Raw genomic sequence first — 55,749 nt, forward strand, 5'->3', positions numbered from 1 at the left:
AGACGCCGGAGGCTAAGGCTGGCGCAGGGACTGCACCTCTTCGCGCAGCGCCTTGAGCTCTTGCAGCAACAGCGCCTGCTGTTCATTGTGCTGGCGTCGCCACTGGGCATCGTCGTCGTTGGTTCGCCCGGGATGAACGAACAGGCTGGCCATGAAGCCGCTGAGGGCACCGAACAGCCCGACCCCGAACAGGATCAGCAGGCTGGCGACGAAGCGCCCCTCCTCGGTCTTGGGCACCAGATCCCCGTACCCCACGGTGGATAACGTGACGAGCGTCCACCAGAACGCATCATAGGGGGTCTGGATCAGGCTGTCTGGCTGGCCCGTCTCGAGCCAGTACATGACACCCGACCCCAGCCCCAACAGCAGGAAGAACAGGAACAAAATGCCGGACAGGGTCGTCTCGTTGCGCTCGCGGCGAAACATGGAGAGCAGATCCGGCCTGTCCCGCAGCAGTTGATAGACCCGCCACAGCTGGATGAGCCGTGCCCAGCGCAGCTGCTCCACCATGGGCAGGCTGCCCGGCAGATAGAACCAGTTTGCCTTGAGAAAGGCCAGCTTGTCGGAGGCCCGCACCCAGCCATAGGCGAAGTGGGCGAGGAAGAAGTAGCAGATCAGGCTGTCGATGTCATAGAACAGTTGCAGGGTTTGCGGGCTCCATTCGTTATGCCCCCACCAACGGGCAGACACCAGACACACGGAGATCACCGACAGAAACGCCATCAACAGATCCATGGTGCGCAGATGAGTTAAGTGATGTCGCATACATTTTCCTACTTCAAGCACAGTGCGAATTAATAAAAAGGAAGATAATGCCGATAGTCCTGAGGACAAAGGAAAACCGCCATCAAAGAAGGAGAAAGATTATGCAGTTAAACCCGCTGGAACGGCGAATGAGCAATATCCGGCTGGTGCCCAAAGTGGTACTGCTCATGGTGTTCAGCACACTGCTGTTGCTGGCCAAGCTCTGGTTTGATGCCAGCAATCTGGAGACCACTTTGCTGGCGGAAGGGATAGAGGCCACCAAGGCCAATGCCATCGCCGATCGCCTGCTCTGGACCGGCGTCATGGAGACGGCGCTGATGGGGGTCGTCTTCGTCGTCCTGCTGCTGACCGGCTCCCGCCTGATGGTCAAGCAGGTGCACTACCTGGTGGGGCTGCTCGAGCGCTTCGCGCGCAAGGATCTCAGCCACAGCGTGTTGCTCAAGTCCCGCGATGAATTCGGCGACATCGCCAAGGCGGTCGCCCACTCCCAGGAAAATCTCAAGCAGGTGTTCGGCACCCAGCGGGTCGCCTGCAAGGAGCTCAACGACATCGCCTCCCAGGTCACCCTGTGCATGGAGGAGGCCAACGAGGCCATCAACGAGGAATTCACCCAGATAGAGCAGCTGGCGAGTGCCATGAGCCAGATGGTCGGCGCCATTCGAGAGGTCGCCAATCATGCGGAGCAGGCCTCCCACGCCACCGCCGACGCCAGCCAGCTTGCCCGGGAGGGCAGCCGCTGCGTGGCCGACACCGTCAGCACCATAGACACTCTGTCCGGCAACATCCAGCGCTCCTCGGACGTGGTCAATGCGGTGGAACAAGGGGTCGATCGGATCGGCTCTGTGGTGGACACCATCCGCAGCATCTCGGAACAGACCAATCTGCTGGCGCTGAATGCCGCCATTGAGGCCGCCCGCGCCGGCGAGGCGGGCCGTGGCTTCGCCGTGGTGGCCTCGGAGGTGCGCGAGCTCGCGAACCGGGCCCAGGCCGCCACCGTCGAGATCCAGAAGATGATAGAACTGCTGCAGGGCAATGCCCGCCAGGCCGTCGATCTGATGGCCCAGAGCGTGCAGCAGGCCGACAAGGGGGTGGAGCAGGTGACCCAGGCCGGCAATCAGCTCGCCACCATAGTGCAGCGAGTGCAGGGGGTGGCCGACATGAACCGCCAGATCGCCACCGCCTCAGAGCAGCAGAGCTCGGTCGCCGAGGAGATGAACACCAACCTGGAGCAGGTCAAACAGGTGGTGGAAGGATCCGTGGTGGTGCTGCGGGAACTGCGTGAGGCCTCCGAACTGGTGGAGCACCACAGCCAGACCCTGGACTCCCATATCCAGGCCTTCAAGCTGGCCTGAGGTCGTGATTTGAGTAAACTGGAGGGCCCCGCGAGGGGCCTTTCTTATTCATGTCACGGCAAGGAGCCAGGATGCAGACAGCACAACACTCTCCCCAACTGGAGATCAGCGACGACAAGGGGCGGCTCGACGTGTCGCTGATCCACCAGTTCCTGTCCGAGGAGGCCTACTGGTGCCTCGGTATCCCGCGCTCGACCCTGCAGCGCGCCATCAACCACTCCCTCTGCTTCGGCGGTTATCTGGCGGGCCAGCAGGTCGCCTTCGCCCGGGTCATCACCGACAAGGCCACCTTCGGCTACCTGGCTGATGTGTTCGTGCTGCCCGCCCATCGTGGCCAGGGCCACAGCAAGGCGCTGATCGCCGCCATCCTGGCCCACCCCGATCTGCAGGGGCTGCGTCGCCTCTCCCTGGCTACCTCGGATGCCCAGGGCCTCTACGCCGGCTTTGGCTTCACACCACCGGCCAGTCCCGCCAGCCTGATGGAGAAATACGATCCCGAGATCTATCGGCGCACTTAAGCCCTTGCCGCCCCGAGCGACCATTTTCCTTGTCGGATCATGGTTCTTTTCCTCGACCTGTGACGAGGCGGGGCGGCAGTGATAGATTGGCTGCCGATATTTCTACTCAATGTGCAGATCCGTTAATCACAAGGACGGCAACCGTGGCCCAGCATCCCTCTTCTCTCTCGTCTGTTTCCCCCGCTCTTCCTCCCTTGTTGCAAGATCAGGCCCGGCGCCAGTGGCAACGGCTGCTCGCCTTGGCCCCCGACTATGGGGATCTGCCCCTGGAACAGCAGCAAACACTGCTCACCCTGTTCGGCCTCTCCGACTTCGTCTCAGATTCCCTCATCAAGCAGCCTGAACTGCTGTGGCAGACCCTGGCGTCGGGGGATCTCGCACGGCAAGCGCGCTGGCCCGCCTATGAGCCGGATCTCGCGACACTGCTCGCCGGGGTGAACGACGAGGAGACGCTCAAGTGCGCCCTGCGTCAATTCAGACGCAGCCGCATGCTGGTGATCGCCTGGCGCGAGCTGCTGGGTCATGCCGAGGTCGAAGAGAGCTTTATCCATCTCACCAAGCTCGCGGATGCGCTGATCTGCGGCGCCCGCGACTGGCTCTATGCCAAACAGTGCGGCGAACTCGGCACCCCGGTGGATGGCAACGGGGATCCCCAGCCGCTGCTGATCCTCGGCATGGGCAAGCTCGGCGGCGGCGAGCTGAACTTCAGCTCCGACATCGACCTCATCTTCACCTTCCCGGAGAACGGCTACACCGTCGGCGGACGGCGGGAGCTGGCCAACCAGCAGTTCTTCATCAAGCTCGGCCAGCGGCTGATCAATGCCCTGCACCAGCCGACCCAGGATGGTCAGGTGTTTCGGGTCGACATGCGGCTGCGCCCCTTCGGCGAGGCGGGCCCGCTCGCGATCTCGTTTGCCGCCATGGAGGATTACTACCAGCACCACGGCCGCAACTGGGAGCGCTACGCCATGGTCAAGGCGCGGGTGCTGGGCGCCCAGTGTGAACACGCCCAGGCCCTCACCGAGCTGCTGCGCCCCTTCGTGTTCCGCCGTTATATCGACTTCGGGGTCATCGACGGCTTGCGCCAGATGAAGGCGATGATCGCCGCCGAGGTGCGCCGCAAGGGGCTGGAGGGCAACATCAAGCTCGGTGCCGGCGGCATTCGCGAGGTGGAGTTCATCGCCCAGGCGTTGCAGCTCATCCGCGGCGGCCGCGAGCCCGCCCTGCGGGTGCGCCACCTGCCCGAGGCGCTGGCGGCCATCGACGCCTGTGGTGCCCTCGACGGTGAACGCTGCGCGCGGCTGCTCGGTGCCTACCGCTTCCTGCGTCGGGTCGAGAACATACTGCAGGAGATAGGGGATCAGCAGACCCAGACCCTGCCCATAGAGCCGCGGGATCGCCAGCGGCTGACAGCCTCCCTCGGCTTTGAAGACTGGGGTGCCTTTATGGCCCATCTCGACGAGGAGATGTCCGCCGTCCATCAGGAGTTCGTCGCCGTGGTGGGGGAAGAGAAGGAAGTGCCCTCCCATCTGGATCAGCTCTGGCTCGATCTGTGGCGCACCGAACTCGACGCCGCCGAGCTGGAGAAGCTGCTAGGGGCGCAGGGGGTGAATGATGCGGTCCCGCTGTGCGCCGCCCTGCTGCGCTTCAAGGAGGAGTACCGGCGTCGCCAGGTCGGCCCCCAGGGACGCGTCGCCCTGGACGCCCTGATGCCAGAGCTACTGCGGCTGGTGGTGGCCAGCGAGCAACCGGCACGGCTGTTCGAGCGGGTCTGCACCCTGCTGACCCGCATCTTCACCCGCAGCGCCTATCTGCAACTGCTGGCGGAAAACCCCGCCGCCCTGCGCCAGCTGGTGCGACTGTGCGATGCCAGCCACCTGGTGAGCGAGCAGCTCGCCCGCTACCCCATCTTGCTGGACGAGCTGCTGGATCCCCAGCACCTCTACCACCCGACCCCGCTGGATCAGTACAAACCCCAGCTGCGCCAGTTCCTGCTGCGCATCCCCGAGGAGGACGTGGAGCAGCAGATGGAGGCGCTGCGCCAGTTCAAGCAGGTGCAGCTCTTGCGCATCGTCGCCGCCGACATCGCCGGTGCCCTGCCGCTGATGAAGGTGAGCGACCACCTCACCTGGCTGGCGGAGGCCATCACAGAGGAGGTGGTCAACCAGGCCTGGGCCCAGATGAGCGAGCGCTACGGGGTGCCCCCCGAGGTGACCCTGAGCGGCCGGCGCGGCTTCGCCGTGGTGGCCTATGGCAAGCTCGGCGGCATCGAGCTCGGCTACGGCTCGGATCTCGATCTGGTGTTCCTGCACGGCGGGGATCCCAACAGCTATACCGATGGCCGCAAGCCCATCGACAGCCGCCAGTTCTACCTGCGCCTGGCCCAGCGCATACTGCACCTGTTCAGCACCCGCACTCCGTCCGGGATCCTCTACGAGATCGACATGCGGCTGCGCCCCAGTGGCGACGCCGGCCTGCTGGTCTCCTCCCTCTCCGCCTACGAGCAATACCAGCAGAACGACGCTTGGACCTGGGAGCATCAGGCGCTGGTGCGGGCCCGTCCCATCTACGGCGATGACGCCATCCAGGCCGCCTTTGCCGAGGTGAGGCGCGCCGTGCTCGCCAGGGAGCGCAACCTGCCCACCCTGGCCCGCGAGGTGCGCGAGATGCGCCACAAGATGCGGGATCACCTGCTCAAAGCGGGCGAGGGGGAGTTCGATCTCAAGCAGTCCCCCGGCGGCATGGTGGACATCGAGTTCATCGCCCAGTACCTGGTGCTGGCCCACGCCAATGGCGAACCGGACGCCCTCACCCGCTGGTCCGATAACGTGCGCATCTTCGATGAGTGCGTACTGGCGGGGGTACTCAGCCTGGAGCAGGCGGAAAACCTGAAGCAGGCCTATCTGGAGATCCGCAACCTGGGCCATCGCCTCAACCTATCGGAGATCTCCCGCAAGGTGAGAGACGATCAACTGCTGGTCGAGCGGGGCCATGTGCTGGCAGTCTGGCGACAGCAGCTCGGGGAATAAGTCACTGGGGAAGTTAAAGAGAAGGGGCGCCGCGGCGCCCCTTCTTCAATACTGAACTATCCCCTAACACCTTTCTATATATCTAACATGTTCCTCAATAGTGGTGAGCTGGATCTTGTTTCCAACATTCATACCTTGGCTTCCTATGGAACTTTGCTGAGTATTGAGTCGAGATGAAGATCTCCCATGTTTATCGGGGAGCCACAGAAAAACAGTTACGAATAACAGTACCCACACTGAACAGCTATGTAGAGAGACAGATATGGACTTTTCAGAACAACTTCAGAGCCTCGCCAAAAAAATCAGCCAGCAGTCTTCCATGATCGCCACCGAAGAGGCGACAAAAAATGCATTCGTCATGCCATTTCTCAGCCGCGTGCTCGGTTATGACGTTTTTGACCCGACAGAAGTGATCCCAGAGTTTACTGCTGACACGGGTATAAAAAAGGGAGAGAAAGTTGACTATGCCATTCTGAAGGATGGGCAGGTTCAAATTCTGGTTGAATGTAAAAAATACAGTGAAAAGCTATCAATGAAGCACTCTGGTCAGCTTTTCCGATATTTTTCGGTCACCAATGCACGGATTGGTATATTGACCAACGGTGCTCAATATGAGTTTTATACCGATCTCGACGCTCCCAACAAAATGGACGAAAAACCATTTCTCACTCTGGACTTGGAAGATATTGATGAGCATGTGGTGCCAGAGGTTCTCAAGCTAACAAAGACAGCCTTTGACGTCGAGTCAGTGGTCGATGCGGCAGGTGAATTAAAATATCTGAGCCAAATTAAAAAGCTATTAGCTGAACAATTTAACTCACCAGAGGAAGATTTTGTAAGGTTCTTCGCGTCCCGGATATATGATGGTGTGCTTACCGCAAAAGTGAAGCAATCCTTTACGGATATAACTAGAAAGGCTCTTATTCAATTCCTTAACGACAGTATCAATGCCAGGCTGAAATCGGCCATTGGTAGCAGCGTTAGTGCTTCGGCGGTTCAGCATATGGCCGACAACATTCCGCAAAATGATGATTCCGAGTCAACCAATGACAATACTGAAAAGTCAAAGGTGGATACAAGCATTGAAGAGATAGACGGTTTCAATGTCGTAAAAGCCATTCTAAGACAACAATTTGATGTTACCAGAATTGCGGCGAGAGACACTCAGAGCTATTTCGGCATTCTGCTTGATGACAATAACCGTAAACCACTGTGTAGGCTGCATTTCAACTCTAAGCAGAAATATATTGGGTTGTTTGATACCGATAAAAAAGAGACTAGGCATCCCATCGGTTCAATCGATGAAATCTTTACCTTTGCGGATCGGCTACTGACGGCCACAGCTGTCTACGAATGATTCAGATCTGGGGAGGGCTAGCCCTCCCCAATATTTTTATCGTCCGCCGGCCACGTCGATAAAGGTGCCGGTGGCGTAGGAGGCTTCGTCGGACAGCAGCCAGGCGATGGCGGCAGCGACTTCCTCCGGTTGGCCACCCCGTAGCAGCGGAATATTTCCCTTCACCCGCTCCACCCGGCCGGGTTCACCGCCATCGGCGTGCATCTCGGTATGGATGAAGCCGGGGCGCACCCCGTTGACCCGGATCCCCTGGGCCGCCACCTCCAGGGACAGGCCCCTGGTCAGCACATCGATGGCCCCCTTGGAGGCGGCGTAGTCCACGTACTCCCCCGCCGAACCGAGCCGGGCGGCGGCGGAGGAGACGTTGACGATGGCGCAACCCGGCACCATGCGGCGCACCGCCTCGCGGCAGCAGAGGAAACAGCTGGTCACATTGGTGGTCAGGGTCTTGTTGATCCGCTCGGCGCTCATCTCCAGCACTCTCATCTGGGGCTGCAAGATGCCGGCGTTGTTCACCAGATGGGTGATGGGCCCGAGCCGGGCGTCCATCTCGTCGAACAATCGCACCACCTCGGCCTCGACGCTGACATCGGCCTGCACCGCGATACAGGAGACAGCGAAACCCTCGCGGATCTCGGCCACCAGCGCCTCGGCTGACCCCTTGTCCTGGCGATAGTTGATGCAGAGCCGGTAGCCCTGCCTCGCCAGATGGCGAGCGGTCGCCGCCCCTATCCCTCTGCCACCCCCGGTGATCAGTGCAATCCTGTTCATCACGCCTCCTTGTTCAGCACCCTTGCTGGCTCTCGATACTACCCCATGATCGGCCAACTGCAACGGCGGCCATGGTCTGTATTCCTTGTCGTGAGGCGCCCCAACAGGTGCATTTTTCATGAACGCGAGCGGTCATCACACCGGTCTTGTTGAATGAGCGTCGTCGGCGCGACCCGGAATGATCCAGTTGCACCAGCCGGATCGTAATAGGATCCGTGAGTCACCGCCTCCCCGAGAGCAGTGCCGGAGGTCAGCTTCTCACCAAGATGACGTCATGCGGACACCCGACCAAGATTGGCCGGGTGCCGAAATGTCCAAGGAGTAGAAGATGCACGCAATCCGCAACACCCTCAACCGTCTGGCCGTCGCCGCTCTGGCGATGGCGGCTGTCTCCCTCTCCGGCGCAGTCATGGCCGCCAACACGGGGCAGCATGGCGAGGATCAGGTTCAGTGTATGGCGGCGAACAGCTGCACGGGTCAGTCCGTCTGCAAGGATCAGAGCACCCGCAGCATGACCCGGGAAGAGTGCAACGCCAAGGGTGGCAAGGTTCGCTAAGAGGGCGACGCCACACTTGCATGGCCGGTGCCTGACAAGGCAACCGGCCTGTTTTTTTGGGCTCTTTTCCGCCGATGCCTGGCTGCGTAATCGCCTTTGACGGCAATCTCCGCTCGAGGTTGCAAGGACCGGATCACCGCCTGACGGATAAACAAAACGGGCCCGATGGGCCCGTTGTCATGACGATCACAGCTGACGACGTTTACTTGAACAACCCCTTGAGCAGTTGATCCGCCACCCCCTTGATCCCCTCATCGTCGGCCTTGTCCCCCAGCAGCTTCTTGAGGCCGCGCTCGGCCTCCTTGCGGGCCTTCTCCTCCAGCACCTTGTTGTCGCTGAGCAGCTCCTTCACATCGAGCCGGTAGCTGGGAGCTTGCCAGTGGCCGCCGATGCGCACCGGTATGCTGATGTCCTTGAGCTCATCCACCGTCTTGCCCCCCTGCCCCTTGCTGCTCTCGACCACCGAGGTCAAAAACAGGAAGTCGAGGGTCTCGGGCACCAGCGCCGTCTGCCCCTGCCCCTGCACCCGCAGGGCCGGAGCGGCCAGCTGAATGTCGTTGCTGCTGGCGATCCCGTTCGCCAGCTGGAAGCTGGCGGTGAGGGCGCTGAAGTCGGTCTTGCGCACCTCCTTGACCTGCTCCGCCCCCTTGCCGGTCAGGGTAGCCCGCGCCTCGCGGATCATCTGTGCCAGGTTGACGCCGTGCAGGGCGCCATCGTGCAGGGCCAGGCTGACCTTGCCCTGCATCTGGCTGCGCAACGCCTGCTCGGACAGGCCATGACCCTGCACCTGTACCTCGAGATCCCCCTTGCCTTCCAGCAGATCGCTCTGGGCCAGGGTCTGCAGCAGCGGGCGCACATCCACCCCTTGCACCCGTTTGTGGACCTGATAGCTGGCGGGCTGCTGGCGGGCATCGAGCACCCCGTTGGCGCTCACCTGGCCACCGGCCACCCCGGCATTGAACTGGCTGAAGCTGAGCTGACCCCCGGCCAAGGCGAGCCGCAGATCGACGGCGCTGAGATCCAGCCCCTTTACCCTCAGGTTGCCCAATTGCAACCGCCCGGCCAGATCCACCAGCTTGAGCACACTCAAGTCAGGCTCCACCGAGGAGAGAGCCTGTGCCCCCTGAGCGGGCGCAGCGGGTGCCGGGCTGGCGGTCGCCAGCGACGGGGCGGCAGCCTTGGCCTCGCCCTGCTTGCCGAGCCAGCCGTCGAGATCCAGCTTGTCCCCCTTGAGATCGAACTCCACTCTGGGCACGGCCCCCAGTCGCACTGTGCCGTTGCCGCTGAGCAGGGCATCATCCGCCCCCATCACCAGGTTGCTCAGGGTGATCAGTTGCTTGTCCAGCTCGGCGCGGGCAAAGCCCGCCAGCTTGAGGGCCAGCTGCGGGCGCGGCAGGGACTCCCCCTTCAGGTTGGCGCTCAGCACCGCATCCGAGACCTCCAGCAGTTGCAGATCCTTGTCGAGCCGCGCCTTGAGGGTACCCTCCAGCGAGCCGGCCAGGGCCGGCTGATCCCCAGCCCCCTCGGCGCCGTTCAGGCTCAGGATCAGGCTGCTCCACTCCCCCAGCGCCAGTCGATCGGCCTTGAGGCTGAAGCCATCCAGTCGCTGCGCCGGCGCACTCAGGCTGCCACTCAGGGTCAGCTCTTTCAGCGCGCTGTCCCGTGCATCCTCGGCCAGCTTGATCTGTGCCTGCCCCTTGAGCTCGAAGGCCAGCTTGCCTTGCTCTCCCTTGGCGGCCAGGGTCACTGGCACCCACTGACCCAGGGTCAGCCTGCCCAGATTGAGGTCGAGCCGCTCGAGGCGAGACTCGGTGCCCTTGTGATCGTCCCGCACCAGGGCGCTGGCCTGCTCAAGCACCACCCCCTGCAACTCGATCTGCCAGGGTTGGCCCTCCTTCCCGGTAACCGGGCTGGCCGGCGCCGGGGTGTCGCCCGCGGGCGGTACGTTCTTGCTCCGATCCAGGACGAGATCCTGCAGGTTGGAGCTGCCATCGGCCCGGGTCTGGATGAAGAGATGGGCCCCGTTCAAGGTGATCTCGCCTATCTCCAGCCGGTGAGAGAGCAGCGGCAGCAGGGCGACCGAGGCGTCCCCCCGCTCGACCCGGATGAGATCCGGCTCGGCAAAACCGGCGGGGTTGCGCAGCGCAACCTTCTCGAGAGAGAGGCCGAGGCTCGGCCAGAAGCGCCAGCCGATATCCCCCGCCATCACCAGCTCGCGGCCCGTGTTCTTTTTCACCTGCTCCGCCAGCTGGGGTTTGAACTGGTTCGGGTCGATCAGGCTGACCAGGGCGGCGATGGCGATCAGGGCGGCCAACGCCAGCCCCAGCAGTATGTAGATGATCTTCTTCACGATGGCTCCTCAATGCAGATCCTGTGGCTGACTATACCACCGGGGGGATGACAGATGGCGCACTGCCGCCAAAACGGGGAAATACCGAGACAGGGATGGTCGCGGCCGTCCCCTCTGGCCCCCTCCCGGAGACCCCGAATTCATGGCCCTGGCGGCCGCCGACGCCCTCCCCAAAAAGCGATGCCACCGGACGCCGGGCCAGCCACCCGCCCCGGCATATCAGGTTTTTCACTTTGGTTTTGCGCTTTATTTTGTTTGTTATCCGGCACTTGGGTCACAGGATGGCATAACTGACTGACCACAGCGACCCGCTCAGGATATTCCATGCCGTACAGCTATCTCTCACATCTGCGCTGCAGCAAGACAGGCGAGATCCATGATGCCGATCAGCCCCAGCAACTGAGCCGGGTCGGGGCACCGCTGCTTGCCAGCTACGATCTCGAGGCCCTGAAACAGGTCTGGCGGCCGGCCGATCTGCTGGGGCGCCCCGCCACCCTGTGGCGCTATCACGAGCTGCTGCCGGTGCGCGATCCCGCCCAGGTGGTCACCCTGGGAGAGGGCTTCACCCCGCTGTTGCCCCTGCCGACGCTGGGCAAGCAGATAGGTATCCCGGATCTCTGGATGAAGGATGAGAGCATCATCCCCACCGGCTCCTTCAAGGCCCGTGGCGCCGCGGTCGGCGTGTCCCGAGCCCGCGAGCTCGGCGTCACTCACTTCGCCATGCCCACCAACGGCAATGCCGGCGCGGCATGGGCGCTCTACGGTGCTCGCGCCGGACTGCGCAGCACCATCGTCATGCCCCAGGCGGCACCCGCCATCACCCGGTTGGAGACCTCCCTGGCCGGTACCCGCCTCTATCTGGTGGACGGCCTCATCAGCGATGCCGGCCGTCAGGTGGCCCAGGCGGTGGCGGAGCAGTCTCTGTTCGACGCCTCCACCCTGAAGGAGCCTTACCGCATCGAGGGCAAGAAGACCATGGGGCTGGAAATCGCCGAGCAGCTTGGCTGGACCCTGCCGGACGTGATCCTCTACCCCACCGGCGGCGGGGTCGGTCTCATCGGCATCTACAAGGCGCTGCGGGAATTGCAGGAGCTCGGTTGGATAAAAGGGGAGCTGCCCCGACTGGTGGCGGTGCAGGCGAGCGGCTGCGCCCCCATAGTGCAGGCCTGGCAGCAGGGAGCCAGCGAGTCGACGTTCTGGCCGGACTCCCAGACCCTGGCCTTTGGTATCAATGTGCCCAAGGCGCTGGGGGACTTTCTGGTGCTCGACGCCCTCTACAGCACCAACGGCTATGCCATCGCCGTGGACGACAGGGCCATCCAGGCGGAGATCCGCCAGCTCGCCTCCCGTGAGGGCAGCTTCGTCTGCCCGGAGGGAGCCGCCGCCTTCGCCGCCGCCCGCCAATTACGGGAAGCGGGCTGGATCAAGGAGCACGAGCGGGTGGTGGTGCTCAACACCGGCGCCGGCATCAAGTATCCGGACGCCATCACTGTGCTGCCTCAGCGGCTGCGCCGTGACGGGAGGATCCCCGCATGACCTTCGACTGGGCCTTCATCCTCTCCACCCTGCCCGCCTTCGGCAAGTCGGTCTGGGTCACCTTGCAGCTTGGCACCATCGTGATCCTCACCTCCCTCGTGGTGGCCCTGCTCAATGTGACGCTGCTCGGGCTGCACAAGCCAGCGCTCAGTGCCCTGGTGCGCGGCTATGTGGAGCTGGCCCGCAACACGCCGCTGCTGATCCAGCTGTTCTTCCTCTACTTCGGGCTGCCGGCGCTGGGGCTGTCCCTGTCGGGCTTTGCCACTGCGGTGATCGCCATGACCTTCCTCGGCGGCGGCTACCTGACAGAGGCGCTGCGGGCCGGGGTGCAAGCTGTGCCCCACAGCCAACTGGAGGCGGGCCAGGCCATCGGCCTCTCCCGCTGGCAACTGCTGCGCCACGTGCAGTTGCCTCAGGCCTGGCTCGCCAGCCTGCCGGCGCTGTTTGCAAACTTCATCTTCCTGCTGAAAGAGACGACCGTGGCCTCCGCGGTGGCGGTGCCGGAGCTGCTCTACACCACCAAGAACTACATCGCCCTCTACTACAAGACCTACGAGATGCTGGCGATGCTGACCCTGATGTGCGTGCTGATCTTCCTGCCGCTGTCCCTCGCCCTGCGAGCGCTGGAGAGGAGGCTGCAACATGGTCAGTTCGGTTACTGAGTCGCGGATGCAGGCGCGGATCCCGATATGGACACTGATCTTTCTGCCGTTGCCATCGTCCACCCTGCACGCATGGGAAAGGAGGGTTCAATATGGTCAGTTCGGTCACTGAGTCGCTGATGCAGTCACGGCTCCCTATGTGGGCACGGATCATTCGACCGCTGCCGTCACCCACACTGCGCACATTGGAAGGGAGGGATGAGCATGGCCACTCCGGTTTCTGAGTTGCTGAGTCAGGCGCTGCCCCTACTGGCAATTGGCGCGGGCCAGACCCTCGCCATCTCCCTGCTCGCCATCCTGTTCGCCACCCTGGGCGGCGTCGCTTACGGCGTGCTGGCGCAGCAAGGGGGCAAACTGACCCAGGGTGTATTGCGGCTGTATCTCGAGCTGTTTCGGGTGGTGCCGGTGCTGGTGTGGCTCTATCTATTCTTCTTCGGGCTGCCCATCGTCTTCGGCCTCGACATCCCGGCCTTCTGGTGCGCCGTGCTGGTGCTCTCTCTGTGGGGGGCGAGCGAGGTGGGGGAAGTGGTGCGCGGCGGCCTGGGATCCCTGGCCCGTGGTCAGCAGGAGGCCGGGCTGGCCCTGGGCCTCTCCCGCTGGCACCTCTATCGTCACGTGTTGCTGCCCCAGGCACTGCAACGGCTGACGCCGCCGACCATCAACATTCACACCCGCATCATCAAGACCAGCTCCCTGGCGGTGCTGATCGGGGTGGTGGAGGTGATCAAGGTGGGCCAGCAGATCATAGAGCGCACCTATGCCTCGCTGCTTATCTACGGCCTGTTGTTCCTGTTCTTCTTTTTGGTCTGCTATCCGCTCTCGCTCGCCTCGCGCCGGCTCGAGCAAAAATGGGGTAATGCGGTATGACACCTCTGCTTGAACTCAATGCTGTCAGCAAACAATTCGGCCAAAACCGGGTACTGGACGAGGTCAGCCTCAAGGTACAGGCCGGCGAGGTGATCGTCATCCTGGGGCCGAGCGGCTGCGGCAAGAGCACCCTGCTGCGCACCCTCAACGGGCTCGAGCCCATTCAAGGCGGCGAGATCCGCTTCGATGGCCAGCCCCTCGATGCAGATACCGACTGGCAGCGGCTGCGCCAGCGCATCGGCATGGTGTTCCAGAGCTATCACCTCTTCCCCAACCTGAGGGTGCTGGAGAACGTGCTGCTCGGCCCCCTCCAGGTGCAAAAGCGGGAGCGGCAGGAGGCCCTGCAGCAGGCGGAACAGCTGTTGACCCGGGTGGGCCTCTGGGAGAAGCGCCACGCCTATCCGCGCGAGCTCTCCGGCGGCCAGCAGCAACGCATCGCCATAGTGCGGGCCCTGTGCATGAATCCCCAGGTGATGCTGTTTGACGAGGTCACCGCCGCCCTGGATCCCGAGATGGTGCAGGAGGTGTTGGAGGTGATCCGCGATCTCGCCGGCAGCGGCATGACCCTGTTCATCGTCACCCACGAGCTGGCCTTCGCTCGGGCGGTGGCGGATCGCATCCTCTTCATGGAGGAGGGCCAGATCCTGGAGCAGGCTCCTCCCCGCCAGTTCTTCGACAACCCAAGGAGCCCGCGTGCGCGCCAGTTCCTCGCCAAGTTTTCTTATACAACTGTCATCAAACGAAAGGAGTCAGCATGAAAATAATCACTTCGGTTCTGTTCAGTGCACTGATAGGCCTGGGTATCGCCAGCGGCGCCGCCCAGGCGGAGGACGGTTCCCTCGCCAAGATCAAGGCCCGCGACAAGCTCATCGTCGGCGTCTTCACCGACAAGCCCCCCTTCGGCTATGTGGACGAGAAGGGCAACTACGTCGGCTTTGACACCGATCTGGGTCGCCGTTTCGCCAAGGACCTGCTGGGGGACGAGAACAAGGTCGAGTTCGTGGCGGTGGAACCCGCCAGCCGCATCCCCTTCCTGCAGAGCGACAAGGTGGATCTCATCCTCGCCAACATGACGGTGACCCCGGAGCGGCGCGAGGTGGTGGACTTCACCAACCCGAACCTGCGAGTGGCGGTACAGGTGCTGGTGCCGGAAGGCAGCGACGCCAAGAAGCTCGACGATCTGGCCGGCAAGCGGCTTATCGTCACCACCGGCACCACGGCGGACATCTGGCTGACCCGCAATCACCCGGACTGGAAGCTGCTCAAGTTCGAGAAGAACTCTGAATCCCTGCAGGCCCTGGCCCAGGGCCGTGGCGATGCCTATGCCCAGGACAACCTGGTGCTGTTCAGCTGGGCCAAGGAGAATCCGGGCTATCGCGTGCTGCCCCAGAAGCTGGGCTCGGAAGATCCGATCGCGCCGGCGGTGAAGAAGGGCAATATCGAGCTGCGTGACTGGGTCAACGACCGTCTCGCCAAGCTGGGGGAAGAGAAATACCTGCTCAAGCTCTACGACCAGTATGTGCGCGACAAGTTGAGCGCCGACACCAATCCCAACGACGTGATAGTGGAAGGAGGCAAATGGCAGGGTTGAGCCCCGCCACCCCGAGGAAGTGCTGAGTGTGTGAAGTCTGTGATCCTTTGGTTCCGTTGGTCCGCCAGCCGCGAGGTTTGGCTTTACAGGCGTCCCCTGCATGGGGGGCGCCTTTTTTTTACTTGTCGGAACAGGGGCAAGTCGCCGTACTCGCGCTGTGAGCCAGCTCCCCCTGTCCGCCCGGCGCCTGTGCCATCCTGACAGGGACAGCAACGAGAGGAGAACCCCATGTGGATCGAGGCGGAACCCGTCTACGGCGCCCTGGTGTCACTGGCCATCGGGCTCATCATAGGGCTGGAGCGCGGTTGGCAGGTACGCCAGCTGGGGGACAACCAGCGCATCGCCGGGATGCGGACCTATGGCCTCATCGGCCTGCTCGGCGGCGTCTGCGCCCTGCTGCTGCCGGGCCTGGGCCCCTGGCTGCCGCTGCTCGGCCTGCTGGCGGTGGTGGCAGGCTGCGGCCTCTCGGTCTGGCTGGCCCAGCGCTGGCAAGGGGAATTTGGCCTCACCAGCTCGGTGGCCATGGTGCTCACCTATCTGCTGGGGCTGATGTCGGTGCTGCAAAGCCCGCGCGAGGCGGTGGCCTGCGCCGTGCTGGCCGCCCTGCTGATGGGGCTCAAGGGCAAGATCCAGCAGGGTATGCTGTTTTTAAGCGAGACCGAGTTTCACGCCACCCTGCGCTTCCTGCTCATCTCCCTGGTGCTGCTGCCCGTGCTCCCCGACGTCGAGATGGGCCCCCTCAATGCCTTCAACCCCTTCAAGATCTGGCTGATGGTGGTGGTGATCGCCGGCATCTCCTTCTCGGGCCACTTCGCGGTGCGCCTGCTCGGCACCCGCTCCGGGCTGGTGCTCACCAGCATGCTGGCGGGGTTCGCCTCCTCCACCGCTCTCACCCTGCAGTTTGCTCGCCTCAACAAGGCGCAGCCCGGGCTGGAGCGGCTGCTGGCCACCGGCATACTGCTGGCGGGGGCCACCATGTGGCTGCGCTTGCTGGTGCTGGTGCTGCTGATCCACAACGAGCTGGCGCTCCGCCTCGCCCTCCCCCTGCTGCTGCTGGCCGCCACCGTCTACGGCTTCGCCTTCTGGTTCTGGCGCCAGCGCGAGGAGATGAGCGACAACCCGGTGCAGCCGGAAACCAGCAATCCGCTGGATCTCGCGACCGCCATCAAGTTCGGCCTGCTGCTGGCGCTGATCGGCTTCATGGCCACACTGCTGCAGAGCAGGGTGGGCGACTCCGGGGTCTACCTGCTCGCGCTGGTCTCCGGCATCACCGACGTAGACGCCATCACGCTCTCCCTCTCCCAGCTCGCCCACAAGGATCTGGCGCTGGAGGTGGCGGCTAGAGGCATCCTGCTGGCCGGCCTGGTCAACTCCCTGGTGAAGGGGCTGCTGGCCCTGGTGATAGGAGGGCGCCGGCTGGGGATGCGGGTCATGCTGCCCTACTTGGTCTCGGCGCTGCTGATCCTGCCCCTGCTCTGAGCGGCCAAACCTGGCCAAGGGCTCCTGACGGACCCCGCCAACAGGGGTATACTGGCGCCTCTTGGCACAGGAGGAGAGACGAGCATGGCAAGCGATTGGGACAAGGTACTGGCGGGCGGCGCCCTGGACAGCCAGAGCGAGGAGATAGCGAACGACCGCATTCGCGGCCAGGCCCTGCTGGCCAGCCTCAACGCCACCCCGGCGGGGGATCATGAGACGCGCCAGCGCCTGTGCGGCGAGCTGTTCGGCCAGTGCCCGAGCTCCTGCTGGATAAGCTCCCCCTTCATCTGCGAGTTCGGCCGCAACATCCATCTGGGCGAGAAGACCTTCTTCAACTTCAACGTCACCATACTGGACGTCGGCGAAGTGCACATCGGCAACAACGTGCTGCTGGCCCCGAACGTGCAGATCTACACCGCCACCCACAGCATGAACCACCTGGAACGCCGCAACTGGACCGCCTACAACAAGCCGGTCCACATCGGCGATGACTGCTGGATCGGGGGCGGCGCCATCATCTGCCCCGGCGTCACCATAGGGCCACGCTCCATCATAGGGGCCGGCGCCGTGGTGACCCGCGACATTCCCGCGGATTCGCTGGCCGTGGGCAACCCGGCCAAGGTCATCCGCACCCTCAACCCGGATGAGCCCCGGGATCCGGCGCTCGTCTCATGATCTGGCTCGCCCTGCTGCCCCTGATCTGGACCGGCTGGCTCGGCATTCAGGACGCCAACTGGTGGCCGCTGGCCCTGGTCACCACCATGAGCCTGCTCACCGCGCTCGCCTACGCCCACGACAAGCGCCAGGCCATCCGTGGCGGCTGGCGCATCCCGGAATCCCGCCTGCACCTGCTGGAGCTGCTCGGCGGCTGGCCCGGCGCCCTGATCGCCCGCCACTGGCTGCGCCACAAGACCCAGAAGGGAAGTTATCGGCTGGTGTTCTGGTTTATCGTGCTGCTGCACCTGACCCTGTGGGGGCTCTGGGTCGGCCGGCCGCTCTGGCAGGGAGGCTGAAGGCTCATCTTCCCCTTATGGCTCTCCTTGGGATAGCTCTGCTTGGGGCAGAACAGTGCAGGCCAATATGACCACCGTTTTTCCCTTCCCTTCTGGCGGGAGAAGGGCCGAGAATGAGGGTGATTACTCAGTCACGCACTCGTGAACGAAAGGAGTCCGTTATGACCATGTGGACAGGCATAGTCCTGATCGTCTTTATCAGCGTGCTGTTTGGCTACCTCGGCAAGCGCGCCCGCTACCAGCTGGGGGATGCCCGTATCACCGACCGCCTCGGCAAGCAGGACATGATCATCAAGGAGTTGCAGGATCGGGTCGCCAACCTGGAGGCCATCGTTATCGAAGAGGAAAAGCGGCGGCCATTCAAGGAGCTTTAAGCCTCAGGAGCTGACGACACGGCGCCAGCAGGCAGCGAAATATTTCGTTTAAACGGCAACCAACAGGTTGCCGTTTCGCTATATGTAGCAGGGTTGGTGTTTATCACTGCCTTTAGCGGGATGGTCCACGTTGCATCGCCTCTGCCAGCGCCCCATGCCCACGTTCCTGCAAAGCATCTATGGCTCCCAGCCGGTCCCCCTCCTCCTTGTTCTGACTCAGCTTGAACTTGCCCACCAGCTGGCTGACCGCGATCTCTATGCCCACCACGGCCTGCACCATGGCCTCGATATAGTCTCTCGGTGCATCCGCCATCTTCCAGGGCGCGGGCTCGGCAGCCTCATGGACCCGGGTCAGGCTCGCCAGCAGGCGACGCACGAAGCGGGCATCGTCCCGCACCCGGATACGGCCGTGAGCATGGACCACCGCATAGTTCCAGGTCGGCACCTGCTGGTGATGTGCCTGCTTGCTCGGATACCAGCTGGGGGAGACATAGCCGTCGACCGCCTTGAAGATCACCAGCACCTCGTCCCCCTCCTTCACCTCCTGCCAGAGCGGGTTGTTGCGCGCCACATGGGCGCGCAAGACGCCATGTTCCCCCTCCCCGGCATCGAACTCGAACGGCAGGTGATTGGCATCCAGCCCCTGCTCGCCATGGGTGACCAAAGCCCCCAATGGATGGGCTCGAACAAGCTGATGCAGCGCCTCGGGATCGGCGGCGGCGAAATGGGATGGCAGGTACATGCAGACTCCTTGTGCTGTGGTGGTGCTTCCGTGCAAGGGCACCAGGCTGGATGCCCATTCTCACCCGTTCGAAGGCGACGCGCGATAGCCCAACGAGGAATAAAAAAAGAGGGCCTGGGCCCTCTCTTTCTCATCCAGGTCTGCCGTCAGCTGCGCTTGGCCAGCCAGGCTTCGGCGGCGTCGAGGGCCGCATCCACCAGCTCGCGGGCGACGCCACCCTTGGCGACCCGCTTGGCCAGGGTCGCTTCCAGCTCCAGGTTGGGATAGACATCCTCGCCGACCACCGGGCTGAAGCGCTGGAATTCTGCCAGCGACAGCTCCTCCAGCGGCTTCTTCACGCCGATGGCGTGGACCACCACCTCACCGACGATATGGTGCGCCTCGCGGAACGGGATCCCCTTGGCCACCAGATAGTCCGCCAGCTCGGTGGCGTTGGCGTAGCCGCCCTGCGCCGCCGCCTTGGTGCGCTCGACGTTCACCTTGAGATCGATCAGCACCAGCGCCGCCATGTCGAGGCAGTCGTGCCAGGTGTCGAGGGCATCGAACAGCCCTTCCTTGTCTTCCTGCATGTCCTTGTTGTAGGCCAGCGGCAGCGCCTTGAGGCTCATCAGCATGCCCATCTGGGCGCCGACCACCCGACCGGTCTTGCCACGAATGAGTTCCAGCGCATCGGGGTTTTTCTTCTGCGGCATCAGGGAAGAGCCGGAGGTGACCGCGTCGGACAGCTCGACGAAGCCCGCCTCGCCAGTGTTGTAGAAGATGAGATCCTCGGCAAAGCGCGACAGGTGAGTCATGGAGAGGGACGCCACGTGCATCAACTCCACCACATGATCCCGATCGGAGACCGAATCCAGGCTGTTGCGGGTCGCCCCGGCGAAGCCCATGTCCAGCGCCAGCGCCTCGCGGTCGATGGCGTAGGCGGTACCCGCCAGGGCGCCACAGCCGAGCGGGCTGGTATCGAGGCGCTTCAGGGCATCCTGCAGACGGGAATAGTCCCGCTCCAGCATCTCCACATAGGCCAGCGCCCAGTGGGCGAAGGTGACCGGCTGGGCCCGCTGCAGGTGGGTGTAACCGGGCAGCACCGCGGCCTGGTTGGCACGCGCCGAGGCCACCAGCCCCTGTTGCAGAGCGGTGATGGAGCCGAGCAGCAGCTCACCCTGCGCCTTGCACCAGAGCTTGAGATCGGTGGCGACCTGATCGTTGCGCGAGCGGCCGGTGTGCAACTTCTTGCCCAGGGTGCCGGCGGCATCGATGAGCTTGCCCTCGACCCAGGAGTGGATGTCTTCGGCATCCGAGCTCAGGATCTGCTGGGGATCCTGCTGCACCGAGGCGAGCAGCACCTCCATCGCCTGCTGCAACTGCGCCTGCTCATCGGCGGTCAAGACGCCCACCTTGACCAGGGCGCGGGCCCAGGCCATGGAGCCCTGGATATCCTGCTCCGCCAGCCGGTAATCGAACCGCAGCGAATCGTTGAACTGCTTGAACCTGCTATCGGCTCCCTGACTGAAGCGTCCACCCCAAAGTGCCATACTGCTCTCCTTGAATGCGTTGCCGGCGGCGCCTGTGCGCCTGCCGAACTTGAAATCTGGCCTTGTTTATCTGCGAGCCTGTTATCTCACAGACGCGGCCAAGGCGCTGCCGCTGTCATCACAACCCGCTGCTTACCCGCCTGTTATAAGTGAGGGGGCCAAGCCGCCGCTTATAAACGAGGGGGCCAAGCCCCCTCACCGGTATCAGCGGGTCAAGCCAGGGCTTAACCGTGGGTATGGTCGCCGCCGATGGACTGGTGCTGTTCCTTCATGGCGCGGATACGGCTGGCCAGGGTGTAGAGACGGATAAAGCCTTCGGCGTGGCTCTGGTCGTACACCTCGTCGGCGCCGAAGGTGGCGAAGTCTTCGGAGTAGAGGCTGTTCGGCGACTTCTTCTGCACCGCGGTGACCTGGCCCTTGTACATCTTCAGCACCACTTCACCGTCGAGATCCTCGGCGATGGCGTTGGCGGAGGCGACGATGGCTTTGCACAGCGGGGTGAACCAGCGACCGTCATAGACCAGGTGGGAGAACTCGGCACCGAGTTTCTCGCGCCAGGCGCGAGTCGGTCTGTCCAGCACCAGCTCTTCCACGGCGCGCAGCGCGGCGACCATCACGGTACCACCCGGGGTCTCGTAGCAGCCACGGGACTTCATGCCCACCATCCGGTTTTCGGTGATGTCGATGCGGCCCACGCCGTGCTTGCCGGCACGCTCGTTCAGGGTGGTCAGGATCTGGTGCGGGCTCAGCGGCTGGTCGTCAACGGCGACCACTTCACCCTGAGCCACGGTCAGCTTGACGTATTCCGGCTCGTTCGGTGCCTGCTCGGCGGAAACGGTCCACTGCCAGACCGCTTCGGACGGCTCGTTCCAGGTGCTCTCCAGCTCGCCACCCTCGGTGGAGATGTGCCAGGCGTTGGCATCACGGCTGTAGATCTTCTTCAGGGTCGCCTTGCAGGGGATGTCGCGGGCTTCCAGATAGGCCAGCAGATCTTCCCGGGAGCGCATGTCCCACAGACGCCAGGGGGCGATCACCTTCAGCTGGGGTGCCAGGGCGGCCACGGCGCCTTCGAAACGCACCTGATCGTTACCCTTGCCGGTACAGCCGTGGGAGATGGCGTCGGCGCCTTCCGCCAGGGCCGCTTCCACCATCGCCTTGGCGATGATGGGACGGGCCATGGAGGTGCCCAGCAGGTAGGTGCCTTCGTAGACGGCACCGGTCTTCAGGGTCGGATAGACGTACTCTTTGACGAACTCTTCGCGCAAGTCTTTGACGATGCACTTGGTGGCACCGGAGGCGATGGCTTTCTGCTCGATCCCTTCCAGATCGTCACGCTCCTGACCGACGTCGGCGACGAAGGCGATGATCTCCGCGTCATAGTTCTCTTTCAGCCAGGGAATGATGGCCGAGGTATCCAGTCCGCCCGAGTAAGCCAGTACGATCTTGTTGATTCCGCTCATTTACTTCTCTCCATGATGATTCGATTAAATAGGTAATTCAGGGTCGGTCGCCGGCTTACTTATGACCCTGACCATGTCCAAACAAGGTCAGCAGCACGGCATTCTGGATATGCATACGGTTTTCTGCCTCATCCATGATGAGGGAGGCTGGTCCGTCCATGACCTCCGAGGTGATCTCCAGCTCCCGGTGCGCCGGCTGGCAATGCAGCACATGCTGGATGCCGGTGCGGTCGAGCAAGGCCTGGTTGATCTGATAAGGCATGAAGATATCTTTTACCTGCTCCATTGGTGTGCTGTCACCCATGGAGACCCAGGTATCGGTGTAAACCACGTCAAAGCCTTCGATGGCGCCCACGTCATCGCTGATGTGGATGTGCGAACCGGACTGGGCCGCCAGCGCCTGGGCCTGCAGGAAGATCTGGGTATCAGGGCCGTGGCCCTTGGGGCAGACCAGGGTCACGTCGGTGCCCAGGGTGGCCCCCAGCAGCAGCAGGGAGTGGCTGACGTTGTTGCCATCGCCGAGGTAGGCGAGCTTCACCTTCGACAGATCCGCATACTGCTCGCTGATGGTCATGAAGTCCGCCAGCCCCTGGCAGGGGTGGTAGAGGTTGCACAGGCTGTTCACCACCGGCACTGTGCCATGTTCGGCCAGTTCGACCAGGGTCTGGTGATCGAACACCCGGGCGACGATGGCATCACACCAGCGCGACAGGTTGGCGGCGAAGTCCTTCACCGATTCCCGCTTGCCGAGCGCGCCGTTCTGTTGATCCAGATAGACGCTGTGGCCGCCGAGGCGGGCGATGCCGATGTCGAAGGTGACGCGAGTGCGCAGGGAGGGTTTCTCGAACAGGGTGACCACGCTCTTGCCCGCCAGCGCCTGGCCGTACTTTATCGGATCCGCCTTGACCGCCTTGCCCAGCGCGATCAGCGCCAGGATCTGGGATTTGTTCAGATCGCTATCTTTCAGAAGATGTTGCATCGGATGTTCCTTTTTCCGGCCAGGGTTAGAGGGTGACTTGGGTGCCGACTGCACCGCCGGCCAGCAGCTTGAGCAGTTGATCCTGGTAGCGCCAGCTGGCGACGCAGACCGGCTTGCCCAGGGTCTCGGCGGCGTGCAGCGCGGCCTTCACCTTGACCGCCATGCCGTCGCTGATCACCCCCTTCTCCATCAGATCCAGCGCGGTCGCCTTGTTCAGCTGCGGCACCAGCTTGCCCTTGCCATCCAGGATGCCGCTCACGTCGGACAGCATCACCAGATCGGCGCCGAGCGCCTCAGCAATCGCCGTGGCCGCCTGATCCGCGTTGACATTCATCAGCTGGCCGGCAGCGGTGATGCCGATGGAGCTCACCACCGGCAGGAAGCCCTGACCCAGGATGCCCTGCACCAGCGCCGAGTTGCCCGGCTGGCAATCACCCACGGCGCCGAGATCCGGGTCGAGCTGGGTCACCTGGCACAGGCCGCCATCGGCCAGACAGAGCCCCACCGCCGGGATGCCGGTGGCAATGGCCTTGGCCATCATCATCTTGTTGGCGGTCCCCGCCAGGGCGCCGGCGATGAAGGGGATCTGCTCGAAGGGGGTGACCCGCAGGCCGTTCTTCTTGCTGGAAGTCAGCCCCAGGCCCTTGAGCAGGTCATCCACCAGGCAGCCGCCGCCGTGCACCAGCACCAGGGGGCGGTGCTGCTCATCCAAGAAGCTTTTGAGGGTGGCGAACAGGGCGGTCAGCGCCTCGTCATTCTCGATCAGCGCCCCACCTAACTTGATTACCAGCGTCTGCTTGTCCATCTTCTCGATCCTTCCTTAAAGCGTTAAATCAGGCCGGTGGCCGGTTCAAAACCAAACTTGATATTTATGCACTGGATGGCCTGGGAGGCGGCCCCCTTGAGCAGGTTGTCGATGGCGGAGACTACCACCAGCATGTTGCCCTGCTGCTGCCAGGCGATGTCGCAATAGGGGGTGCTCGCCACGCCGCGGATGGAGGGCATCTGGCCGGTGAGACGCACCAGCGGCTTGCCCTCGTAGGCCTTGAGGAAGGCCTGATCCACCTGGGTCGCCGTCACGCCGTCCGCCAGCTGCACATAGATGGTGGCCAGGATGCCGCGCACATAGTTGCCGAGGTGGGGCTGGAACAGCACCTCCTTGCCCAGGTGGTGGCTGATCTCCGGCTGGTGTCTGTGGTTGAAGGTGCCGTAAGGATTCAGGCTCACCTCGCAGAAGCTGGTGCTGATGGCAGCCTTGCGACCAGCCCCGGAGACCCCGGAGACCGCGTTGATGATGGGCTGCCACCCCTTGGCAATCAGCCCGGCCTGCTGCAGCGGCTTGAGGGCGCACAGGGAGGCGGTCGGGTAGCAACCGGGCACCGCAATCAGCTGGGCGGCTTTGATGGCATCGGCATTCCACTCAGCCAGACCGTAGGCGGCCTGATCCAGCCACTGCTCGCTCTGGTGGGTGAAGCCGTAGAAGGAGGCGTAGAACTGCTGATCCCTGACCCGGAAGGCACCGGATAGATCGAACACCGGCAGCCCCTTGGCCAGGAACTTGGGCGCCAGCTCGGCACTCACCTCGTGGGCGGTGGCCAGCAGCACCAGATCGGCCTGGGTCAGGATCCGGGTCATGCCGTCATCGTCCAGCGGCAGCAGCGGCTGATCCAGCGCACCGACCCACTGGGGATGGAGGGAAGAGAAACGCTTGTGCGCATCCTGGCTGCCGGCCGACACATAGAGGCCGAACAGCTTGAGTTGTGGGTGGTTCTGGACCAGTGCGGCCAGTTCGGCTCCCGCGTAGCCACTGGCACCGACGATAACGGTGTTAAGCATTGTTGAATATTCCAAGTCTGAGTTCGAAGTTCACAGCATGGTGCTGCGGTGCAAGGGGTGAGCTATCGCCCCTTTGATGCAACGAGTGCGGAGGGGCAAATCAGGCGGGTGTGTGTCGTCGGTTATAGATCAGGTGACAGAACATTAACTTTCCCTTACAACTAGAAGCCTTGTCGATGAGTACTCGAAAAGAATATTCATGCACTCACTTTGCATTTGTATTTTCTAACAGAAACATTCCGGGGACGCAAGGAGCAGCTGATGGCCAATCTGGATTTTTTTTCACTTTATAAGAATATTATTGCGATTCCCTCTATCAGCAGCACGGATCCCCGCTGGGATCAGAGCAACGAGGCGGTGATCCGGCTGCTGGCCGACTGGTTCGGCCAGCTCGGCTTCCACTGCGAGGTGACGGCGCTGCCGGAGCTGCCCGGCAAGTTCAACCTGGTGGCGACCTATGGCCAGGGGGAAGGGGGCCTGCTGCTGGCGGGCCACACCGATACGGTGCCCTTCGATGAGGGGGGCTGGAGCAAGGATCCCTTCAAGGTGACCGAGGAGGGCAACCGCCTGTATGGGCTCGGCACCATCGACATGAAGGGCTTCTTCGCCTTCATCGTCGAGGCGCTGAAAGAGATCGACCTGACCACCCTCAGCAAGCCGCTGCGCATCCTGGCCACCGCCGACGAGGAGACCACCATGGCGGGCGCCCGCGCCATCGCCGCGGCGGCCGAGCTCAAGCCGGACTACGCGGTGATCGGCGAGCCGACCGGGCTGGTGCCCGTGGTGGCCCACAAGGGCCACATGTCGGAGGCGATCCGCATCACGGGCAAGAGCGGCCACAGCTCGGATCCCGCCAACGGGGTCAACGCGTTGGAGATCATGCACCAGGCCATGGGCCAGGTGCTCAGGCTGCAGCAGGATCTCAAGGAGCGTTACGCCGACCACAGGTTCGCGGTACCGCAGCCCACCCTCAATCTGGGCTACATACATGGTGGAGACAGCCCGAACCGTATCTGTGGCTGTTGCGAGCTGCACATCGACATGAGGCCCACCCCGCAGGTGGGGCCGGACGAACTGATGGGCATGCTCAAGGAGGCGCTCGCCCCCATAGAGGTGCACCAGCCTGGCTGCCTGCACCTGCAACACCTGCACGAGCCTATCCCCGCTTACGCCTGCGCCGATGATTCCGTGCTGGTGCGCGAGGCCGAGAAGGCGAGTGGCCGCGCCGCCGAATCCGTGAACTATTGCACCGAGGCCCCCTTTATCCAGCAATTGGGATGCCAGACAATAGTGATGGGACCCGGCCATATCGCTCAGGCGCACCAACCGGACGAGTATCTGGATCTGTCGTTCGTCAAGCCGACCACGGCGGTGCTGCAGCACCTGATCCGGCGTTTCTGCCTCTGAATCGAGGGGAATGTAAGTAAGTTACATGACATGGCGCCCAGGGACAGGTGAGGGAAATACATGTTCTGAATCGGCCTGTTATTTGACCTTGCGCAGACAATCCGAGTAGATTGTCCCCCTAAGATGACGGAGCATATGTTGTAATCACACAACAATAAGTGAGGCTGCCTCTCACCCCGGAAGGTAAGGAGGCACCAACAAAATAAGGATGTGGAATGAACGAAAAGTACGCCGCGCTACGCGCCAACGTAGGCATGCTGGGCCAACTGCTGGGCAAGTCCATCAAGGATCATCAGGGACAGGCCTTCCTCGACAAGATCGAGACCATTCGTCAGCTGGCCAAGTCCTCCCGCAAGGGCAATGAGGCAGACCGTGAGTCGCTGCTCGAAACCCTGCGCACCCTCTCCGATGACGAGCTGCTGCCGGTGGCCCGTGCCTTCAGCCAGTTCCTCAATCTGGCTAACGTGGCGGAACAGTTCCACACCATCTCCCGCCGCAGCGAAGAGCAGGAGAGCACCCCGGATCCGCTGGAGCAGATGTTCGCCAAGCTGAAAGCGTCCAACCTGTCCCAGGAGGCCATCATCCAGGCCGTGCGCGAGCTGGATATCGATCTGGTGCTGACCGCCCACCCGACCGAGGTGACCCGTCGCACCCTGATCCACAAGCATGTGCAGCTCAACGACTGCCTGGAAGCGCTGGAACTGTCCGATCTGCTGCCCCGCGAGCGGGACAAGATCCTCAATCGCATCGAACAGCTGGTCAATCAGGCCTGGCACACCAACGAGATCCGCGAACAGCGCCCGACCCCGGTAGACGAGGCCAAGTGGGGCTTCGCCGTGGTGGAAAACAGCCTCTGGCCCGCCATTCCCGAATTCATGCGCACCCTGGACGAGCGTCTGCAGCAGCACCTTGGCGTGCGCCTGCCGCTGGATGCCGCGCCGGTCAAGTTCACCTCCTGGATGGGCGGCGACCGTGACGGCAACCCCTTCGTCACCGCCAAGGTGACCGCCGAGGTGCTGGAGCTGGGCCGCTGGATGGCGGTCAACCTCTTCTACAAAGACATCAAGGAGCTCACCTCCGAGCTCTCCATGGCCGACTGCACCGACGCCCTGCGCGAGCGGGTGGGCGATCAGCCCGAGCCCTACCGCGCCCTGGTGCGCGAACTGCGCGAGCAACTGCGCGAGACCCAGGAATTCCTCACCGCCAAGGTGCAGGGTCAGGTCAGCGAGAGCCGGGATCTGGTCAAGACCACGGCCCAGCTGCGCGAGCCGCTGGAGCTCTGCTACCACTCCCTGCACGCCTGCGGCATGGGCAACATCGCCGATGGCATGCTGCTGGACGTGCTGCGCAAGCTGGCCTGTTTCGGCATCCATCTGGTCAAGCTGGACATCCGCCAGGATGGCGAGCGCCACGGCCAGGTCTTCTCCGAGCTGACCCGCTACCTCGGCATGGGCGACTACGCCGAGTGGAGCGAGGACGACAAGCAGGCCTTCCTGCTCAATGAGCTGAACTCCCGCCGCCCGCTGATCCCCACCGACTGGGAGCCGAGCGCCGAGACCCGCGAGACCATAGACACCTGTCGGGTGATCGCCGAGCACGACCCGGATGCGTTCGGCATCTACATCATCTCCATGGCGGGCGCCCCGTCCGACGTGCTGGCGGTGCAACTCTTGCTGAAAGAGGCTGGTTGTAAGTTCCGCATGCCGGTCGCCCCGCTGTTCGAGACCCAGGAAGACCTGATGGCGGGCACCGCCGTGATGGAGCGCCTGCTGTCGGTGGACTGGTATCGCGGTTACATCCAGGGCCGTCAGTACATCATGATCGGCTACTCGGACTCAGCCAAGGATGCGGGCATGATGGCCGCCGGCTGGGCCCAGTACGCCGCCATGGAATCCCTGGTGGCGCTGGCCGAGGCCAACAACCTGCGCCTCACCCTGTTCCACGGCCGTGGTGGCACCGTCGGTCGCGGCGGCGCCCCCGCCCATCAGGCAATCCTCTCCCAACCGCCGGGCTCCCTGCGCGGTGGCCTGCGGGTGACCGAACAAGGCGAGATGATCCGCTTCAAGTTCGGCCTGCCCAAGGTCGCCATCCACAGCCTGAATCTCTACACCAGCGCCGTGCTGGAAGGGAACCTGCTGCCGCCGCCCAAGCCCAAAGAGAGCTGGCGCGCCGTGATCGAACAGGTGGCCGAGGCCTCCTGCGAGCACTACCGCTCCATCGTGCGCGGTCATCCTGACTTCGTGCCCTACTTCCGCGCCGCCACCCCGGAGATGGAGCTCGGCAAGCTGCCGCTCGGCTCCCGTCCCGCCAAGCGCAAGCCCAACGGCGGCGTCGAGAGCCTGCGCGCCATCCCCTGGATCTTCGCCTGGACCCAGAACCGGCTGATGCTGCCGGCCTGGCTCGGCGCCCACAAGGGGCTGCAGCAAGCCATAGATGACGGCCACAAGAGTGTTCTGGACGAGATGAGCCGCCAGTGGCCCTTCTTCCGCACCCGCCTCGAGATGCTGGAGATGGTGTTCCTCAAGGCCGACCTCTGGCTGGCGGAGTACTACGACACCCGTCTGGTGCCGCAAGAGCTGTGGGCCCTCGGCAAGCAGCTGCGTCAGGAGCTCTCCGACTCCATTCAGGTGGTGCTGGAGCTGCGCCCACAGGGCGACTTGCTCGACGACCAGCCCTGGATCAAGGAGTCCATCAAGCTGCGCAACCCCTACACGGATCCCCTCAACGTGCTGCAGGTCGAGCTGCTTGGCCGCTCGCGCAACCACGCCGAGATCCTGCACCCCGAGCTGGATCAGGCGCTGATGGTGACCATCGCCGGTATAGCGGCAGGTATGCGCAACACCGGTTGACAGGCGGGCTATCAAGCTCTCCTTCCATCAAGTCAAAGGGCGCCACAATGGCGCCCTTTCTATTTCCATGATTGTCTCGTCTGATGTCCTGATATCCCTCTCCGTTGGAGATGAAAACCCAATCTACCGACAGGTGTATAGATGCTATGCCCATCTTACTCACTCAGTAGCACATCAGCGTTTTTTATAAGAGATCACGGCATATGGCAATGACACATATTTTAAAGCATTAACATAACCAGAACTGAATATGATTGAATTTTATGTGTTGAAGTATCCATATAACACATGATGCTGTATGAAAACTTAACGTCCATGTAACGAATACGATCGAATTTGTTTTTTTGTGATGCGAATTAAAAACCTATAAACATGACTCTCATTTTCGTTGCTTGGACTCAACTGCGCAATTATCGTGAATAGGCACGATAACAGTGCCAAATAAAAATACTGTAAGACGAGATAACCACTGGGATAAAACTATGAAAAAGATTCTGCTGACAGCTTTGCTTTCCGCATGTATCGGCAACGCAATTGCTGGTGAAAATAATGATGTGGTATCAACTGCCGCTGGTGCTCAGCAAACGAGTAATACTCCAGGCTCACAATTTGATCCTACTCAAAATGTGTATTTCAATAAGGCAGACATAAGGTATGTTAAACTTATCAACAATATAGGCACCATACCTCTCAAGGTTCGCTTAGAGGATGTGGGTGATCCTGGTACCATAACCTTTGCCATGGGTGATGAATTCATCTTCGACTGGGATAACGGACAAGCTCGATTCGAATATACCGGTGCTAAAATTCAGATGCTGGACTTGAATGATGGGGGGAGCTCTGATGATTTGTTCCCTTATGAATCAAACGGCAATGATTATTTAAAGTATGAATACGGTGGCGAAAGGCAAGCCATAGTTGTCGACATGACCTCTGGTTCTGTTTCCACTGTTAATGACACTGATGGCATTAGCGGCCATAAGAACTCCAGACTCAGAGGGTATTACGACCCGGCAGTCACAGGCCAAGACACGATATTTATCTATCTTGAACCTATGTAATAAAAATAGTATCCAACATGTAGCCACTTAGCCGTGGCTACATTTTTATGGCTATTAAAATTCAAGCATTAAATATCAGCCGTCGCCCTACCCCTTGCAGAAGCAGACTGTTGGACCTTGCTCAGGCTCGAGTAAATCTGATTACCCAGCTATCAATCTGCTGAAAAAGCTCAAGATCCCCCCACAAACTCTACCCCTTCGATTACGAGGCTCCCGGCGATGTTGACAAGCATGCCGCAACTCGACTCAGGGTGCGTAACACCAATTGATCCGGCGCGACTTCCCCACACAAAAGGGCGCCACAGTGGCGCCCTTTCTATTTACGCACATATCCCTCCCTGTGTCCGACAAGCCTTATGCGATGCGGTTGCGGCCGAGGCGCTTGGCCTCGTAGAGACGCAGGTCGACGCATTGCAGCCAGTCGTCCACCCGCTGATAATCCGGCTGATAGGGGGTGACCCCCACGCTGATGGTGACGGCAAGCTCGCGCTCCTGATACAGAAAGGGATGACGCTCTATCTGCTGGCGGATGTGATCCATCAGGGATCGGGCATCGCCGAGGGTAACGCCGCGCAGCAGCATGATGAACTCCTCCCCGCCGAAGCGGGCCACCAGATCGCTGCCGCGCACTGCCTGCATCAGCAACTGGGCCAGCGTCTCCAGCACCGCATCCCCGGCAAGATGACCATGTTCATCGTTGATCTGTTTGAAAAAATCGATGTCGATCAGAGCCAGGCAACAGGTATTCCCCTCGGCCGGGTGGCGCAAGAAACGATCGAGCAGGAGGTTGGCTTGGCTGAAGAAGCTGCTGCGATTGGGCAGTTTGGTGAGGAAATCGTGCTCGGCGTTGAAGCGCAGCTCCCGCTCCATCCGGCCGCGTTCGTCCTCCAGGTTGCGGGCGTGAACCAGGGTACCGAGGGCGGTGGTGAGCGGCTCGAGCAGGGTCACCAGGGTCTCGTCGAAGCCACCCGGACGGTTGGCCAGGGCGATCATGCCGATGGCCTCCCCCTTGTGACGAAGCGGGATGCCAAGGAAGCAGTCCAGATGCGGGTGACCGCGAGGGGAGGTGCCGCGGCTCGCCGGATGGCGCGGCAGATCGTTGCAGCACACCAGGGTGTTGTGGGTCACCACATGACCAAACAGGTTGTCGAGTTTGCTGAAGATGAGCCCGCCTCTGCTCTGGCGCTGTTGCTCATACCAGGCATGGGTGGCCTCGTCCCAGGAGAGATTGGAGATGGAGGGGACGTAGAGGCTGGGTTGCTCGTCCTCGTACTGGACTATGCCGATGAATCCATAGGCACTCTGGCTGACGCTGAGCAGCCGCTCGAACACGGTGTCGCAGGCGGAAGCGAGGTTGCGATCCAACAGAAAGCCCTGATGAGCGGCGACTATGATGTCGAACAGCTGGCTCTGCTGTTCGACGCGCTGCTCGGCCAGCACCTCGGGAGTGATGTCGTGGGCCAGCTTGATCACCCCGAGCAAGGCACCCGCCTCGTCGGTGATCGGGGTGTAGGTGGCGTGGATCCAGACGCTCCTGCCTCCCCGCGCAATGCGGTGAAAGGCGCCGGTATGGATCTTGCCGCAGAGCACCCCCTGCCAGAAGCGGTCGTGCTCGCCATGTTGCTCGGGGGGCAGCAGCAGCAGATGGGACTGGCCGATCAGCGCCTCGGGGTGATAGTCGAGGATGGCGCAGAACAGCGCGTTGACCGAGACGATGTGGCCAGCGAGATCGAACTCGACGATGCCATAGGCGCGATCGAGGGCGGTCAATCGGGCGAGGCCGTCATAACGGCCGAGAGCGCCAATATCGAGAGAGCTGGACACCGGGATATTCATGGCCACGATTCCTTTCGTATCGCCAACAGATAGCCACATCCAGTGTAGACATGGGGGATCAAGAACTCAGGTCATCGGCCCACGCATTTTCAATCTGGCCACGCCCGTCATGTCCGGGAGAAGAGCCGAATCTGGGCACCTCTTGCCACGCCAGCCGACTGGGCGCAGACTGTCTGGCCTTGTTCCGGCTCGAGGAAATCTGATGACCCCCGCTATCAACCTGCTGAAAAAGCTCAAGATCCCCCACAAGCTCTACCCCTATGAGTGCGAAGCTCACGACGATTTCGGCAAGCATGCCGCGACCCAGCTCGGCCTGCCGGAGGCCCAGGTGTTCAAGACCCTGATCGCCCATCACGACAAGCAGGCGGTGGTGGCCATAGTGCCCTCATCGGGCCTGTGCAGCCTGAAGCAGCTCGCCAAGGCGGCGGGGCTGAAGAAGGTGGAGATGATGAAACCGGCGGAGGCCGAGAAGCTGACCGGTTACAAGGTGGGGGGCATCAGCCCGCTGGCCCAGAAGAAGCTGCTGCCCACCGTACTGGACGACTCCGCCATGGCGTTTGACGAGATCCTGGTGAGCGGCGGCAAGCGCGGCCTCTCGGTCGGGGTGGCGCCGCAAGACATGCTTCGCCTTCTGAAGTGGATCGCAGCGCCCATCGGTGAACACTAAGGGACGAGCACCATGACTAAGCAGTAGCGTGAATAGAAGAGGCCCCGCATCCGGGGCCTCTTTCGTTTTGTCGATCGGCGGGTTCGAGTCACGTCATCGGACCTAGGATATGGCGACCCGACAACCCGCTGCCCGCGTCACTCCCCCTCGGGGTGGCAGGCGGCGGTCAGATCCGAGAGCCGCAGCCGCTGGCGCCCTGCCCCATCGAAGTTGTCATCCGCCAGCCATCGCTCGAAGCAGCCTTGCAGGGCGGGCCATTCCCCATCGATCACCGAGAACCAGGCGGTATCCCGATTGCGGCCCTTGTCCACCCGCGCCTGACGGAAGGTCCCCTCGTAGCTGAAACCGAGCCGCAGCGCCGCCTGGCGCGAGGGCCAGTTGAGATCGTTGCACTTCCACTCGTAGCGACGGTAGCCGAGCGCAAAGGCATTGGCCATCATCAGCGCCATGGCCGCGGTAGAGAGGCGGGTACGCTGCATGGCCGGTGAGAAGTGCAGCCAGCCCACCTCTATGCTACCCGCGGCGGGATCGATGCGCAGGTAGCTGGCGAGCCCCAGCGCCTTGCCGCTCGCCTCGTCGACAATCGCATAGAACTGGGGATCGGCCTTGGCGGCGACCCCTCGCAGCCAAGCCAGCATGGCCGCCTCATCCGCGAAGGGACCGCTGGTGAGATAGGTCCACATGGCCCCATCATCGGCACCGAACGCCTGCCAGAGCGAGGTGCCGTGGCTCTCAGGGTCCAGCGGCTCCAGCCGGCAGCCCCAACCGCTCATGACCGCCTTGGGGGGAAACTCGGCGCCCGCCCAATCCGCCACCTCGGCCCCCAGGGGTTGATTGAATTCGTTGGTGATGTGAGCCGTCACTCGATTAGCAGCCACAGGCGATCCCCCCCTCTTGCAACACACCGGCCTCGCCGCCGGTGGCGACGGCGAAACCGTCCTGCCGCCACCAGTGCAGGCCACCGATCAGCTCCTTGACCCGAAAGCCCTGCGCCGCCAGCTTATAAGCCCCCTGGGTCGAGCCGTTGCAGCCGATGCCGTCGCAGTAACAGACATAGACCTTGTCCCGCGCCAGCCCGGCCGTGGTGGCCGGACTCATGGTGCTGTGGGGGAAGGAGATGGCCCCCGGGATATGGCCCTTCCCATAGTGATCGAAGGAGCGGGTGTCGATGACAACGATGCCGGGCTCACCGGCCAGCAGATCGGCGGCGAGATCGGCCGGATCGGTGCGAAACGCCAGCTGGGCCTCGAAGAAGGCGCTGGCCTCCTGCGGACTGGCCACCCCGGTGCTCAATACATGACTCATACGGACTCCTGATATAGCGCGACTTCTGTGGTGATCTCGGTTCTGACCGAGTTGGCGATGAAACACTGCTCGTGGGCCTGGTGGTGCAACCGCTCCAGCTCGACCAGGGTTGGCTGGCGATCACCCCCGAATACCACCCTGGGGCGCAGGGTGACGCGGGTGATGGACTGGCGGCCGCGCTCGTCCGCCTCCATGACGCCGACCGCCTGGTCCCGGTAGCTCTCCACCAGATAGCGCTCCCTGGCCGCCAGCCAGAGGAAGGTCAGCATGTGGCAGCTGGAGAGCGAGGCGACGAAGGCCTCCTCCGGATCGACATTTTCCGCCACCGAAAAGGGCAAGGGCACCACATGGGGGGAGGAGGAGGCGGGCACCCTGACGCCGCCGTCAAACTCCCACTCATGGGCCCGACTGTAACGCTGATCGACGAAGGGCTCGTCGCTCCCCCGCTGCCAGCTGATCACCGCACCAAATTCAGACATCCCGACTCCTTGTGGTGGTTACACTCCATTCTCTGACCCTCAATGTAGCGTCATAATGGCCTTGCCACGCCGACCAATTTTGCCAATATAGGCAGACCAATTTTGCGGGCACAGTGCCCCACCCGGAGGCCGCATGACCGCCCTGCCCACCCTGTTTGCCGACCGGCAACAGAACGATCTGCCCCTGCACGAGCAGCTGGTGCGCACCTTGCGCGACGCCATCTTGGTGGGGGTTCATCTGCCCTGGTCCATGAGGAGCCCAATATGACCGCCCTGCCGACCCTCTTCGCCGACCAGCAACAAAACGACCTGCCCCTGCACGAGCAGCTGGTGCGTACCCTGCGGGAAGCGATCCTGGCCGGTCACCTGCCCCAGCACAGCCGCTTGCCCGCCAGCCGCATGCTGGCCCGGGATCTCGGCGTCTCCCGCAGCACGGTGGAGCTGGCCTATGGCCGGCTGGAGGCGGAGGGCTACCTGGTGCGCAGGGTGGGGGCTGGCAGCTTCGTCGCCCTGGCGGCGGTGCGCCCCGCCCCCAGGCCGCCCCAGTCGGCGGCCGGGCTGTCGCGCCGCGGTCAGGAGATGGCGGCGGGCGGCGCCTGCCATAACGCGCCCCTGGTGGGTGACTCCTTCGCCTCCAGCCAGCCGGATCCGCGCCTCTTCCCCCAGGCGCTCTGGGGGCGGCTGATGCAGCAACAGTGGCGCCAGCGCGCCAGCGACTGGATGAACTACGGGGATCCACAGGGCTTGGCTCCGCTTCGCGCCGCCATCAGCAGCTATCTGGTGCAGTCGCGGGGGGTGCAGTGCGAGCCGGATCAGATCCTGATCCTCACCAGCTCCCAGCAGGGCATCTTGCTGGCGACCCAGCTGCTCATCGATGCCGGCGACAGCGTCTGGGTGGAGGATCCCGGCTACCCGGGGGCGCTCACCGCGCTGGAGAGTGCCGGGGCCCGCGTCCATCCGGTGCCGGTGGACGAGGAGGGTCTCAACCCGGCAGGGGAACATCCACGGCCAAGGCTCATCTACTGCACCCCGGCCCATCAGTATCCCCTCGGCGTACCCATGAGCCTGCCGCGGCGGATGGCCTTGCTGGCCGAGGCCGAGCGGCACGGGGCCTGGATTTTGGAAGACGATTACGACGGGGAATATCAGTACGATCAGCGCCCGCTGCCCGCCCTGCAGGGGCTGGATGGTCAGGGGCGGGTCCTCTATGTTGGCACCTTCAGCAAGGTGCTGTTTGGTTCCTTGCGCCTCGCCTACCTGGTGCTGCCGCGCCCCCTGATGGAGGCCTTCAGCCGGGCCCGCGCCGCCTTCGACGGTCACAGCAACCAGCTGCAGCAGGCGGTCACCGCAGACTTCATCCGCGCCGGCCACTTCGCCACCCACCTGCGCCAGAGTCGTCTGCTCTACCAGAGCCGGCGGGATCTGCTGCTGAGCGAACTGGCCGAGCACTGCCCCCTGCTCACCCCCATCCACAGCGGCGCCGGGCTGCAGTGTGCCGTGCTGCTGCCGCCGGGTGGCGAGGCCCGCTGGACCGACGCCGCCAACGCCCTGGGGCTGGGCCTGCGCCCCCTCGGCCAGTTCTACCTCGGCGAACCCGGGCTGGAGGGCTGGCTGCTCGGCTTTGGCTGCCTCGACAACCAGACCCTTCGCAGACTATGTCGCCAACTGGGCGCCCTGCTGCGCGGCTGAGGCTCAGCCGTGGCTCTCGCGGCACAGGGCCAGCCAGGCCTCGGCGGTGCGGGAGAGGTAGCGCCGGCTCGGCCAGATCACCCCGAGTCGCCAGCTCAGCTCCGGCAGCAGGGGGCGCAACACCAACCCGTCCGGGGTCAGCCGCCGGCAGATGGGCTCGGGCAGGAAGGCGACTCCCATGCCGCTGCGCACCATGGCGGTGAGAAAGTCCCACTGGCTGCTGCGCGCCGCCACCTGGGGCACGAAGCCCGCCTGCTGGCAGGCCTGCTCCAGCCGCTCGCTCAGGGTGAAGGCCTGGGTGTAGAGCAGGAAGGGCTCCTCCTGCAGATCTTCCAGCCGGATCTCGTTGCGCTCACGCCAGCGCGGCAGATCCGGCAGCACCACCTGGATCGGATAGCAATCCAGCTCCAGCGCGCTCAGGGCGCCCCCCTCCCTGGTCGGCAACATGGTGATGGCGAGATCCAGCTCCCCCTCCAGCACCGCCTGCTCGATGCGGCGGCCGCCATATTCGACGATGGAGAGCTCCACCCTGGGGTAGCGGCTGCGGTAGGTGCGGATCAGATCCGCATAGACGTGGCCCACCATGGGCGGGATGCCGAGCGCGAGGCGCCCGTGCTGCAGGCTCTGCAGATCGGCGAGCTCCGCCTCCATCTGCTGCATCTGGGCCAGGATCAGCTGGCCACGGGCAAACAGCACCTGGCCGCTGTCGGTCAGGGTGAAGCTGTGCCCCTCCCGGTTGAGCAGGGGCTGACCCAGCTCCTCCTCCATGTTGCGGATCATCTTGCTGATGGTGGGTTGGGTGACAAACAGCTTCTCGGAGGCGCGGGTGAAGCTCTGCTCCCGCACCAGTTCGACAAAGTAACGCAGGGCTCGGATATCCATGGGACGCTCGTCGGAGGGGTTCGCTAAATAATGCCAATTTGGCATATTTTTCATAATTTAAATTCATTTTTTGCAGGTTTGGCCCACCCTTATACTGTGACCAGATTCACAAAAAGACGCCCATCATGAAAGCCTTCTGCCTTCGCTGGCTACAAACCCCCTTCCAAATCGCCCTGCTGGCCGCCATCTGGCTGCTGGCCGACACCGCGGTGCGCACCTTCCACCTGCCCCTGCCCGCCAACCTGACCGGCATGCTGTTGCTGCTCGCCTGCATCCTGCTCGGGGTGGTCAAGGCGCAGTGGTTCAGCGCCGGTGCCCGCTGGCTGCTGGCGGAGATGCTGCTGTTCTTCGTGCCCGCCGTGGTGGCCGTGATCAACTATCAGGATCTGCTGCTTCAAGAGGGGTGGCGCATCATGTTGGTGCTGGTTATTAGCACAATCTTGGTGCTTGGTACTACCGCACTGGTGGTGGACAGAGTCTATCGCTTCGAACTGATGCTGGCCCGCCGGAGCCGCCGCCATGTCTGACACCCTGCTCGGCCTGCTCTGCTTCGCCCTCACCCTGCTGTTCTACTACGCCAGCAAGTGGCTCTATGGCCGCAAGCGCATACTGCCGCTGATGCCGCTGCTGCTGGCGCCGGCCCTGCTGGTGGCGGTGGTGATGCTGTTCCACATCCCCTATCAGGACTACATGGCCCAGTCGCACTGGCTGCTGTGGCTGCTGGGCCCGGCCACCGTCGCCTTCGCGGTGCCGGTCTACGAGAACCGCCAGTTGATGCGCCGCCACTGGCTCTCCCTGTCGGTGGGGGTATTTGCCTCCGTGCTCATGGCGGTGGGCAGCACTGTGCTGCTGGCGCGCTGGCTGCACCTCTCCGAGCTGCTGCAGCGCAGCATGGCCATGAGATCCATCACCACCCCCTTCGCGGTGGAGGCGACCCGCTCGGTCGGCGGCAACGCCGATCTCACCGCCCTGTTCGTGGTGCTGACCGGGGTGATCGGCATGGCGGTCGGGGAGAGCGTGCTGACGGTGCTCGCCATCCGCAGCCGCCTCGGCAAGGGGGCGGGTTTTGGCGCCTCGGCCCACGGCGCGGGCACCGCCAGAGCCTACCAGATGGGCAACGAGGAGGGGGTGGTCTCCAGCATGGTGATGATGATCGCCGGCATGGCGACCGTGCTGCTGGCCCCCCTGCTGGGCAAGCTGTTCTGGTAAGGCATTGCGACCACTCAACGAGAAGAGGCGCCCAGGGGCGCCTCTTCTGTTTTCCTCACTTTAATACGCTTTAGAACCTTTCTACGATCTGTCGCGAGAGGCCGTCAGCAAGGTAAAGAGCAGCGCAGGAACCGGAATGTATATGAATACATGAGCCCTCTTGGTTACAAACAAGCGAGCAGCACATGAGCCTTGATCACGACCTCGCAGTAAGATCGTGAACAGGTTCTTACAGGCTGGCGCAGATCTGCCACAGATCGTACTGAATGGCGGCCGCCGTCACCTCGCGCCCCGCCCCCGGCCCCTGAATGACCAGCGGGTTGGTGCGATAGCTGTCGCTCTCGATGGCGAACACGTTGTCACAGGGCAAGAGGTTGGCGAACGGATGGTGCGGCTCCAGGGTCTCAAGCCCGACCCGCGCCTTGCCGTCATGCTCGAAGCGGGCCACGTAGCGCAGCACCTTGCCGACCCGGCGTGCCCCCTCGAACGCGCTCTGGATGGGATCATCCAGCTCCTTGAGCCTGTCCATGAACTGATCCGTGCTGACCTTGCGCAGGGCCACGGGCACCAGATTCTCCAGCTCGATATCGGCGGAATCGAGCTCGAAGCCCGCCTCCCGCGCCAGGATCAGCAGCTTGCGGCGCACGTCCTGGCCGGAGAGATCCTCGCGGGGATCCGGCTCGGTCAGGCCGTGCTGCCAGGCCTCGTCCACCAGCTCGGAGAAGGGGCGCGTGCCGTCATATTGCTGGAACAGCCAGGAGAGGGTGCCGGAGAAGATGCCGGAGACCCCCTGGATACGGTCGCCACTCTGGCGCAGCATCTGGATGCTGGACTGAATGGGCAGGCCCGCCCCGACGGTGGCGTTGTAGCGCCACTGCACCTGGTGATCGCGACAAGTCTGCTTGATGCGCTGGTAGAACTCGCTCTCGGCGGCGCCGGCAAACTTGTTGGCGGCGATGATGTGAATGCCGAGCTGGGCGAAGTCCGGGTAGTAGCGGCTCACCGTCTCGCTGGCGGTCATGTCGAGGGCTATCAGGGCATCGAAGCCGTGCTGCTCCAGCTGACCCAAGAGTTCGGGCCAGATCAGCGGCTTGGGATCGAACCTGTCACGCACCTTGAGGGGATCCAGCCCCTCCTCGTCCAGCAGGCCGCCCTTGGAGTCGAACACCCCGTAGAGAGTCAGCGCCAGATTGAGTTCATGTTCGAGGCGCGCCTTCTCGCGGCCATAGAGGCTGAGCCAGTGGCCGCCGATGTTGCCCTTGCCGAACACCACCAGACCGACCCGGGTCGGGCGGCTGAACAGGGCGCTGTGCAGGGCGATGAGCAGGGGCTCGAGCACCACCTGGCGCAGCACGGCCACCAGGCTCAGGCCGTCTCTGGCCACCTGCACGAACTCCAGGGGTTGATCCGCCAGCAGCTGATAGAAGCGGTGGCACTGTTCGGCATTGTCGGTCACCCCGGCGCCGACCAGGGCCACCAGGCTGAAGCCCTCCTTCTGGATCAGGCCGGTGAAGCTGCCCTGCAGCTGGAAGTCCCGCAGCACCTCGAAGGCCCCTTCCGCCACCTCGAGGGTGTAGGCCAGACGCAGCACCCGCCGATCCGGCTGGCGCTGCAGGGTGAGCGGGTGGAGGCGATGGCGGGCCAGATGGGCCTCGATGGTCGCCACCGTCTGATCAAAGCTGGTCTGGGGCAGCACCTTGAGTTCGATGAGCGCTATCTGATCCACCGAGGAGACGATGCGGGCGCCGCCGGAGCGCGGTGCCCGGCGTAGTATGTGGGTGCAACCCTCGTCCGGGTTGTAGCTGCAGCGCAGGGTGAGGCGCTGGCGGCTGTCGGCCACCGGCTGTAGGGTGCGAGAATGCAATACAGAGGAGCCGAGACGGGCCAGCTCGTTGGCCTCCGACAGGCTCAGGCGCTCCAGCAGGCGCGCCTCCTTCACCCGGCGCGGATCCGCGCTGTAGACCCCGGCCACGTCGCTCCAGATGGTGGTGGATTCCCCATCCGCCAGCGCCGCCAAGAGGCTCGCGCTATAGTCGGAGCCGTTGCGGCCGAGCAGCAAGGAGCGCCCCTCCAGATCCGCGGCGATGAAGCCGGTCACGACGATGCGGCCGGGATGTTCCGCCAGACGGGCCTTGAGCAACTCGCTGGAGATGGCGGTATCCACCTTGACCAGGGCGCCGTCTTCCGCGCGCAGGAAGCTGCGGGCGTCGAGCCAGATGGCGGGCTCACCACGGCTGCTGAGCAGGGCGGCCAACAGGCGCGCCGACCACACCTCGCCGAAGGCGAGCAGGCCGTTGCGCTCGAAGCGATCGAACTGCCCCTCCAGGGTCTTGGCGATCAGCTGGGTATCGTCGGCGAGCTGCTTGCTCAAATCGAGCTGCAGTTCCCCCTCCAGCAGGCCGTCGATCAGACTCTGCTGATAGGCGTGCAGGGCGGTGATGGCCTCGCCGGCGGCCTCGTCCCCGGCTTCCGCCAGCTCCACCAGCTGGATCAGCCGGTTGGTGGTCTTGCCGGCGGCGGAGACCACGATCAGTTCATGGCCGCCGACCTGCTGCTCGACGATGGCCGCGACCCGGCGATAACAGACCGGATCCGCCAGACTGCTGCCGCCAAACTTGTGCACATGGCGCCGCTTCAGTACCGCTTCTGCTGCCACTGCTACCTCTCCTTGCTGCTGTTCCATTTAGATCACCACCTGTTCCTGCGTCTTGCTGCCGGCAGCACGCCCTGTCCGTGGGTCGGCGAACCTGCCGATACCCTCTCCCGTGCGGCTGGCTGCCGTGCCGTTATTAGTTTGCCTGTTGCGCCAACTGCGCCTGTTCAAAAGCCTGGGCCAGATCGGCCACCAGGTCGTCACCGTGTTCTATACCCACCGACAGGCGCAGCAGCTGGGCGCTGATGCCCGCCGCATGTTGCGCCGCTGGGGTCATGGCCCTGTGGGTCATGCTGGCGGGATGGGCCACCAGACTCTCCACCCCGCCGAGGGATTCCGCCACGGAGAAGAGGCGCAGCGCATCCAGGAAGGCGCGCAGCCCCGCCTCATTGCAATCGAGCTCAAAACTTAGCATGGCGCCGAAGCCGGACTGTTGACGGCGCGCAATCTCGTGGCCCGGATGGCTCGGCAGGCTGGGGTGATAGATGGTTTTCACCAGCGGCTGCTGTTGCAGGAAGGCGAGGATCCTGTCCGTGTTCTCCTGGTGGGTACGCAGGCGCGGCGCCAGGGTACGCAAGCCCCGCAGGGTGAGGTAGGAATCAAAGGCACCCGAGGTCAGCCCCAGACAGTTGGCCCACCACACCAGGGAGTCGGCCAGTGCCTGCTCCTTGGCGATGGCGACCCCGCCCACCACGTCGGAGTGGCCGTTGATGTACTTGGTGGTGGAGTGCACCACCACATCCGCGCCCAGCGCCAGCGGTTGCTGCAACAGCGGCGAGAGGAAGGTGTTGTCCACCGCCACCTGGGCGCCCACCTCGTGGGCCGCGGCGGCGATGGCGGCCACGTCCACCACCCGCAGCAGCGGGTTGGAGGGAGTCTCCACCCACACCAGCGCCGGTTTCTGGGCGAGCGCCTCGGCCAGGGCCGTCTCGTCCCCCTGATCCACGAACTGCACCCTGTAGTGGCCCTTGGCCGCCAGGTATTCGAACAGGCGCCAGGTGCCGCCGTAGCAGTCGTGAGGGGCCAGCAGCAGATCACCGGCCTTGAGCAGAGCCGTGGTCACCAGATGGACGGCGCCCATGCCGGTGCCGGTCACCACGGCGCCCGCCCCCCCTTCCAGCGCCGCCAGCGCGTCCGCCAGGTTGGAGCGGGTCGGGTTGCCGGAGCGGGCATAATCGTATTGACGGGGTTCGCCAAAATCGGCAAAGGTGTAGTTGCTGGAGAGGTAGATGGGCGGCACCACGGCACCGTGTTGCTGGTCTGTCTCAATCCCGGTACGTACCGCCAGGGTGGCCTTGTGGGTCATTATTCTCTCCTTGAATCTCTCTTGGGTCGCGCCGGACAGACAGCCCGGCAGGCATCCCCCGCCATTGCTGGCCATATTGCTGGCCTATGGTGAATCACCTTACGCCAGTGCAAAAAAGCCGTCAACACTTCTAGACGTCTAAATGGCTTTGCTGTTGGATTGCCATCTAATTCCGTAAGGGTTAAAATCCGCGCTCACGGCCAAATGAGAACAGGTGAATCATGGGTACAGAGTGGAACGGCGACTACGTCAGCCCCTATGCGGAACACGGTAAGAAGAGCGAACAGGTCAAGAAGATTACCGTCTCGATCCCGCTCAAGGTGCTGAAGGTGTTGACCGATGAGCGCACCCGTCGCCAGGTGAACAACCTGCGTCATGCGACCAACAGCGAGCTGCTCTGTGAGGCCTTCCTGCACGCGTTTACCGGCCAGCCGCTGCCCGGTGACGACGACTTGCGCAAGGACCATCCGGACAGCGTCCCTGCCGAGGCGCGCGCCATCATGGAAGCGCTGGGCAAAGAGATCGAAGATTTCGACGTCGAATAATCCTCGCTATATGGCAAAGAGTGATCCTTCTTCGATGACGCGGCCCCGGGCCGCGTCATTGCCATCTGCCCCACCCCCTTTCAGCCTGCGCCGCTACCAGAGCGACATCAGCAGCCATCGCCACGACTTCGCCCAGCTGGTGATCCCCCTCGACGGCCCCATCGAGATAGAGGTGCAGGGCAAGGGCCAGCGCCTCCTCCCCGGCTTCGCCTGCGTGATAGCCCCCGGCGAGCGGCACGACTTCGCGGCCGATCCGGCGCTCTCCTTCCTGGTGCAGGAGAGCCACTGGCTGCCGGAGGCGCTCGCGGGCCACCCCTTTATCGAGCTGGATGAACCCCAGCGCCACTACCTCGCCTTCCTGCACCGGATGGTGGCAGAGGGTCGGCAGGTGGCCGGCATGGAGCAGGTCTGGCTCGGGCTGCTGGCCGAGTCACAGGGCGTGGGCCCCGCCATGGCTCCTCCCATAGCCCCCCGAATCGCCAGAGTGCAGCGCCATATCGAGGCCCACCTCGCCGAGCCGCTCGACAACGAGCGACTCGCCGGCGTTGCCTGCCTCGGCCAGAGCCAGTTCAAGCACGCCTTTCGCCAGCAGCTCGGCATGAGCGTCTCCCATTACATCCGGGGGCGGCGTATGGCGCTAGCGCGCACCCTGTTGAGCCAGAGCGCCCTGCCCATCGGTGACGTCGCCTGCCGGGTCGGTTACCAGAATCAGGGGGCCTTCGCCGAACGCTTCCTGGCCGAGACTGGGCTGACCCCCTCGGCCTGGCGCCAGCAAAACGGCCGGTTGCCGTAACGCGCCGGCTCTGCGCCGAAGACAAGCCGGACCCGGATCGGGCATGCTGGCGGACATGGACGACACGCGAGGAGAGCAGATGCAGACCATAAGCTGGCAGCAGTTCGAGATGGTGGAGCTGAGAGTGGGCACCCTGGTGCGGGTCGAGCCCTTCCCCGAGGCGCGCAAGCCCGCCTACAAGGTGTGGGCGGATTTCGGTCCCGAGCTCGGGGTGCGCAAGAGCAGCGCTCAGATCACGGACCTCTACCAACCGGAAGAGCTGGTGGGGCGCCAGATCGTCGCGGTGGTGAACTTCCCGCCCAAGCAGATCGGCCCCATCCAGTCGGAGTTTCTGCTCACCGGTTTCTACCGGGCCGACGGCGCCGTGGTGATGGCCATCCCGGAGCAGGCGGTGGATAACGGCGCCAAGCTGGGCTGAGCGCTCAGTCAGAACGCAAAGAGGCGACCCCGGGGTCGCCTCTTCTTTTTCTGGCCGCAGCGCCGCTGTTACTTAAGCAGGCTGAAGACCAGGGCCGAGACCGCCAGCGACCCGGTCAGCAGGATGAAGCCGTTCACCCAGCCCTGACGGAAGCGGGCCAGCGCCTCCACCCTGTAGATGGCCACCACCGGCATGATGAACAGGATCATGGCGATGACGGGGCCGGAGAGGGTCTCCATCAGGCCGAGGATGCCGGGGTTGAGCACCGCCGCCCCCCAGATGGCGAAGAACATCAGCGCGATGCCGAGCCTGTCCGCCTTCGCAATCGACAGGCCGGTGGGCTTGGCGATCAGGCTCTTGAGGCTCTCCCGCGCCCCCAGGAAGTGGCCGAGGAAGGAGGAGCTGATGGCGATGAAGGCGATGAGCGGCCCCAGGGTGATGATCACCGGGTTATCGGTGATGTTGGCGAGATAGGAGAGCACCGAGACGTTCTGGGCCTTGGCCTCGGCCAGCTGCAGCGGGGAGAGGCTCAGCACGCAGGAGAAGACGAAGAACAGCACGAAGCCCACCAGCATGACGGTGGTGTTGCGCAGGATCAGGCCGCTCCTGGCCTCCGCCTGCTCGCCATATTCACGGCGCTGCACGTTGGCGAAGCCGGAGATGGCGGCGGCATGGCTGAAGGCGAAGACGGTCACCGGCAGCGCCAGCCAGACGGTGTTGAGGAAGCTGGCGCCGTCGAAGGCGGTCACCTCCGGCCACTGCCACTGGGGGATCAGGTAGCAGGAGAGCGCCGCCAGGATGGCCGCCAGCGGATAGACCATGAAGGCGAAGGCCCGCAGCATCGCCTTCTCGCCGGCCATCATCACCGCGATCATGGCAAACACCAGCAGGCCGGAGAGCATCACCCGGTTCGGGGTCGCCATGCCGAGCTGGTTGACCATGAAGCTCTCCACCGTGTTGGTCAGCCCTACCCCGTAGATGAGCAGGATGGGGAAGATGGAGAGGAAGTAGAGCGCCGAGATGAGGCGGCCGGCCATCTTGCCGAAGTGCTCCTCCGCCACCTCGGTGAAGTCGGCCTGGGGACGGGAGGAGGACAACACGAAGCGGGCCAGCCCGCGGTGCGCCAGGAAGGTCATGGGACCGGCCAGCACGGCCACTATGAGCAGGGGCCAGATCCCGCCGAGACCCAGGTTGATGGGCAGGAACAGGATGCCCGCGCCGACCGCGGTGCCAAACAGGCTGATCACCCAGTGGGTGTCGTGACGACGCCAGCCGGTGTGGGCGATGACGGATTGGGAACCGGACAGCTCCCGGGTGACCTCTGCAGATAAACTCATCGTTAATTCACTTTTTGTCAGTATTTAAATCTGCAGTCATTGTGCTATCTCAGCATTTAATTCTCAAAACTCGGCACTGGCAGATCCCACTGCCAAAGCTCGCGTCGACCAGTGAGATTGGGAACAGGATCTTGCCCTCCTAATTCATAAAATCTGCATATTGGCAGTATTATGATATATAAAACCAAAATATCATTGCTGGTTAATTTTTTATTTTGGAAGAGGTGTAATTATCAGAATTACACGATTAATCATCTTGTGCGAAGCAGGCTGACGACGATGATCCACTGCGGATGTCGCGCCTTGCCAGCGGATATCCCTATCCACCTCCACAAGGCCAGCGGATAACACCAAACAATAAGGCGACCCTGAGGCCGCCCTATGATGTCGGGACAATGAAATGTCAGCCTGCTCAGTGAGTCAGGATCTTGCCCCAGGCGAGATCCGGGTCCCCCATCACGATGAAGTCAGGGTTCTCCAGCGACTCCGTCTCGTTGTAGCTCAGCGGCTGCAGGGTCAGGCTGAGGATGCGACCACCGGCCGCCTCGACGATGCACTGGGCGGCGGCGGTATCCCACTCGCCGGTGGGGCCGAGGCGCACATAGCAGTCGGCAGCCCCCTCCGCCACCAGGCAGGACTTCAGCGAGCTGGAGCCGAGCGGGATCAGCTCGTAGTTGATGGCCGGGTTGAGGCGGCGGGTCAGCATCTCCAGCTTCTGGCGCCGGCTGATGGCCACCACCAGCGCATCCGGCTGATCATGCTCGTGATGCATGGCGCTGATGGGATAGATCTCGCCGGCGGCCTCCTTGAAGGCGCCGTGACCGCGCACCGCCCAGTAGAGCACGTCGGACTCGGGGGCGTAGATGACCCCGAGCACCGGCACGTTGTCCTGCACCAGGGCGATCAGGGTGGCGAAGTCGCCGCTGCCGGCGATGAACTCGCCGGTGCCGTCCAGAGGGTCCACCAGCCAGTACTGCCGCCAGTTGGCGCGCTGGCTGAAGGGCACATCGGCCGCCTCTTCGGTCAACACAGGGATATGGGGAGTGAGCGCCGACAGCGCCTGCTTGAGGTAGGCATCGGCAGCAAGATCGGCACTGGTGACCGGGGTCGCATCCTCCTTCAGCTGACGCTCGAACTGACCGCCGTGATAGATCTCGTGAAGGATCCGCCCCGCTTCGCGGGCTATCTCCTTGACCCCAGGCACCCAGGCCAACAACTCCTGCATATTGCTACCCTCTGTCTTTGATTATCTTTGCGCCCTCGAGGGGCTATTTTTCCTGCTCCGCCAGCCATTTCTGGGCCAGCAGCAGGGCACTGATGCTGCGCGACTCGGTGAAGTCCGGACGCGCCAGCAATTCGTCGATGCGGTTCAGTGGCCAGGGGATCACCTCGAGCGGCTCCGGCTCGTCCCCGATGCGCTGCTCCGGGTAGAGATCCCGGGCCAGCAGTATGTCCATCCGGCTGGAGAAATAGCCGGGCGCCAGCGACACCTGCTTGAGGGGGATCAGGCTGTTGGCACCGAAGCCCGCCTCCTCCATCAGCTCCCGGTTGCCCGCCTCGAAGGCGTTCTCGCCCGGATCGATCAGCCCCTTGGGGAAACCCAGCTCATAAGAGTGGGTGCCCGCCGCGTATTCGCGCACCAGCAGCAGGTGATGGGCGTCATACAGCGGCACCACCATGACGGCCCCCCGGTTGCCCCCCCGCATCCGCTCGTACACCCGCTCTTCCCCGTTGCTGAATTTGAGATGCAGGGATTCCACCTTGAACAGGCGGCTCTCGGCCACGATCTCGGCCTTGAGGATCTCCGGCTTGCTCTTGTCCTGAGCCAGGGTCTCGACACTGAGGTGTACGGGTTTGCGCTTGTGGGGGTCACTCATCAGGGGCTGACTGCTCGTTAAAAAATCGTGCTTCAAGAGTAAACGACTCCCACCACGAACACCACGGGGCCGGGGCGGGAAAGCGGTCTTAAAGATCCGCTGGAATGCCGCCTCCCCGTCGATGACTCAGGGCGCCAGGCGATCTACTCATTTCCCGACCAGCCGCCAAGCGGCGCCCTCCGGCAGGGGGCGCTGGCTATCAGGGACGTTGCACCAGGTGGTACTGCTTCTTGCCCCGGCGCAGCAGCAGGAAGCGGCCGAAGCGCCAGTCGGTCTCAGCCAACTCATTCCCCTCGACCAAACGGCCGTTAAGGTTGATGGCGCCGGCGGCCAGCAGCTCGCGGGCGATCCGCTTCGAGCCGGCGAGACCGGTCGCCACCAGCAGCGCCACCAGACCCCCCTCCCCCTGCCATGAGGTGGTCGGCAGGCCGCCGCCCGCCAGCTGCCGCAGCTGCGCCTCGTCAAGCTCCCCCACCCGGCCGCAAAACAGCAGCTCGCCGATGCGCCGCGCCGCCGCCAGTGCCCCCTTGCCGTGCACCAGTTCGGTCAGCTCGTCCGCCAGCACCTGCTGGGCCTGCTTGCGCCCCTGCCGCTTGGCATCTTCCGCCTCCAGCGCGGCAATCTCGGCCAGCGGCATACAGCTGTAGTAGCGCAGGAAGCGGTAGACATCCTCGTCTGCGGTACCGAGCCAGAACTGATGGAAGGCGTAGGGCGAGGTGAGCGCCGGATCCAGCCAGATGGCGCCCCCCTCGGTCTTGCCGAACTTGGTGCCGTCCGCCTTGGTGATGAGGGGGAGTGTCATGCCGTGGACCTGGGCCTGATGCAGCCGGCGGGTGAGATCCATGCCGCTGGTGATATTGCCCCACTGATCGTTGCCGCCGATCTGCAGGGTGCAGCCGAGACGCTGGTTGAGCACGGCGAAATCCTGGGATTGCAGCAGGGCATAGGAGAACTCGGTAAAGGAGATCCCCTGATCCGGGCGGGCCAGCCGCTGGCGCACCGATTCCCGCGCCAGCATGGCGTTGACCGAGAAGTGCTTGCCTATGTCACGCAGAAAATCGAGGGCGGACATCTGCCCCATCCAGTCGGCGTTGTTGACCAGCACAGGGGCCGCCAGCCCCTCGCTCGCGGGCAGCAGCGCCCGGATCTGGGCAGACAGGCTGGCCACCCAGCCCTGCACGGTTTCGGCGCTGTTGAGGCTGCGCTCGGTCGCCTTGAAGCTAGGATCGCCGATGAGGCCGGTGGCTCCGCCCACCAGGGCCACAGGGGTGTGGCCCGCCAACTGGAAGCGGCGCAACATCAGCAATGGCACCAGATGGCCGATGTGCAGGCTGCCGGCGGTGGGATCGAAGCCGCAATAGAGGGTACGCGGATCGCTCAGGTGGGCGGCCAGGGCCTGGGGATCGGAATTCTGGGCGATGAGGCCACGCTGGGTCAGCTCATCGAGCAACTGGGGGTCTGTCATGGATTCTCCGGGGTGCGGGGGAAAAGCCCCCATATTCCCGTTGGGGCCGTCCCACGGCCATGTCCCTCCGGGGACAGTTTTGCCACCTTCGTGCTAGCATTCCCGCTCTGGGGGCAATGCCGCCCCTCGACGGGAGCCAAGCCACCATGTCCAACCCCTCGCTCACCCGCGCCCTGACCGCTGCCGTCGATGCCCTGCACGGCAGCGCCTTTCCGGCCACCCTGGTGCGGCTCATCCAGCAGCAGGTCCCCTTCGATTGCGCCCTGCTGCTCGGGGTCGGTCAGCGTCCCGTCTATCTCTACGACAACCTGAACCATCAGCGGGCGCTGCTGTTCGATCGCTACCTCGCCGGCGACTTCGGTCAGGATCCCTTTATGCTAGCGCTAGCCAATGGGCTGACCACCGGGGTCTGGACCCAGGCAGAGGTCGGCCCGCTGGATCCGGACTACCAGAGGCGCTTCTATCAGGCTACCGGCTGGCAGGAGGAGGTGGGGCTGATCCTGCCCATTCGAGCCGGGCTGACCCTGGTGCTGTTTCTGGGGCGCCTCGGCAAGCGCCGCCCCTTGAGCCCGAGCGAACGGACCCGGCTGGAGGAGTTGTTCCCGCTGGTACATTCCCTCTGTCGCCAGCATTGGCTGCAGGCCCAGCCTTCAGCGGAGACCCGGCCCTTGCTGGCGGAGAGTGACGCCGCCGGACTGGAAGGGGGCGGCTTGAAAGAGAGGGTGGCGCAGGCGATGGCCAGCGTCGGTGGGGATCTGCTGACCCGCCGGGAGCGGCAGGTGGCCAGCCTGCTGCTGCAGGGGCTGGATACCGAGGCCATCGCCACATCGCTGGGGATTGGCGGCGGCACCGTGAAGAACCACCGCAAACACCTCTATGGCAAGCTGCGTGTCGGCTCACAGGCCGAGCTGTTTGGCTTGTTCCTCAATCACCTGATCACCGCGCCCGCCAGTGCCACGGCCCCTGATGACCGCCCCCCCTCCCAATAACAGAACACCCCGCCAAAGCGGGGTGTTTTGTTATTCAAGTCGGCCTCAGATCCGGCCCTGATAGCGTAGCGGGAAGCGACCCTGACCATCGGGCTGGCCGAGGAAGGGCAGCCCCTGCTTCATCTGATCCGGCAACTCGGGACCCGGCTTGAGGGTGCCCTGGAACAGGTACTGGCGGTTGCTCTGCAGCTCCAGCTTGCCCTGTACCTGCACCGCCTCCGAGCCCTGCTTGAGCTCGGCCACCAGCTTGGAGTCGAGGCAGGTCAGCTTGACCTCGGGATCCCCCAGCGTCAGCTTGCCCGCCGGGGTATCGGCCTCGGCACCATACCAGTAGAGGTTGCCGTAGAGGTTGTCACACCAGGGGTTGCCCTGGGCGAACTGATCCACCTTGAGCTGCAGCTGGCCCGCCGCCTGCAGCGGGAACGGCAGACCCATGGGTACCCGCTCCAGCAGCCAGGGCGCGGGCACATTGAGGGTGATGTCCCGGCCGAAGGCCGCACCATTCCAGCCGACTACCCCCAGGCCGTTGAGGCCGCTGCGCTCACCGAAGCGCACCGAGGCTTCCGGGGCAAGACGCAGCAGCGACCAACCGTTGAGATCCCAGCGCACTTGGGTCAGCGACTCGCTGGCGTATTGCAGGCGCGCCACCTGACCGCTCCAGAGGGTGCCGCTCACCCCCTCCAGCCGCACCATATTGGCGGGCAGCGGCAGATAGCGCACCACCAGGGAGGCGGGCAGCTGCACCAGCAGGAAACCCAGATAGGCCACCAAAAACAGGATTGCTATCAGAATGTTACGCTTCATTGGGGACGACTCAGTTGCAAACGTCTGACCTTGACCAGACCCGGTGCCAGATTCTCACGGGCCACTTCGATGACTTGAACCTGCACCCCGTGCTGATCGGAGAGGGTCGCCAGCCAGAGCAGCAGCGCATCGAACGGCACTGTGTCGATCCATACCTGCAGCTCCTGCCCCTGGGGTTGCAGGCGGGCGATCTTGATCTTCTGGTTGAAAGCGGTGCGATTCACCACCCCATCCAGGGTGCCGCTGGTGTCTATCTGGCGTCCGCTGCTGCCCTGCATGGCCAGCACTTCCTGCCCCTTCTCCTTCAGCCAGGCGAGCGTCTGCTGTTGATTGACAACCTGGCGCTCCCGCTCGGCGATGCGATTGGCGACGGGCTGCCAGATGGCCCAGTAGCAGAGCCCGAGCAGCAGGCAGCTACCGCCCACCGCCACCAGCCGTTGTTCACGGATGCTGATGCCATGCCACCAGCCTTGCAGTTTGTCCATCATGATGATTTACCCTTGAGCACCAGCGCCCCCTCGACCTTGCCCTCGGTGCTGCGCACCTCCCCCTGTTGCACCTCGAAGCGCTTGCCCGCCAGCTCGCGGAAACGCTCTATCTCGGTGAAGCCGGGCGCCGTGACCTGCAGCCTGAGCTCCCCACGCGCCGCGTCGAAACGCAGCACCTCTGGCTTGAGGCCGGGCACCTCGGCAAACACCGGCGCCAGCTCGGTCAGCAGCAGCAGGACCCCATCCTGGGGCGCCTGGCCCAGCTGCTTGAGGTGCTGGGTCATCTGGCTGCGCACGTTGACGATGCGGGTCTCCCCCGGGAAGATCCGGGTGTAGACCTGCCGGATCTCGGTCTTGAGCGCCTTGTCCTGCTCCGCCAGCTGATAGAGGTGCACGCCGCGCTGGGTCAGGGCGACCAGCAGCAAGAGCCCCGCCACCACCGCCACCTTGCGCCACTGCAACCAGTAGCGGGAGTATTCGGTCTGGGGTCGATAAGGCCCCTGCAACAGGTTGGCATGACAGCCGAGCGCCCCCTTGGCCAGCAGCAGCATGGGTAGCTCGGGATCCGCCGCCTGCCAGTTGGCACCGGCCATGGCGGGAGGCGGCGTATGGCTGTGGATGGTGACGGGCTCGGGCTGGGCCGCCAGCAGCATGGCCAGCAGGGATTCCTCGGCCACTATGCCCTGGCGAGGGCCCTGGCGCAGCAGCCACTCTTCACCGAGCTGCAAGGCAGACCAACCCTCGCTGGCCAGCGGCAGGGTCAGCACATCGGGCAGCAGCTGCAGGCTCTTGAGACCGGCCTGCTGTAACCAGCCGAGCCAGATCTGCATCTTCGCCTTGTCCACCGCCATCAGATCCACCTCATTGCCCTGGTGGCCCAGTACCACCAGATGCAGGGCGTCCACGTCGGAGGCTATCTGCTCTTCCAGCAGATAGGGCAGCGCCGCCGCGGCCTGACGGCTGTATTTGCCCGGCAGGCTGACCCGCCGGAAGATAAGATCGCTGCCGGGCACCAGGGTCACCACGGGGCGACCACCGGCACGCTCCTGCAGCTCGCCGAGGGCATGGGCCGAGGCCAGGGTGCCGGAGGCGATGATCTCCTGCTCCTGCGTCGACCACACCAGCCACTGCACCGGCTGCTGCGCATTGGTCCCCAGCCGGATGACCAGACTCTCGCTCACAAATAATTCTCCTGCCATGGCCGCCAGCATCCATGTCGATGGGCGGGGTCGCAGCCTCGGGCTGCTATTCAGATAAGGGGGCGGACAGGCGGGGCCTTGGGCCGGCCGTCTCCCTGTTATTCGGCGCCATCGTTCAGACGGCGCAGCATCACCAGCTTGTTGTCCTTGCCACGCTGGAACACCGTCTTCAGACGGGCCCGCGCATCCCCCACTTCCGCCAGCAGGCTGGCCTCGAAGTAGTTGCTCGTGATATCCAGCGCGGCCTCGAGTCCGGTGATGGTACCAGGTTGCACCGGCAGCTCATCCGTCATCTCCTTCTTCTCCTTCCACCCCTTCTTGGGGCGACTGGTCAGCACCTGCTTGGCATCGTCGAGGGATATCTTGCCCTGATAGAGCCCCACCAGCAGGGCCGCCCGCTCCGGCTTGATGGTGTTGATGTTCACCACCAGCTTGTCATTTGGCAGGGCGCAGACGTAGGGGGCCAACCGGGCGTAGAGCTCACCGCTCATCCCGCGCACCGCCCTCAGTTCATCCGTCCCCAGCATCCACTGGTTGGCCGTCAGATAGGGGGGATTGAGCCCCTCGTAGTAGGCATCCTCGGCCCCGCTGCTGGAGACCAGCTGGGTGTCCTTGTCGGTCCAGTCGCGGATGGCATCGGTCAGCTGCACCGCCTCGTAATCCTCGACCTCCAGCGCGCCCAGCAGGGCCCGGAATGCCTTGACCGCATAGGGCTGTTTCTCAAGATCGTCGCCGTCTTCCCCCTCCTTGAGGGGCACGCTCAGGCTGTTGAGGTTGAAACAGGACTGCAGATCCCGCACCCGTCCGGACAGGATGCCGTCATCCACCGGGAAGACCCCGTCCTCACGGGCCCAGTTCTGATTCAGGTTCACCACGTCCTTGTCGTCCTTGAAGTCCTGGTTGAGTACCTTTATCACCAGCGCCTCCGCCGACATGGCATACCACCAGGCCTGCTTGCCGATGGTGAGGTTGCTGGTGCGGCGCAGCTCGAGCTGCAGCCGGCCGCTCATGTTGCTGGCGACGATCACCATCACCGACAAGATGAGCAGCACCACCAGCAGCGCCATGCCCCCCTGCCGGCCGGGGCGAGTGCGACGATCAGCTGCCATTCTCGACCCTCTGGCCACTGGCCCCGATCAGGCACTGATGACGACGCAGGGCACCGTCATCCTCCGTGACGGTCAGGGGAAAACGACGATCAGCTACCATTCTCAGCCCTCTGGCCACCGGCCCCGATCAAAAACTGCCGGCGTATGGTACCGTAGTCTTCCAGATCCAGCTCCACCGCCAGCCCATGGGGCAGCAAGTCGCGCTGGGTCCACTCCTCCTTCCACTGCCCCTTGTCGTAAAAATAGAGCCGCAGCGCCGTCACCCCCGTCAGCACGGGCTGGATGCGGGGCTCGGTGCCGATCACCGGATCCGGATAGAGGTAACTCATCCGCTCCAGGGTCTGCTCCTTGAGCCGCCAGCCGACCCGCTGCAAGCCGGAGCGCGGCAAGATACCGTCCGGGTTGAGCCAGCCACCGCGAATGAAGGCCATGCCCCAGTCATCGCTCTGCTGGCCGAAGCGGGAGGCCGCCAGCAACACCTTGTTGTTTTCACCGTCGATGCGGCCGCTGCGGGGCACCATCTGGCTGACGTCCCGCTCCAGCAGGCTGAAGGCGAGCTGCAGCTCGGACAGACGCGCCTCTTTCTTCTTGGCCACCTCGTCGCTGGTGAGCACCCCCTGCAGCACCTGATAGGCGCCCATGCTCAGGCTGGCGAAGATGGCGATCGCCACCAGCATCTCCAGCAGGGTAAAGCCCGCCTGACGAATGCGCTGTCGTTGTGCCAGCGATGGCCTCGTCGGCGTCTCCAGCGGGGTAAGGTCCGCTTGACGGGTGCCTGAAATCAAATAAGCTCTCATCGACTGACACAGGCTCCGAATTTTAAGCACAAGCAAGGTCCCGTTCATCGACTGATATAGGTCCGGATCATGGTCACGGGGCTCTCTGCCTTGGGTGCGGTGCGCACCTCCATGTCCAGGGCCTTGAAGTTGTTATCACTGGTGGCGACGCCACGATAGCGCCAGTACCAGGTCTGCCCGGCCAGCTCCTCTTCCCCTTCCACCCAGCTGTCCCCCGGCCACTTGGCTTCGAGCTTCTGCTGCACCAGCTGGTTCTCCACCACCCAGGTTGCCAGCGTCTTCTCTTCCAGGTAGTTGAGGCCGGACAGGTGCTCGCTGGCAGTCTTCATCACCGCGAGGCCAGCGATGGCGAACACCGCCAGCGCCACCATCACCTCCAGCAGCGTCATGCCACGGGCGTTCATGGCTCCCATGCCGCGGCCGCTCATTCTTCTTCCTCTTCATCTTGCAGCAGGGTCAGGCGACCGAACTCGTCCCCCTTGACCGTGCGCAGGTAGGGGGTCTCGTCATCCTGCTGGGTCAGGCTCAGCACGAAGGGGGTGAGTTCTCCCCCCGGGAAGATGAAGATCTGGGGGGTACGCTCCTTCTCGTCACGTCCCTGCTCGGTCTTCTCGTCCGAGTCGGTACGCCAGCTAAAGCCCTCCAGCTCGACGCTCAGGGTCATCTCCTCCGGCAGCTCGACCGGCCCCAGGATCTTGTCACCGGTCAGCGCCTGCCATTTTCTGTCTTTGGCCGCGCGGGACATAAATTGCCAGCCGTGATCCTCGAGCCGCAGCCCCAGCAGACGACCATCCATCACCGCATACTCCTGCGCCTGCTGCAGAGTCGCCATGAAGCGGCGCGCCTGCTTGTCCAGCTCCCGATCGCCCTTGACGCCCCCCATGCTGAGGACGACGGCGGTGGCCACCAGCCCCATCAGCATGGCGACCAGCAACACTTCCAGCAGGGTAAAGCCGGACTGGCGAGACAGGGCCCGCCTCATAAAGGCAGGCCCTGCAAGGGGCGATGGACCAGAGTGCGATCAAGCACTTATTGGAAGTCCTTCAGATTCCAGTTGCCGATGTCATCGTCGGTACCGGCTTCGCCATCCAGCCCGGTGCTGAAGATGTCGATCTTGCCGAACTGACCCGGGCTCAGCAGTTGATACTGGTTACCCCAGGGATCCTGCGGCAGACGCTTGATGTAGCCCCCTTCCCGGTAGCTGCGTGGCTCGGGTGACGCGGTCGGTTTGTTGACCAGGGCATCCAGCCCCTGCTCCGTGGTCGGGTAGCGGTTGTTGTCCAGCTTGTACATGTCGAGGGCATTTTCCAGCGCGACTATGTCGGAGACCGCCTTCTGCTGATCCGCCTTCTCCTTGTTGCCCATCAGGTTGGGCACCACCAGACTGGCCAGGATCCCCAGGATCACGATGACCACCATGACTTCCAGCAGGGTAAAACCGGCTTGACGACGCTTGTGCATTGCTATGACTCCCTAACGAATGAGATGGCGCAGGCCATCGAAAATTGACCATGTTATTGAATTCAAACCGACAGCAGGTTCACCCCGAGGATGACAGCCGCGACCTGTATCAGAGATTGACCATGTTGTTGAGCTCGAGTGAGTTGACTGCAGGATCGATCGGCTCATGACGACTACAAGTTGCATCACAAATTCACCATGTTGTTGAGCTCGAGGATCGGCTGCAGGATCGACATCACGATAAACAGCACCACCCCGGCCATGGAGACCACCAGCATGGGCTCGAATACCCCGAGAGCGATGTTCACCTGGGTTTCAAACTCCCTGTCCTGGTTGTCCGCCGCCCGCTCCAGCATGC

General features: G+C 63.5%; 55 protein-coding genes (1 of these 55 running past the window's edge). 26 read left to right on the forward strand and 29 right to left on the reverse strand.

The window, feature by feature from the left end; all coding sequences use genetic code 11:
- Window positions 1-12: 12 nt before the first annotated feature.
- The gene (locus LG30_RS0101160) at window positions 13-834 is read right to left on the reverse strand and encodes a potassium channel family protein (protein WP_033128872.1); all 822 of its coding nucleotides are present in this window, start codon (window positions 832-834) and stop codon (window positions 13-15) included.
- A gap of 32 nt (window positions 835-866) precedes the next feature.
- Here LG30_RS0101160 and LG30_RS0101165 point away from each other — a divergent pair, with 32 nt between their 5' ends.
- The 4 genes from LG30_RS0101165 (at window position 867) to LG30_RS0101180 (ending at window position 7,021) form a co-directional block, all read left to right on the forward strand.
- Window positions 867-2,117, forward strand: a complete 1,251-nt coding sequence (locus LG30_RS0101165) for a methyl-accepting chemotaxis protein (protein WP_033128873.1) — start codon at window positions 867-869, stop codon at window positions 2,115-2,117.
- Between the two features lie 71 nt (window positions 2,118-2,188).
- The gene (locus LG30_RS0101170) at window positions 2,189-2,635 is read left to right on the forward strand and encodes a GNAT family N-acetyltransferase (protein WP_033128874.1); all 447 of its coding nucleotides are present in this window, start codon (window positions 2,189-2,191) and stop codon (window positions 2,633-2,635) included.
- A gap of 143 nt (window positions 2,636-2,778) precedes the next feature.
- On the forward strand, window positions 2,779-5,664 hold the full coding sequence (gene glnE / locus LG30_RS0101175; RefSeq protein ID WP_033128875.1) for a bifunctional [glutamate--ammonia ligase]-adenylyl-L-tyrosine phosphorylase/[glutamate--ammonia-ligase] adenylyltransferase: 2,886 nt from the start codon (window positions 2,779-2,781) through the stop codon (window positions 5,662-5,664).
- 262 nt (window positions 5,665-5,926) lie between these two features.
- Complete coding sequence (locus tag LG30_RS0101180; protein ID WP_033128876.1) at window positions 5,927-7,021, forward strand: type I restriction endonuclease; 1,095 nt, start codon at window positions 5,927-5,929, stop codon at window positions 7,019-7,021.
- 36 nt (window positions 7,022-7,057) lie between these two features.
- On the opposite strand, the gene LG30_RS0101185 is transcribed toward LG30_RS0101180, so the two are convergent.
- Window positions 7,058-7,792, reverse strand: coding sequence for an SDR family oxidoreductase (locus LG30_RS0101185; RefSeq protein WP_033128877.1), 735 nt, complete (start codon window positions 7,790-7,792; stop codon window positions 7,058-7,060).
- Window positions 7,793-8,120: 328 nt separating this feature from the next.
- Here LG30_RS0101185 and LG30_RS0101190 point away from each other — a divergent pair, with 328 nt between their 5' ends.
- Window positions 8,121-8,348, forward strand: a complete 228-nt coding sequence (locus LG30_RS0101190) for a hypothetical protein (RefSeq protein WP_033128878.1) — start codon at window positions 8,121-8,123, stop codon at window positions 8,346-8,348.
- 202 nt (window positions 8,349-8,550) lie between these two features.
- Here LG30_RS0101190 and LG30_RS0101195 read toward each other — a convergent pair whose 3' ends face one another.
- Window positions 8,551-10,698 carry an AsmA family protein gene (locus LG30_RS0101195; RefSeq protein ID WP_033128879.1) on the reverse strand — a complete coding sequence of 716 codons (2,148 nt, stop codon included), beginning with the start codon at window positions 10,696-10,698 and terminating at the stop codon, window positions 8,551-8,553.
- A gap of 324 nt (window positions 10,699-11,022) precedes the next feature.
- On the opposite strand from LG30_RS0101195, the gene LG30_RS0101200 reads away from it, so the two are divergent.
- The 9 genes from LG30_RS0101200 to LG30_RS0101240 all read left to right on the forward strand — a co-directional run bounded on the left by LG30_RS0101200 (window position 11,023) and on the right by LG30_RS0101240 (window position 18,220).
- Window positions 11,023-12,234: a threonine synthase gene (locus LG30_RS0101200; RefSeq protein ID WP_033128880.1), complete on the forward strand. Its 1,212-nt coding sequence runs from the start codon at window positions 11,023-11,025 to the stop codon at window positions 12,232-12,234.
- A complete protein-coding gene (locus LG30_RS0101205) occupies window positions 12,231-12,896 on the forward strand; it encodes an amino acid ABC transporter permease (protein WP_033128881.1) in 666 nt (221 codons plus the stop codon). The genes LG30_RS0101200 and LG30_RS0101205 overlap by 4 nt, the downstream gene beginning before the upstream one ends.
- Before the next feature lie 204 nt (window positions 12,897-13,100).
- A complete protein-coding gene (locus LG30_RS0101210; RefSeq protein WP_033128960.1) occupies window positions 13,101-13,763 on the forward strand; it encodes an amino acid ABC transporter permease in 663 nt (220 codons plus the stop codon).
- Window positions 13,760-14,521 (forward strand): amino acid ABC transporter ATP-binding protein, encoded by a 762-nt coding sequence (locus LG30_RS0101215; protein WP_033128882.1) that lies wholly within the window; start codon window positions 13,760-13,762, stop codon window positions 14,519-14,521. Before LG30_RS0101210 ends, LG30_RS0101215 begins: the two co-directional genes overlap by 4 nt.
- Window positions 14,518-15,354, forward strand: coding sequence for a transporter substrate-binding domain-containing protein (locus LG30_RS0101220; protein ID WP_033128883.1), 837 nt, complete (start codon window positions 14,518-14,520; stop codon window positions 15,352-15,354). Before LG30_RS0101215 ends, LG30_RS0101220 begins: the two co-directional genes overlap by 4 nt.
- 228 nt (window positions 15,355-15,582) lie before the next feature.
- Window positions 15,583-16,833 (forward strand): MgtC/SapB family protein, encoded by a 1,251-nt coding sequence (locus LG30_RS0101225; RefSeq protein WP_033128884.1) that lies wholly within the window; start codon window positions 15,583-15,585, stop codon window positions 16,831-16,833.
- Window positions 16,834-16,917: 84 nt separating this feature from the next.
- Window positions 16,918-17,508 carry a sugar O-acetyltransferase gene (locus tag LG30_RS0101230; RefSeq protein ID WP_033128885.1) on the forward strand — a complete coding sequence of 197 codons (591 nt, stop codon included), beginning with the start codon at window positions 16,918-16,920 and terminating at the stop codon, window positions 17,506-17,508.
- Complete coding sequence (locus LG30_RS0101235; protein WP_033128886.1) at window positions 17,505-17,846, forward strand: DUF1294 domain-containing protein; 342 nt, start codon at window positions 17,505-17,507, stop codon at window positions 17,844-17,846. Before LG30_RS0101230 ends, LG30_RS0101235 begins: the two co-directional genes overlap by 4 nt.
- Window positions 17,847-18,007: 161 nt before the next feature.
- On the forward strand, window positions 18,008-18,220 hold the full coding sequence (locus tag LG30_RS0101240; RefSeq protein WP_033128887.1) for a hypothetical protein: 213 nt from the start codon (window positions 18,008-18,010) through the stop codon (window positions 18,218-18,220).
- 112 nt (window positions 18,221-18,332) lie between these two features.
- Here the strand turns inward: LG30_RS0101240 and LG30_RS0101245 are convergent, their stop codons facing one another.
- From LG30_RS0101245 to argC, 6 genes are all read right to left on the reverse strand, one after another.
- Window positions 18,333-18,962, reverse strand: a complete 630-nt coding sequence (locus tag LG30_RS0101245) for an FMN-binding negative transcriptional regulator (protein WP_033128888.1) — start codon at window positions 18,960-18,962, stop codon at window positions 18,333-18,335.
- A gap of 146 nt (window positions 18,963-19,108) precedes the next feature.
- Complete coding sequence (argH, locus tag LG30_RS0101250; protein ID WP_033128889.1) at window positions 19,109-20,491, reverse strand: argininosuccinate lyase; 1,383 nt, start codon at window positions 20,489-20,491, stop codon at window positions 19,109-19,111.
- A 224-nt stretch (window positions 20,492-20,715) separates the two neighbouring features.
- Window positions 20,716-21,951, reverse strand: coding sequence for an argininosuccinate synthase (locus tag LG30_RS0101255; RefSeq protein ID WP_033128890.1), 1,236 nt, complete (start codon window positions 21,949-21,951; stop codon window positions 20,716-20,718).
- Window positions 21,952-22,006: 55 nt separating this feature from the next.
- Entirely contained in the window at window positions 22,007-22,930 is a 924-nt protein-coding gene (locus LG30_RS0101260) for an ornithine carbamoyltransferase (RefSeq protein WP_033128891.1), read from the reverse strand.
- A gap of 25 nt (window positions 22,931-22,955) precedes the next feature.
- A complete protein-coding gene (gene argB, locus LG30_RS0101265; RefSeq protein WP_033128892.1) occupies window positions 22,956-23,735 on the reverse strand; it encodes an acetylglutamate kinase in 780 nt (259 codons plus the stop codon).
- A gap of 23 nt (window positions 23,736-23,758) precedes the next feature.
- Window positions 23,759-24,766 carry an N-acetyl-gamma-glutamyl-phosphate reductase gene (gene argC / locus LG30_RS0101270; protein ID WP_033128893.1) on the reverse strand — a complete coding sequence of 336 codons (1,008 nt, stop codon included), beginning with the start codon at window positions 24,764-24,766 and terminating at the stop codon, window positions 23,759-23,761.
- Between the two features lie 261 nt (window positions 24,767-25,027).
- On the opposite strand from argC, the gene argE reads away from it, so the two are divergent.
- The 3 genes from argE (at window position 25,028) to LG30_RS21830 (ending at window position 30,083) form a co-directional block, all read left to right on the forward strand.
- A complete protein-coding gene (gene argE, locus LG30_RS0101275) occupies window positions 25,028-26,173 on the forward strand; it encodes an acetylornithine deacetylase (RefSeq protein ID WP_033128894.1) in 1,146 nt (381 codons plus the stop codon).
- A 215-nt stretch (window positions 26,174-26,388) separates the two neighbouring features.
- Window positions 26,389-29,022 (forward strand): phosphoenolpyruvate carboxylase, encoded by a 2,634-nt coding sequence (gene ppc / locus LG30_RS0101280; protein ID WP_033128895.1) that lies wholly within the window; start codon window positions 26,389-26,391, stop codon window positions 29,020-29,022.
- Window positions 29,023-29,504: 482 nt separating this feature from the next.
- A complete protein-coding gene (locus tag LG30_RS21830; RefSeq protein WP_152598964.1) occupies window positions 29,505-30,083 on the forward strand; it encodes a hypothetical protein in 579 nt (192 codons plus the stop codon).
- Between the two features lie 354 nt (window positions 30,084-30,437).
- Here the strand turns inward: LG30_RS21830 and LG30_RS0101290 are convergent, their stop codons facing one another.
- The gene (locus LG30_RS0101290; protein WP_033128897.1) at window positions 30,438-31,919 is read right to left on the reverse strand and encodes a sensor domain-containing diguanylate cyclase; all 1,482 of its coding nucleotides are present in this window, start codon (window positions 31,917-31,919) and stop codon (window positions 30,438-30,440) included.
- A gap of 202 nt (window positions 31,920-32,121) precedes the next feature.
- On the opposite strand from LG30_RS0101290, the gene ybaK reads away from it, so the two are divergent.
- Window positions 32,122-32,586: a Cys-tRNA(Pro) deacylase gene (ybaK, locus tag LG30_RS0101295; RefSeq protein WP_033128898.1), complete on the forward strand. Its 465-nt coding sequence runs from the start codon at window positions 32,122-32,124 to the stop codon at window positions 32,584-32,586.
- A gap of 137 nt (window positions 32,587-32,723) precedes the next feature.
- On the opposite strand, the gene LG30_RS0101300 is transcribed toward ybaK, so the two are convergent.
- Genes LG30_RS0101300 through LG30_RS0101310 form a run of 3 tightly spaced genes read right to left on the reverse strand, consistent with a single transcriptional unit; the run spans window position 32,724 to window position 34,370 of the window.
- Window positions 32,724-33,464: a GNAT family N-acetyltransferase gene (locus LG30_RS0101300; protein WP_161785786.1), complete on the reverse strand. Its 741-nt coding sequence runs from the start codon at window positions 33,462-33,464 to the stop codon at window positions 32,724-32,726.
- Window positions 33,454-33,891, reverse strand: a complete 438-nt coding sequence (locus tag LG30_RS0101305; protein ID WP_033128900.1) for a rhodanese-like domain-containing protein — start codon at window positions 33,889-33,891, stop codon at window positions 33,454-33,456. The genes LG30_RS0101300 and LG30_RS0101305 overlap by 11 nt, the downstream gene beginning before the upstream one ends.
- Window positions 33,888-34,370, reverse strand: coding sequence for an OsmC family protein (locus LG30_RS0101310; protein WP_033128901.1), 483 nt, complete (start codon window positions 34,368-34,370; stop codon window positions 33,888-33,890). The genes LG30_RS0101305 and LG30_RS0101310 overlap by 4 nt, the downstream gene beginning before the upstream one ends.
- 133 nt (window positions 34,371-34,503) lie before the next feature.
- Between LG30_RS0101310 and LG30_RS22850 the strand changes: the two genes are divergently transcribed.
- Window positions 34,504-34,638: a hypothetical protein gene (locus tag LG30_RS22850; RefSeq protein ID WP_274518477.1), complete on the forward strand. Its 135-nt coding sequence runs from the start codon at window positions 34,504-34,506 to the stop codon at window positions 34,636-34,638.
- Window positions 34,635-36,059 (forward strand): MocR-like pyridoxine biosynthesis transcription factor PdxR, encoded by a 1,425-nt coding sequence (pdxR, locus tag LG30_RS0101315; RefSeq protein ID WP_033128902.1) that lies wholly within the window; start codon window positions 34,635-34,637, stop codon window positions 36,057-36,059. The genes LG30_RS22850 and pdxR overlap by 4 nt, the downstream gene beginning before the upstream one ends.
- A gap of 3 nt (window positions 36,060-36,062) precedes the next feature.
- Here the strand turns inward: pdxR and LG30_RS0101320 are convergent, their stop codons facing one another.
- Entirely contained in the window at window positions 36,063-36,941 is an 879-nt protein-coding gene (locus LG30_RS0101320; protein WP_033128903.1) for a LysR family transcriptional regulator, read from the reverse strand.
- Window positions 36,942-37,066: 125 nt separating this feature from the next.
- On the opposite strand from LG30_RS0101320, the gene LG30_RS0101325 reads away from it, so the two are divergent.
- A complete protein-coding gene (locus LG30_RS0101325) occupies window positions 37,067-37,468 on the forward strand; it encodes a CidA/LrgA family protein (protein ID WP_033128904.1) in 402 nt (133 codons plus the stop codon).
- A complete protein-coding gene (locus LG30_RS0101330; RefSeq protein ID WP_033128905.1) occupies window positions 37,461-38,150 on the forward strand; it encodes an LrgB family protein in 690 nt (229 codons plus the stop codon). Before LG30_RS0101325 ends, LG30_RS0101330 begins: the two co-directional genes overlap by 8 nt.
- 229 nt (window positions 38,151-38,379) lie before the next feature.
- On the opposite strand, the gene LG30_RS0101335 is transcribed toward LG30_RS0101330, so the two are convergent.
- Both LG30_RS0101335 and metB read right to left on the reverse strand, forming a co-directional pair.
- Entirely contained in the window at window positions 38,380-40,833 is a 2,454-nt protein-coding gene (locus LG30_RS0101335) for a bifunctional aspartate kinase/homoserine dehydrogenase II (protein ID WP_033128906.1), read from the reverse strand.
- 106 nt (window positions 40,834-40,939) lie between these two features.
- On the reverse strand, window positions 40,940-42,109 hold the full coding sequence (gene metB, locus LG30_RS0101340) for a cystathionine gamma-synthase (protein ID WP_033128907.1): 1,170 nt from the start codon (window positions 42,107-42,109) through the stop codon (window positions 40,940-40,942).
- Window positions 42,110-42,330: 221 nt separating this feature from the next.
- Between metB and metJ the strand changes: the two genes are divergently transcribed.
- The 3 genes from metJ to LG30_RS0101355 all read left to right on the forward strand — a co-directional run bounded on the left by metJ (window position 42,331) and on the right by LG30_RS0101355 (window position 43,865).
- Window positions 42,331-42,654: a met regulon transcriptional regulator MetJ gene (metJ, locus tag LG30_RS0101345; protein ID WP_033128908.1), complete on the forward strand. Its 324-nt coding sequence runs from the start codon at window positions 42,331-42,333 to the stop codon at window positions 42,652-42,654.
- Window positions 42,655-42,688: 34 nt separating this feature from the next.
- Window positions 42,689-43,447 (forward strand): AraC family transcriptional regulator, encoded by a 759-nt coding sequence (locus tag LG30_RS0101350; RefSeq protein ID WP_033128909.1) that lies wholly within the window; start codon window positions 42,689-42,691, stop codon window positions 43,445-43,447.
- 79 nt (window positions 43,448-43,526) lie between these two features.
- Window positions 43,527-43,865 carry a tRNA-binding protein gene (locus LG30_RS0101355; RefSeq protein ID WP_033128961.1) on the forward strand — a complete coding sequence of 113 codons (339 nt, stop codon included), beginning with the start codon at window positions 43,527-43,529 and terminating at the stop codon, window positions 43,863-43,865.
- Between the two features lie 68 nt (window positions 43,866-43,933).
- Here the strand turns inward: LG30_RS0101355 and LG30_RS0101360 are convergent, their stop codons facing one another.
- The 4 genes from LG30_RS0101360 to tyrS all read right to left on the reverse strand — a co-directional run bounded on the left by LG30_RS0101360 (window position 43,934) and on the right by tyrS (window position 48,544).
- Window positions 43,934-45,202 carry an aromatic amino acid transport family protein gene (locus LG30_RS0101360; protein WP_033128910.1) on the reverse strand — a complete coding sequence of 423 codons (1,269 nt, stop codon included), beginning with the start codon at window positions 45,200-45,202 and terminating at the stop codon, window positions 43,934-43,936.
- A gap of 412 nt (window positions 45,203-45,614) precedes the next feature.
- Window positions 45,615-46,427 (reverse strand): 3'(2'),5'-bisphosphate nucleotidase CysQ, encoded by an 813-nt coding sequence (gene cysQ, locus LG30_RS0101365; protein WP_033128911.1) that lies wholly within the window; start codon window positions 46,425-46,427, stop codon window positions 45,615-45,617.
- A gap of 43 nt (window positions 46,428-46,470) precedes the next feature.
- On the reverse strand, window positions 46,471-47,079 hold the full coding sequence (gene nudE, locus LG30_RS0101370; protein ID WP_033128912.1) for an ADP compounds hydrolase NudE: 609 nt from the start codon (window positions 47,077-47,079) through the stop codon (window positions 46,471-46,473).
- Between the two features lie 199 nt (window positions 47,080-47,278).
- Window positions 47,279-48,544, reverse strand: a complete 1,266-nt coding sequence (tyrS, locus tag LG30_RS0101375) for a tyrosine--tRNA ligase (RefSeq protein WP_033128913.1) — start codon at window positions 48,542-48,544, stop codon at window positions 47,279-47,281.
- A gap of 146 nt (window positions 48,545-48,690) precedes the next feature.
- Between tyrS and LG30_RS0101380 the strand changes: the two genes are divergently transcribed.
- Entirely contained in the window at window positions 48,691-49,533 is an 843-nt protein-coding gene (locus LG30_RS0101380) for a helix-turn-helix transcriptional regulator (protein WP_033128914.1), read from the forward strand.
- A 45-nt stretch (window positions 49,534-49,578) separates the two neighbouring features.
- On the opposite strand, the gene exeN is transcribed toward LG30_RS0101380, so the two are convergent.
- The 9 genes from exeN to exeF form a co-directional block, all read right to left on the reverse strand.
- Complete coding sequence (exeN, locus tag LG30_RS0101385; RefSeq protein WP_033128915.1) at window positions 49,579-50,337, reverse strand: GspN family type II secretion system protein ExeN; 759 nt, start codon at window positions 50,335-50,337, stop codon at window positions 49,579-49,581.
- Window positions 50,334-50,825, reverse strand: coding sequence for a GspM family type II secretion system protein ExeM (gene exeM / locus LG30_RS0101390; protein ID WP_033128916.1), 492 nt, complete (start codon window positions 50,823-50,825; stop codon window positions 50,334-50,336). The genes exeN and exeM overlap by 4 nt, the downstream gene beginning before the upstream one ends.
- Window positions 50,822-52,006 carry a GspL family type II secretion system protein ExeL gene (gene exeL, locus LG30_RS0101395; RefSeq protein WP_152598965.1) on the reverse strand — a complete coding sequence of 395 codons (1,185 nt, stop codon included), beginning with the start codon at window positions 52,004-52,006 and terminating at the stop codon, window positions 50,822-50,824. Before exeL ends, exeM begins: the two co-directional genes overlap by 4 nt.
- A gap of 116 nt (window positions 52,007-52,122) precedes the next feature.
- Window positions 52,123-53,133: a GspK family T2SS minor pseudopilin variant ExeK gene (exeK, locus tag LG30_RS0101400; protein ID WP_033128918.1), complete on the reverse strand. Its 1,011-nt coding sequence runs from the start codon at window positions 53,131-53,133 to the stop codon at window positions 52,123-52,125.
- Between the two features lie 89 nt (window positions 53,134-53,222).
- Entirely contained in the window at window positions 53,223-53,930 is a 708-nt protein-coding gene (gene gspJ, locus LG30_RS0101405) for a type II secretion system minor pseudopilin GspJ (RefSeq protein ID WP_274518478.1), read from the reverse strand.
- A 44-nt stretch (window positions 53,931-53,974) separates the two neighbouring features.
- Window positions 53,975-54,334: a GspI family T2SS minor pseudopilin variant ExeI gene (exeI, locus tag LG30_RS0101410; RefSeq protein WP_033128963.1), complete on the reverse strand. Its 360-nt coding sequence runs from the start codon at window positions 54,332-54,334 to the stop codon at window positions 53,975-53,977.
- Window positions 54,335-54,354: 20 nt separating this feature from the next.
- Entirely contained in the window at window positions 54,355-54,912 is a 558-nt protein-coding gene (gene exeH, locus LG30_RS0101415) for a GspH family T2SS minor pseudopilin variant ExeH (RefSeq protein WP_033128919.1), read from the reverse strand.
- 47 nt (window positions 54,913-54,959) lie between these two features.
- Window positions 54,960-55,391, reverse strand: coding sequence for a GspG family T2SS major pseudopilin variant ExeG (gene exeG / locus LG30_RS0101420; protein WP_033128920.1), 432 nt, complete (start codon window positions 55,389-55,391; stop codon window positions 54,960-54,962).
- Window positions 55,392-55,576: 185 nt separating this feature from the next.
- Window positions 55,577-55,749, reverse strand: the 3' portion of a protein-coding gene (exeF, locus tag LG30_RS0101425; RefSeq protein WP_033128921.1) for a GspF family T2SS innner membrane protein variant ExeF. The gene runs 1,048 nt beyond the window's last position; 173 of the gene's 1,221 nt are visible here — the last part of the coding sequence; its start codon lies off the right edge, out of view — the gene reads right to left on this strand; it ends in the stop codon at window positions 55,577-55,579.

This window comes from Aeromonas aquatica (assembly GCF_000764655.1).
Classification (GTDB): Bacteria; Pseudomonadota; Gammaproteobacteria; order Enterobacterales; family Aeromonadaceae; genus Aeromonas; species Aeromonas aquatica.

Coding starts and splice junctions, on each gene's coding strand:
- gspJ (WP_274518478.1), bottom strand. CDS start 53,930: ATGAGAGCTTATTTGATTTCAGGCACCCGTCAAGCGGACCTTACCCCG.
- LG30_RS0101190 (WP_033128878.1), top strand. CDS start 8,121: ATGCACGCAATCCGCAACACCCTCAACCGTCTGGCCGTCGCCGCTCTG.
- exeH (WP_033128919.1), bottom strand. CDS start 54,912: ATGAGGCGGGCCCTGTCTCGCCAGTCCGGCTTTACCCTGCTGGAAGTG.
- LG30_RS0101185 (WP_033128877.1), bottom strand. CDS start 7,792: ATGAACAGGATTGCACTGATCACCGGGGGTGGCAGAGGGATAGGGGCG.
- metJ (WP_033128908.1), top strand. CDS start 42,331: ATGGGTACAGAGTGGAACGGCGACTACGTCAGCCCCTATGCGGAACAC.
- LG30_RS0101225 (WP_033128884.1), top strand. CDS start 15,583: ATGTGGATCGAGGCGGAACCCGTCTACGGCGCCCTGGTGTCACTGGCC.
- LG30_RS0101215 (WP_033128882.1), top strand. CDS start 13,760: ATGACACCTCTGCTTGAACTCAATGCTGTCAGCAAACAATTCGGCCAA.
- LG30_RS0101350 (WP_033128909.1), top strand. CDS start 42,689: ATGACGCGGCCCCGGGCCGCGTCATTGCCATCTGCCCCACCCCCTTTC.
- exeN (WP_033128915.1), bottom strand. CDS start 50,337: ATGAAGCGTAACATTCTGATAGCAATCCTGTTTTTGGTGGCCTATCTG.
- ppc (WP_033128895.1), top strand. CDS start 26,389: ATGAACGAAAAGTACGCCGCGCTACGCGCCAACGTAGGCATGCTGGGC.
- LG30_RS0101165 (WP_033128873.1), top strand. CDS start 867: ATGCAGTTAAACCCGCTGGAACGGCGAATGAGCAATATCCGGCTGGTG.
- LG30_RS21830 (WP_152598964.1), top strand. CDS start 29,505: ATGAAAAAGATTCTGCTGACAGCTTTGCTTTCCGCATGTATCGGCAAC.
- LG30_RS0101330 (WP_033128905.1), top strand. CDS start 37,461: ATGTCTGACACCCTGCTCGGCCTGCTCTGCTTCGCCCTCACCCTGCTG.
- exeK (WP_033128918.1), bottom strand. CDS start 53,133: ATGGCAGCTGATCGTCGCACTCGCCCCGGCCGGCAGGGGGGCATGGCG.
- LG30_RS0101245 (WP_033128888.1), bottom strand. CDS start 18,962: ATGTACCTGCCATCCCATTTCGCCGCCGCCGATCCCGAGGCGCTGCAT.
- argC (WP_033128893.1), bottom strand. CDS start 24,766: ATGCTTAACACCGTTATCGTCGGTGCCAGTGGCTACGCGGGAGCCGAA.
- LG30_RS0101240 (WP_033128887.1), top strand. CDS start 18,008: ATGACCATGTGGACAGGCATAGTCCTGATCGTCTTTATCAGCGTGCTG.
- nudE (WP_033128912.1), bottom strand. CDS start 47,079: ATGAGTGACCCCCACAAGCGCAAACCCGTACACCTCAGTGTCGAGACC.
- LG30_RS0101210 (WP_033128960.1), top strand. CDS start 13,101: ATGGCCACTCCGGTTTCTGAGTTGCTGAGTCAGGCGCTGCCCCTACTG.
- cysQ (WP_033128911.1), bottom strand. CDS start 46,427: ATGCAGGAGTTGTTGGCCTGGGTGCCTGGGGTCAAGGAGATAGCCCGC.
- exeG (WP_033128920.1), bottom strand. CDS start 55,391: ATGCACAAGCGTCGTCAAGCCGGTTTTACCCTGCTGGAAGTCATGGTG.
- LG30_RS0101230 (WP_033128885.1), top strand. CDS start 16,918: ATGGCAAGCGATTGGGACAAGGTACTGGCGGGCGGCGCCCTGGACAGC.
- LG30_RS0101320 (WP_033128903.1), bottom strand. CDS start 36,941: ATGGATATCCGAGCCCTGCGTTACTTTGTCGAACTGGTGCGGGAGCAG.
- LG30_RS0101180 (WP_033128876.1), top strand. CDS start 5,927: ATGGACTTTTCAGAACAACTTCAGAGCCTCGCCAAAAAAATCAGCCAG.
- metB (WP_033128907.1), bottom strand. CDS start 42,109: ATGACCCACAAGGCCACCCTGGCGGTACGTACCGGGATTGAGACAGAC.
- LG30_RS0101290 (WP_033128897.1), bottom strand. CDS start 31,919: ATGAATATCCCGGTGTCCAGCTCTCTCGATATTGGCGCTCTCGGCCGT.
- argE (WP_033128894.1), top strand. CDS start 25,028: ATGGCCAATCTGGATTTTTTTTCACTTTATAAGAATATTATTGCGATT.
- LG30_RS0101200 (WP_033128880.1), top strand. CDS start 11,023: ATGCCGTACAGCTATCTCTCACATCTGCGCTGCAGCAAGACAGGCGAG.
- LG30_RS0101220 (WP_033128883.1), top strand. CDS start 14,518: ATGAAAATAATCACTTCGGTTCTGTTCAGTGCACTGATAGGCCTGGGT.
- LG30_RS0101355 (WP_033128961.1), top strand. CDS start 43,527: ATGCAGACCATAAGCTGGCAGCAGTTCGAGATGGTGGAGCTGAGAGTG.
- LG30_RS0101205 (WP_033128881.1), top strand. CDS start 12,231: ATGACCTTCGACTGGGCCTTCATCCTCTCCACCCTGCCCGCCTTCGGC.
- tyrS (WP_033128913.1), bottom strand. CDS start 48,544: ATGACAGACCCCCAGTTGCTCGATGAGCTGACCCAGCGTGGCCTCATC.
- LG30_RS0101170 (WP_033128874.1), top strand. CDS start 2,189: ATGCAGACAGCACAACACTCTCCCCAACTGGAGATCAGCGACGACAAG.
- pdxR (WP_033128902.1), top strand. CDS start 34,635: ATGACCGCCCTGCCGACCCTCTTCGCCGACCAGCAACAAAACGACCTG.
- ybaK (WP_033128898.1), top strand. CDS start 32,122: ATGACCCCCGCTATCAACCTGCTGAAAAAGCTCAAGATCCCCCACAAG.
- LG30_RS0101380 (WP_033128914.1), top strand. CDS start 48,691: ATGTCCAACCCCTCGCTCACCCGCGCCCTGACCGCTGCCGTCGATGCC.
- LG30_RS0101255 (WP_033128890.1), bottom strand. CDS start 21,951: ATGAGCGGAATCAACAAGATCGTACTGGCTTACTCGGGCGGACTGGAT.
- LG30_RS0101310 (WP_033128901.1), bottom strand. CDS start 34,370: ATGTCTGAATTTGGTGCGGTGATCAGCTGGCAGCGGGGGAGCGACGAG.
- LG30_RS0101360 (WP_033128910.1), bottom strand. CDS start 45,202: ATGAGTTTATCTGCAGAGGTCACCCGGGAGCTGTCCGGTTCCCAATCC.
- argH (WP_033128889.1), bottom strand. CDS start 20,491: ATGGCACTTTGGGGTGGACGCTTCAGTCAGGGAGCCGATAGCAGGTTC.
- LG30_RS22850 (WP_274518477.1), top strand. CDS start 34,504: ATGACCGCCCTGCCCACCCTGTTTGCCGACCGGCAACAGAACGATCTG.
- LG30_RS0101305 (WP_033128900.1), bottom strand. CDS start 33,891: ATGAGTCATGTATTGAGCACCGGGGTGGCCAGTCCGCAGGAGGCCAGC.
- exeM (WP_033128916.1), bottom strand. CDS start 50,825: ATGATGGACAAACTGCAAGGCTGGTGGCATGGCATCAGCATCCGTGAA.
- LG30_RS0101325 (WP_033128904.1), top strand. CDS start 37,067: ATGAAAGCCTTCTGCCTTCGCTGGCTACAAACCCCCTTCCAAATCGCC.
- exeI (WP_033128963.1), bottom strand. CDS start 54,334: ATGAACGCCCGTGGCATGACGCTGCTGGAGGTGATGGTGGCGCTGGCG.
- LG30_RS0101335 (WP_033128906.1), bottom strand. CDS start 40,833: ATGGAACAGCAGCAAGGAGAGGTAGCAGTGGCAGCAGAAGCGGTACTG.
- LG30_RS0101235 (WP_033128886.1), top strand. CDS start 17,505: ATGATCTGGCTCGCCCTGCTGCCCCTGATCTGGACCGGCTGGCTCGGC.
- argB (WP_033128892.1), bottom strand. CDS start 23,735: ATGGACAAGCAGACGCTGGTAATCAAGTTAGGTGGGGCGCTGATCGAG.
- LG30_RS0101260 (WP_033128891.1), bottom strand. CDS start 22,930: ATGCAACATCTTCTGAAAGATAGCGATCTGAACAAATCCCAGATCCTG.